Source organism: Venatorbacter sp. C2-1 (assembly GCF_022832715.1).
GTDB lineage: Bacteria > Pseudomonadota > Gammaproteobacteria > Pseudomonadales > Oceanobacteraceae > Venatoribacter > Venatoribacter alkanivorans.
In genome coordinates, this window is record NZ_CP094879.1 from 570,687 (window position 1) to 628,357 (window position 57,671).

General features: G+C 51.2%; 43 protein-coding genes and 6 rRNA genes (2 of these 49 cut by a window edge). 32 read left to right on the top strand and 17 right to left on the bottom strand.

What is annotated here, in order from left to right; all coding sequences use genetic code 11:
- From MT343_RS02510 to MT343_RS02520, 3 genes are all read right to left on the bottom strand, one after another.
- Positions 1-21: the start of a hotdog fold domain-containing protein gene (locus MT343_RS02510; protein ID WP_145471102.1), read on the bottom strand. The gene continues 420 nt to the left of window position 1, outside the view; only the first 21 of its 441 coding nucleotides appear in the window; its start codon is at positions 19-21; the stop codon falls past the left edge of the window.
- Between the two features lie 65 nt (positions 22-86).
- Positions 87-929, bottom strand: coding sequence for an alpha/beta hydrolase family protein (locus MT343_RS02515; RefSeq protein WP_145471101.1), 843 nt, complete (start codon positions 927-929; stop codon positions 87-89).
- 16 nt (positions 930-945) lie between these two features.
- Complete coding sequence (locus MT343_RS02520) at positions 946-1,359, bottom strand: MarR family winged helix-turn-helix transcriptional regulator (RefSeq protein WP_145471100.1); 414 nt, start codon at positions 1,357-1,359, stop codon at positions 946-948.
- 240 nt (positions 1,360-1,599) lie between these two features.
- Between MT343_RS02520 and MT343_RS02525 the strand changes: the two genes are divergently transcribed.
- Genes MT343_RS02525 through MT343_RS02535 form a run of 3 tightly spaced genes read left to right on the top strand, consistent with a single transcriptional unit; the run spans position 1,600 to position 3,695 of the window.
- Complete coding sequence (locus MT343_RS02525; RefSeq protein ID WP_186436051.1) at positions 1,600-2,313, top strand: TetR/AcrR family transcriptional regulator; 714 nt, start codon at positions 1,600-1,602, stop codon at positions 2,311-2,313.
- Complete coding sequence (locus MT343_RS02530; protein WP_186436050.1) at positions 2,300-2,845, top strand: PaaI family thioesterase; 546 nt, start codon at positions 2,300-2,302, stop codon at positions 2,843-2,845. The genes MT343_RS02525 and MT343_RS02530 overlap by 14 nt, the downstream gene beginning before the upstream one ends.
- Before the next feature lies 1 nt (position 2,846).
- Entirely contained in the window at positions 2,847-3,695 is an 849-nt protein-coding gene (locus MT343_RS02535) for a patatin-like phospholipase family protein (protein WP_145471097.1), read from the top strand.
- Here the strand turns inward: MT343_RS02535 and MT343_RS02540 are convergent.
- Positions 3,687-4,739 (bottom strand): AraC family transcriptional regulator, encoded by a 1,053-nt coding sequence (locus MT343_RS02540; RefSeq protein WP_145471096.1) that lies wholly within the window; start codon positions 4,737-4,739, stop codon positions 3,687-3,689. The genes MT343_RS02535 and MT343_RS02540 overlap by 9 nt on opposite strands.
- A gap of 172 nt (positions 4,740-4,911) precedes the next feature.
- Between MT343_RS02540 and MT343_RS02545 the strand changes: the two genes are divergently transcribed.
- From MT343_RS02545 to MT343_RS02560, 4 genes are all read left to right on the top strand, one after another.
- A complete protein-coding gene (locus MT343_RS02545; RefSeq protein WP_145471095.1) occupies positions 4,912-5,985 on the top strand; it encodes a 2Fe-2S iron-sulfur cluster-binding protein in 1,074 nt (357 codons plus the stop codon).
- Positions 5,986-6,011: 26 nt separating this feature from the next.
- Positions 6,012-7,226: an alkane 1-monooxygenase gene (locus tag MT343_RS02550; RefSeq protein ID WP_145471094.1), complete on the top strand. Its 1,215-nt coding sequence runs from the start codon at positions 6,012-6,014 to the stop codon at positions 7,224-7,226.
- Between the two features lie 217 nt (positions 7,227-7,443).
- Complete coding sequence (locus MT343_RS02555) at positions 7,444-7,995, top strand: PepSY-associated TM helix domain-containing protein (protein WP_225692486.1); 552 nt, start codon at positions 7,444-7,446, stop codon at positions 7,993-7,995.
- 541 nt (positions 7,996-8,536) lie between these two features.
- A complete protein-coding gene (locus MT343_RS02560) occupies positions 8,537-8,776 on the top strand; it encodes a hypothetical protein (RefSeq protein WP_145471093.1) in 240 nt (79 codons plus the stop codon).
- A gap of 35 nt (positions 8,777-8,811) precedes the next feature.
- Here the strand turns inward: MT343_RS02560 and MT343_RS02565 are convergent, their stop codons facing one another.
- From MT343_RS02565 to MT343_RS02610, 10 genes are all read right to left on the bottom strand, one after another.
- Positions 8,812-14,676: a PKD domain-containing protein gene (locus MT343_RS02565; protein ID WP_243989455.1), complete on the bottom strand. Its 5,865-nt coding sequence runs from the start codon at positions 14,674-14,676 to the stop codon at positions 8,812-8,814.
- A gap of 436 nt (positions 14,677-15,112) precedes the next feature.
- Complete coding sequence (locus MT343_RS02570; protein WP_145471092.1) at positions 15,113-16,033, bottom strand: AgmX/PglI C-terminal domain-containing protein; 921 nt, start codon at positions 16,031-16,033, stop codon at positions 15,113-15,115.
- Position 16,034: 1 nt separating this feature from the next.
- Positions 16,035-16,538: an ExbD/TolR family protein gene (locus tag MT343_RS02575; protein ID WP_145471091.1), complete on the bottom strand. Its 504-nt coding sequence runs from the start codon at positions 16,536-16,538 to the stop codon at positions 16,035-16,037.
- A gap of 5 nt (positions 16,539-16,543) precedes the next feature.
- Positions 16,544-17,032 carry an ExbD/TolR family protein gene (locus MT343_RS02580; protein WP_145471090.1) on the bottom strand — a complete coding sequence of 163 codons (489 nt, stop codon included), beginning with the start codon at positions 17,030-17,032 and terminating at the stop codon, positions 16,544-16,546.
- Positions 17,032-17,721, bottom strand: a complete 690-nt coding sequence (locus MT343_RS02585) for a MotA/TolQ/ExbB proton channel family protein (RefSeq protein WP_145471089.1) — start codon at positions 17,719-17,721, stop codon at positions 17,032-17,034. Before MT343_RS02585 ends, MT343_RS02580 begins: the two co-directional genes overlap by 1 nt.
- A gap of 1 nt (position 17,722) precedes the next feature.
- On the bottom strand, positions 17,723-18,004 hold the full coding sequence (locus tag MT343_RS02590; RefSeq protein WP_145471088.1) for a hypothetical protein: 282 nt from the start codon (positions 18,002-18,004) through the stop codon (positions 17,723-17,725).
- Between the two features lie 3 nt (positions 18,005-18,007).
- Complete coding sequence (locus tag MT343_RS02595) at positions 18,008-18,736, bottom strand: tetratricopeptide repeat protein (RefSeq protein ID WP_186436049.1); 729 nt, start codon at positions 18,734-18,736, stop codon at positions 18,008-18,010.
- Complete coding sequence (locus tag MT343_RS02600; RefSeq protein ID WP_145471086.1) at positions 18,723-21,560, bottom strand: tetratricopeptide repeat protein; 2,838 nt, start codon at positions 21,558-21,560, stop codon at positions 18,723-18,725. Before MT343_RS02600 ends, MT343_RS02595 begins: the two co-directional genes overlap by 14 nt.
- On the bottom strand, positions 21,557-23,242 hold the full coding sequence (locus tag MT343_RS02605; RefSeq protein ID WP_145471085.1) for a tetratricopeptide repeat protein: 1,686 nt from the start codon (positions 23,240-23,242) through the stop codon (positions 21,557-21,559). Before MT343_RS02605 ends, MT343_RS02600 begins: the two co-directional genes overlap by 4 nt.
- A 5-nt stretch (positions 23,243-23,247) precedes the next feature.
- Positions 23,248-23,820 carry an AraC family transcriptional regulator gene (locus tag MT343_RS02610; RefSeq protein WP_222428628.1) on the bottom strand — a complete coding sequence of 191 codons (573 nt, stop codon included), beginning with the start codon at positions 23,818-23,820 and terminating at the stop codon, positions 23,248-23,250.
- A gap of 257 nt (positions 23,821-24,077) precedes the next feature.
- Between MT343_RS02610 and MT343_RS02615 the strand changes: the two genes are divergently transcribed.
- From MT343_RS02615 to MT343_RS02625, 3 genes are all read left to right on the top strand, one after another.
- Positions 24,078-24,869 carry an SH3 domain-containing protein gene (locus MT343_RS02615; RefSeq protein ID WP_145471084.1) on the top strand — a complete coding sequence of 264 codons (792 nt, stop codon included), beginning with the start codon at positions 24,078-24,080 and terminating at the stop codon, positions 24,867-24,869.
- The gene (locus MT343_RS02620; RefSeq protein WP_145471083.1) at positions 24,839-25,504 is read left to right on the top strand and encodes an outer membrane beta-barrel domain-containing protein; all 666 of its coding nucleotides are present in this window, start codon (positions 24,839-24,841) and stop codon (positions 25,502-25,504) included. Before MT343_RS02615 ends, MT343_RS02620 begins: the two co-directional genes overlap by 31 nt.
- 86 nt (positions 25,505-25,590) lie before the next feature.
- A complete protein-coding gene (locus MT343_RS02625; RefSeq protein WP_145471082.1) occupies positions 25,591-26,325 on the top strand; it encodes a fibro-slime domain-containing protein in 735 nt (244 codons plus the stop codon).
- An 83-nt stretch (positions 26,326-26,408) separates the two neighbouring features.
- Here MT343_RS02625 and ilvC read toward each other — a convergent pair whose 3' ends face one another.
- Entirely contained in the window at positions 26,409-27,896 is a 1,488-nt protein-coding gene (ilvC, locus tag MT343_RS02630) for a ketol-acid reductoisomerase (protein WP_145471081.1), read from the bottom strand.
- A 142-nt stretch (positions 27,897-28,038) separates the two neighbouring features.
- On the opposite strand from ilvC, the gene ilvY reads away from it, so the two are divergent.
- From ilvY to MT343_RS02730, 21 genes are all read left to right on the top strand, one after another.
- Positions 28,039-28,914 carry an HTH-type transcriptional activator IlvY gene (gene ilvY / locus MT343_RS02635; RefSeq protein ID WP_145471080.1) on the top strand — a complete coding sequence of 292 codons (876 nt, stop codon included), beginning with the start codon at positions 28,039-28,041 and terminating at the stop codon, positions 28,912-28,914.
- Between the two features lie 35 nt (positions 28,915-28,949).
- Positions 28,950-29,753, top strand: coding sequence for a CDP-diacylglycerol--serine O-phosphatidyltransferase (gene pssA, locus MT343_RS02640; RefSeq protein WP_371736687.1), 804 nt, complete (start codon positions 28,950-28,952; stop codon positions 29,751-29,753).
- A 110-nt stretch (positions 29,754-29,863) separates the two neighbouring features.
- A complete protein-coding gene (gene msrP, locus MT343_RS02645) occupies positions 29,864-30,859 on the top strand; it encodes a protein-methionine-sulfoxide reductase catalytic subunit MsrP (protein WP_145471079.1) in 996 nt (331 codons plus the stop codon).
- Positions 30,860-30,874: 15 nt separating this feature from the next.
- Positions 30,875-31,489 (top strand): sulfite oxidase heme-binding subunit YedZ, encoded by a 615-nt coding sequence (locus MT343_RS02650; protein ID WP_145471078.1) that lies wholly within the window; start codon positions 30,875-30,877, stop codon positions 31,487-31,489.
- A gap of 600 nt (positions 31,490-32,089) precedes the next feature.
- A 16S ribosomal RNA gene (locus MT343_RS02655) occupies positions 32,090-33,624 on the top strand.
- Positions 33,625-33,840: 216 nt separating this feature from the next.
- Positions 33,841-36,729 (top strand): 23S ribosomal RNA (locus MT343_RS02660).
- 151 nt (positions 36,730-36,880) lie between these two features.
- Positions 36,881-36,996: ribosomal RNA gene (gene rrf, locus MT343_RS02665) — 5S ribosomal RNA — on the top strand.
- A gap of 340 nt (positions 36,997-37,336) precedes the next feature.
- A 16S ribosomal RNA gene (locus MT343_RS02670) occupies positions 37,337-38,871 on the top strand.
- A 216-nt stretch (positions 38,872-39,087) separates the two neighbouring features.
- Positions 39,088-41,976, top strand: a 23S ribosomal RNA gene (locus tag MT343_RS02675).
- Positions 41,977-42,127: 151 nt separating this feature from the next.
- Positions 42,128-42,243 (top strand): 5S ribosomal RNA (gene rrf / locus MT343_RS02680).
- Together the 16S, 23S and 5S rRNA genes form the textbook arrangement of a ribosomal RNA operon.
- Positions 42,244-42,535: 292 nt before the next feature.
- Positions 42,536-42,664 carry a hypothetical protein gene (locus tag MT343_RS19520; protein ID WP_255449074.1) on the top strand — a complete coding sequence of 43 codons (129 nt, stop codon included), beginning with the start codon at positions 42,536-42,538 and terminating at the stop codon, positions 42,662-42,664.
- Positions 42,665-43,463: 799 nt separating this feature from the next.
- Positions 43,464-44,546, top strand: coding sequence for a hypothetical protein (locus tag MT343_RS02685; protein WP_243989456.1), 1,083 nt, complete (start codon positions 43,464-43,466; stop codon positions 44,544-44,546).
- Between the two features lies 1 nt (position 44,547).
- Entirely contained in the window at positions 44,548-46,071 is a 1,524-nt protein-coding gene (locus tag MT343_RS02690) for a hypothetical protein (protein WP_145471074.1), read from the top strand.
- Entirely contained in the window at positions 46,061-46,606 is a 546-nt protein-coding gene (locus MT343_RS02695; protein WP_145471073.1) for a DUF6160 family protein, read from the top strand. Before MT343_RS02690 ends, MT343_RS02695 begins: the two co-directional genes overlap by 11 nt.
- A gap of 4 nt (positions 46,607-46,610) precedes the next feature.
- Complete coding sequence (locus MT343_RS02700; protein WP_145471072.1) at positions 46,611-48,926, top strand: DUF6160 family protein; 2,316 nt, start codon at positions 46,611-46,613, stop codon at positions 48,924-48,926.
- A 79-nt stretch (positions 48,927-49,005) separates the two neighbouring features.
- On the top strand, positions 49,006-50,556 hold the full coding sequence (locus tag MT343_RS02705) for a 2-isopropylmalate synthase (protein ID WP_145471071.1): 1,551 nt from the start codon (positions 49,006-49,008) through the stop codon (positions 50,554-50,556).
- A 3-nt stretch (positions 50,557-50,559) separates the two neighbouring features.
- On the top strand, positions 50,560-51,300 hold the full coding sequence (locus tag MT343_RS02710) for a hypothetical protein (protein ID WP_145471070.1): 741 nt from the start codon (positions 50,560-50,562) through the stop codon (positions 51,298-51,300).
- A gap of 4 nt (positions 51,301-51,304) precedes the next feature.
- Entirely contained in the window at positions 51,305-51,748 is a 444-nt protein-coding gene (rimI, locus tag MT343_RS02715; RefSeq protein WP_145471069.1) for a ribosomal protein S18-alanine N-acetyltransferase, read from the top strand.
- Positions 51,745-52,404, top strand: coding sequence for an energy-coupling factor ABC transporter permease (locus MT343_RS02720; RefSeq protein WP_145471068.1), 660 nt, complete (start codon positions 51,745-51,747; stop codon positions 52,402-52,404). The genes rimI and MT343_RS02720 overlap by 4 nt, the downstream gene beginning before the upstream one ends.
- 143 nt (positions 52,405-52,547) lie before the next feature.
- Complete coding sequence (locus tag MT343_RS02725) at positions 52,548-54,626, top strand: dockerin type I domain-containing protein (RefSeq protein WP_145471067.1); 2,079 nt, start codon at positions 52,548-52,550, stop codon at positions 54,624-54,626.
- Positions 54,627-54,670: 44 nt separating this feature from the next.
- Complete coding sequence (locus MT343_RS02730; RefSeq protein ID WP_145471066.1) at positions 54,671-55,333, top strand: cohesin domain-containing protein; 663 nt, start codon at positions 54,671-54,673, stop codon at positions 55,331-55,333.
- Here MT343_RS02730 and MT343_RS02735 read toward each other — a convergent pair whose 3' ends face one another.
- The gene (locus MT343_RS02735; RefSeq protein WP_371736688.1) at positions 55,334-55,864 is read right to left on the bottom strand and encodes a response regulator transcription factor; all 531 of its coding nucleotides are present in this window, start codon (positions 55,862-55,864) and stop codon (positions 55,334-55,336) included.
- Between the two features lie 4 nt (positions 55,865-55,868).
- A complete protein-coding gene (locus MT343_RS02740) occupies positions 55,869-57,095 on the bottom strand; it encodes an ATP-binding protein (RefSeq protein WP_145471064.1) in 1,227 nt (408 codons plus the stop codon).
- A 256-nt stretch (positions 57,096-57,351) separates the two neighbouring features.
- Here MT343_RS02740 and MT343_RS02745 point away from each other — a divergent pair, with 256 nt between their 5' ends.
- On the top strand, positions 57,352-57,671 hold the 5' end (the start) of the coding sequence (locus MT343_RS02745; protein WP_145471063.1) for a peptide chain release factor 3. The gene runs 1,270 nt beyond the window's last position; the window shows 320 of its 1,590 coding nt (coding positions 1-320); its start codon is at positions 57,352-57,354; the stop codon falls past the right edge of the window.

A 57,671-nucleotide genomic window follows, 5' to 3' on the forward strand; every position in this document is an offset into this window, starting at 1 on the left:
CATTTTTAAAAACTGGCTCATCGTTTTCTCTCTCTTATTTGGGTGAATTATGGTGGTGAGCTATTGTGATTAATTCGCGGTAAAACTTATTGCAGCAAGGGCAGCAGTTGCCCGGCCCAGACGGAATCGCGGTAGCGCTCGCGGAACCAGCCCAGATGGCCGATTTTCTTTTCACCGATATCCGCCGGTTTCAGGCGGATCATGGTGCGTGGTGAATTCTGATAAAAGCTGTGCAGCGATTCGACATTGCGCCGTGACATCATTTCATCGTCGCTGAAGGCAACCGAGGTGATCGGAACCGTGACACTGGCAAAGCGTGCGCGCATGGCTTCACCTTCGGCGCCCACGGCGTATTCGCGGTTCAGGCACCAGCGCCGCCACTGGCGCATCACATTGGCGGGCAGATCGCCGACCATGTTTAATCGGGCACCGGGAAAATAACCGGCCAGCGGTACGCTTAATGGTGCGATGAAATACCAAAGCAGCCAGGCCACGCGTTTGGTCGGCGGTGAATTTTCGCGCCAGTAACCGCTGCCTGAGGCCACGGTAATGGCCTGATCAATCTGATTAACGGCGGGAATCATTCCCAGCAACTGGCCACCAACACTGTGGCCGATCCACTGTAATTTCAGTCCGGGAAAATAATCCCGCGCGAAGCGGATAATGGCGGTGCAGTCTTCTTCGCCCCAGTCGCTGATATTGGTCTGGCAATGGCGCAGAGGTGTCTGCAGTGATTCTCCGGTACCGAAGTAATCGAAGGTAATAACGTTGTGGCCCTGCTCGCAGAGAAAATGCGCAAACTTTTCATAGCAGCCCTGGGGCACACCCATCGCGCCGGCAACGACAACAACCGAGTGGGCTTCGCTGGCGTTGAATAAGCGTGCGCTGAGCAGTCGCCCGCCCTGAGTCATCACTTCAATTTTTTCCATGCTGTCCTCCGTATGTTCAGAATTCGCTCAGTAAGCGGTTTAAAAATCGCAGGATGACCAGCACTTCCTGCTCGCTGAAACCTTCGGTCATGGCGGCATTCAGCTGGCTGATCAGCGGCCTGGCGCTGTCGATCTTGCTGCGTCCGAGCAGGGTCAGATAAAGACGCGAAGCGCGGCCATCCAGCTCACAGGCGCGGCGTTCTATCAGGCCGTTGTGTTCCATCCGTGCTGCCAGACCGGTCAGGGCCGAATTATTCAGATTCAGGCTCTGCGCCAGATCCTTCAGCAGACAACCTTCATTGGCGGCAATCAGCATCAGGGCTCCAAGCTGGGTTACGGAAATGCCCAGAGCTTCTTCGGCCTTCTGATCGGCGTGTTTGTATACCCGGTGGCGTGCGCTGTTGAGCAGGTAGAAAAGACGTTTATCCATAGTTAATGACCGCACGGCAATTTAGTTCACATGTGAAGCAAATATAGTTCACATGTGAAGTAAGTAGCAAGCAGGTTTTGCTTTGCCTGATTTCAGACAGGGGTTAAGCCCATCCTCAACCGCTTTTCCGAACCCTCTGTTTCAGCCATTAACTAAATAGGCATTCAATAACTACTTGATAATGGTGTTTTTAACCGCTATTTTTGGCTCATATTGGTGTTTTAAATAAACAGGTGTTCTTTGTCTGAAGTTCAGGAAAGCAAACAGCCTTCGCCGCGCAAAACCCGTCTGAGTGCCGGTGACCGGCGCGAACAGCTGCTGGATGTACTGGTACAGGTGATCCGCAGTGAGGGCTATGAGCAGGTAACGATGGCACGGCTGGCGCAGGCGGCGGGGGTGAATCCGTCGTTGCTGATGCATCATTTCGGCAGTAAAGAAAACCTGATGCTGACGCTGGTGAATGTCAGCCTGCAGCGTTATGGCCAGCTGTTCCGCGAATTACCGGGCAGCGGTGATGCCCGCCTGCGGCTGGTACAGATGCTGGCTGTTTATTTCGGTCTGCGCTGGATGAACACCCTCGCGGCACCGGAAGTCTTCGCCATTATGTCGCTGGCCCGTCGCCACGAAGAGGTGCGGCTGGCGGTGGCCCGTATGTATCGCCGTTATCATCGCGTGCTGACCCAGGAATTGCGTTTCCAGCAGGAGCAGGGCTGTGTGCGTATTGCCGATGCCGCCGCCAGTGCTCAGGTGCTGATGGCTCTGACCGAAGGCGCGCATTATTTCTCCGACCAGCTGCAGCCACAGATCAGCGAAGCCCCCGGCGCTTATGGCCTGCGTATGGTGGAGCACGCATTGTTGTTGCTCGGAGCCGGTCCGCTGACCCAGGCCGAGCGGGCCGGACTGAACGATTTTACTGTTACCGAGATGAATGGAGGTTCTTATGCAGCCGAATGAATGGCGACCGATGACCAATATTGCCCATGAGTGTTTTGGTTGTGGTCAGCACAATCATCAGGGGCTGAAAATGCGCTTCTTCACCAACGAGCAGCAGGTGCGTTCAGATCTGGTTATTCCCGGACATCTGCGCGGCTGGAGCAACTTGGCCCACGGCGGAGTTATTACCACGGTGCTGGATGAAGTGATGGGCTGGGCCGGCATGTATCTGCTCAATCAGTTTTTGCTGACGCGCGATATTAAAGTGCGTTTCAAATTACCGGTCCGCATCGGCGAGCCGGTCAGTGTTTATGGTTTTATTGCCGAACAGAAAAACGACCGTCAGGTTGTTCTGGCGGCTGAGCTGCGTAATGCCAAAGGTCAGGTGGCGGCCAAAGCAGAAGGGTATTTTGCGTTATTTTCTGCCGAAAAATTTGCCGCTATGAATATCATGCCGGCTGATGAACTGGAGCGTATGAAAGGAATGTTTTCATCGGTACAGCGTGAGCAGATGGGTGTGTTGCAAGCCGAGAGCGAAAACGCAGGAGCCTGAGATGAGCGCCAATCATTCTGCCAGTGCTCTTATTGTTGAAGGCGGCGCTATGCGCGGTATTTACAGCGCCGGTATTCTCGATGCTTTTATCGCCGCCGATTATTATCCTTTCGACTGGTATCTGGGTGTATCGGCTGGAGCATCGAATGTGGCGGCGTATTTAGGTAAGCAATACGGCCGTAATTATAAGGTCTATACCGATTACTGCCGCCGGCCGCAATTTAAAAGCTGGCGGCGTTTTCTGCGCGGCGGGCATTTAATTGATATCGACTGGCTGTGGGATATTACCGAGCGCGAATTACCGATCGGGCTGGAGCATATCGGCGCGGTTAAAGACCGCTTTCTGGTGGTGGCGACCTGTGCCCACAGCGGCGAAGCACATTATTTATCGCCGCAGGCCGACGAGGTTTTTCAGGCGTTAAAAGCCTCGGGCAATATGCCGCTGGCGTTTAAAGGGCAGGTACAGCTGCGTGATAACATCTGGTTCGATGGTGGTGTGGCCGACTCACTGCCGGTGGAAGAAGCCTGGCGCCGCGGTGCGCGTAATATTCTGGTGCTGCGCTCCAACCCGGCTTCGTACCGTAAAAAAGCCTATAAAATTGCACGCTTTTTTCCGCGCTTATTAAAAGACTATCCGCACATTGCGGCACGCCTGCAGCAGCGTCATGACGACTATAACCGGGCGCTGGATTTTATCCGCCAGCCACCGGCCGGCTGCAACATCGTTGAAATCTGTCCGCCTGACGATTTTTCTGCCGGGCAGTTCACCACCGATATGAACATTCTGAATAAAGCCTATCAGGATGGCCTGCTGCAGGGTGAAGACCTGCTGCGGCAGAAGTTATTCTGAACGGCTGATTGCCGGTGCTTCCTGCCCCTGCTGGCGGAAGCGCAGCGGCGAAATTCCCTCGTTACGTTTACGGAAGGCGCGGCCAAAATTAGCCGGGTCGTTATAGCCCAGCAAATAACTGATCTGCTGCACGCTGAGATTGGTGGTGCGTAAATACTGGTGTGCCATTTCCTGACGCCAGATTTCCAGTAATTCCTGATAGCTGGTGCCTTCTTCTGCCAGTCGCCGGCGCAGGGTGCGTGGTGACAGCGACAGTTCGTCGGCTACCTGTTCAAAGCCCGGAAAGCGTCCTTTCGCCCGGCCCAGCATCATGCGGATCTGGCCCGATAATTTCTGCCTTTCCTGCCACTGCTTTAATTGCTGTTCACACTGTTGGGCGGCCTGACGCTGTACCTGAATATCGGCGAGACGTGAAGGGATATTCAGGTCGGCGGCGGGCAGAATGATCTGATTCTGTTCCTGATTAAAGCGCACCGGGCAGGGGAAAAAGGCTTCGTACAGTGAGCTGTATTCCGGCGTCTGGAAGGCAAAGTTTACCTGGCTGACACGGGCCTGGCCGCCGGCAACAAAATCAATCACCGCCAGCAGCGTTACGGTCAGGGTTTCCAGAAAGGTGGCGCGGATATCGCCCAGTGCATACAGCTCGTCGATGGTCAGCGATACCTGCATGCCTTTCTTTTCCAACCGCAGAGAAACCAATGGTGTTCGTGTTGCCACGTACTGGCAGGCCAGCCGGGCAGCATCGCCCAGGGTTGGGCTGCTCATCGCCGCCAGTCCCAGCAGACCGTGGGTGGTGATGGTCAGCTGACTGCCTAAATAAAGACCCAGGCCGGGTTCATTAATCTCGTTGCGGCTTTCGCGCAGGGCGCCGCTGAACTGCTCCCAGCTGATCTGGCCGTCAATGGTATCAATCAGCTCAGGGCTCAGGCCGCTGCGCTGCATCATCTGCAGACCATCACCGCCACGCCCGGCCACCAGATCCAGCAGGTTGCGCAGGTAGTTGGTGGGCAGTTGTATCGAAGTCTCTGACTGTGCTGTTTTCATTCTTTTATCTTACCCCGCGATTTCTGACTGACCAGATTATTGGCCCCAGATGACCATTCTCTGTCTGGTACTGCTGTAACCCGGAAAAACTGCCAGACATAGACTGATCCCTGTCCACTGCGCTGGTTGTAAACCAATACGCAGCTAATAAAACAATAAAGGTCATTTGCTCATGCTGTCATTGTTTAAGAAGAAAGCCCGACAAGTCACCCTTGCCAGTACCCACCAGAGCTTTACCGCCGCCCCGGGCGAAACCATTTTGCAGGCGGCCCTGCGCGAAGGTATCCGTTTTCCGCACAGCTGCCGCGTGGGTGGATGTGCCGCCTGCAAATGCCAGCTACAGCAGGGCAAGGTGAAAGAATTAACCGAAAGCGCTTATGTGTTAAGCGCTGAGGATCTCGATAATAACTACATTCTTGCCTGTCAGAGCGTGCCGAAAAGCGATCTGTTGCTGGATATTCCGCACTGGGATAACCGCAGTCCGGCTCATTCGCTGCAGACCGTATCCGGCGTGATTCAGATGATTCGCCCGCTGACCCACGATATCAGCGCGCTGAGCATCACGCTGGACGAGCCGCTGATCTTTACCCCCGGCCAGTATGCGCAGTTAAGTCTGAGCGGAACGGCTGCGCCGGCGCGTTCGTATTCTTTTGCCGGAACCTGTGCCGCCGGTGGCAGTACCGAGCTGGAATTTTTTATCCGCCATATTCCCGGTGGCGCGTTATCTCCTTTATTGCAGGACAGTGCGCGTATCGGCAGCAGGGTGCAGGTAGAAGGGCCGCTCGGCGATTTCTGGCTGCGCCCGGATGACACTCCCATTTTTGCCATTGCCGGCGGCAGTGGCCTGGCCCCGTTGCTGAGTATTCTGCGTCAGGGCGTGGCCGAGCAGTCACGTCGTCCGGTGACGTTGTTATTTGGTGCTCGTACGCAAAACGATCTGTATTGCCTCGAAGAAATTCAGCAGCTGGCAGATCGCTGGGCCGGGCCGTTTGAATTTGTCCCTGTGCTGTCCGGCGAGCCTGATGATTCTGACTGGGACGGCCTGCGTGGCTGGGTAACCCAGGCCATCGAAGGGCGCATTGCTGCAGACAGTCAGGTTTATCTGTGTGGTCCGGCGCCGATGATTGATGCCGCCATCAGCGAATGCCAGAAATTCAGCGTGCGCCCGCATCAGATTTTCTTCGATAAATTTCTCGACAGCCGTGAGTTATCCGGTGCCGCTGCGGCACTGGCAGCCAACGCCTGACTTATTATAAAAAAAGGAAAATTCCTATGTTCAAATATGCGAAATATACGTTGTTTCATATGCTGACCATTCCCTTCGCCATCGGCCTGACACTGGGTGGCGACTGGATGTATCTGGGTCTGGCCGCCGCCGCAGGCTTTGTGATTCTGGGCGATCTGTTGTTTGGCGACGATACCGTAGAGCCGGTATACGGCCATGAGTGGATTCTGAACCTGCAGCTTTATTCATCGCTGGTGCTGATTTTTGCGATGAATTTTTTAATGGTGTGGACGGTCGCCGATTCCGATGTACTGGGGTACGGCGCACTGGTGCAGCAACTGACCGGTTATGACGCCGCCGCTGCCCGTGCCGACAATACCCTGCTGCAATATGTAGTGGCGATTTTCAGCTGTGGGTTATTGTCATCGGTAGTCGGTACTATTGTTGGCCATGAATTAACGCACCGTACCTGGGACCCGGTGGCGATGTTTATCGGCCGCTGGTTGCTGGCGTTCAGCTGGGATACCGGCTTCTCAATTGAGCATGTTTACGGCCACCACATTTATGTCAGCACCGTTGGTGATCCGGCGACAGCCCCGCGTGGCCGCAATGTGTACTTCCATATTCTGGCTTCAACCTGGAAAGGAAATATCAGCGCCTGGAAACTGGAAAAGCAGCGCCTGCAGAAAAAACGCCTGCCGGTTTTCAGCCACCATAATCTGTATATCCGCGGTTTGCTGATGTCACTACTGCTGGAAATTGCTGCCTTTGCCATGGCCGGCTGGATCGGTGTGCTGGTTTTTACCGCCTCTGCACTGATCGCCAAAGCTTTTCTGGAAATTGTGAATTTTATGGAACACTACGGCATGGTGCGTAACCCGAAAACGCCGGTACAGCCATATCACAGCTGGAATACCAATAAACGCGTCAGCTCCTGGGCAACCTTTAACCTGACCCGCCATTCTCATCACCATGCCGAAGGCGATGTTCCTTTCCATAAACTGCGCTCGTATCAGGACGCACCGATGATGGTGAATGGTTATCTGACCACGATTTTTCTGACACTGATTCCACCGCTGTGGAACCGCATTATGGTACCAAAGGTACTGGACTGGGATCGCCGTTATGCCAGCGCAGAAGAATTAGAGCTGGCGATGGAAGCGAATAAACGCAGCGGTATTAAAGAATTCATGCAGCAGGATTACCGCGAACTGATCGCGGCCAAACAAGCCGCTATGAATAAGCCTGCACAAGCAGCCTGAGAACAACACGCCAGTGAGCTTTGCCGGAGTTCTGTGTACAGACTCCGGCTTTTTTATACCAGCAGCTGAATGATATGCACTTCGTCTTATGACTTGTTGCAGGTCAAGAAACAGCCATTCCGGCGCGACGGGCAGTCTGCTACTACGATTCTTTACATGCAAAGCCCGGTAGCGGGGAGGATAATCTGCTGATAACTAATGTATCAGGAGATTTCCAATGGCGGCCCTTATTTCACGCAAAACGCTGGTGTCGGTGCATTTGTATCTGGCATCTTTTTTTGCTCCCATCATCATTATTATGGCGATTTCCGGTGGTCTGTATCTGTTTGGAGTAAAGGGCAACACCACCTATACCGACGTTGGCCAGGTTGCTGGCGTGACGCTGAGTGCAAAAAGCCCGACACTGACTGCTGATGTTCAGGCGGTATTAAAAAGTGCGGGTATCGATACCAGTTTCGAATACGTAAAAGATAAAGGACGCAGTTTTTACACCCGTCCGACCAGCCGTGAGCATTACCTGCTGCAGCAGCAGGGCAACAATATTGTGATTCAGCGGGGCGAACCGGATCTGCAGGCCGGATTAATGGAACTGCACAAAGGTCATGGCCCTTCGCTGTTTAAATGGCTGGAAAAATTGTTCGCTATCGCTCTGGTGCTGATTATGGCGAGCGGCCTGTATCTCGGCCTGCAATCACCGATGCTGAAAAACAAAACGCTGGTATTAAGCGGTGCGGGTTTGGCGCTGTTTATTGTGCTTGGCTTGCTGTAAGACTTAACGCAGCGGCGTTAATTGGCAGAGCGGCAGGTCAGACTACCACGCAGAGCGTGGGAGCCAGATACATAAATAAAAAAGGGCCTTCAGACCACTACTGTCCCACAGTTTGGAGTGACATAGTTTCACTCCAAACTGCAGCTTCATCGATTACTGTTTTTCAATCAGAAACGCCTTTCCGGGGCTCCGCCCCTGGCCCCCTGTAAGGAGAGGTATCTCCTTACGATCCTCTCTTTTCGGCGCGTCCGGCTTCACCCAGCCAACTGCAATGATTATGCGGCACGCAAAACAATTCGCCCCGGAACGACACTTTAAAACACCAACAATTTGCATCGTTCCGGGGCAGGGTTTTGCTCTGAAGGCCGCAGAATCATCTGGTTGTCTGGCGCCGCACGATCGCCGGTTTAACCAATCCGCTCAGCCGTATTTCAAAGGAAAGCGTGTTTGCGACATGACATTTAAAGAATACGTTTGATCTGAAAAGCGGCATCGCGGGGAGGGTTTCTGCGCCTCTGGGGCCGCCGCAGAAACCGCAGATATGTCTGGTCTGTCCGCAGGGATGCGGACAAGCGGCTCCGGCCATGGATGGCCGATGGGGCGCGTGGCCATTAAATATCAAGGTTTCAAGGGTAACGGCCCAGAAAGCGCGAAGCTGGGGTCGGCCCGCCGGCAAGGGGATAAGTTCCCCTGGGAGGCAACAGGCCTGGATGTTAAAAAATGCTGTTTTTTGTCAGCTCTGGTGCTGATTAAAAATTATGGGCAGAAGGGCCTCAATTGAGGCCCTTTTTTATTGCTCGTTATTTACTGCCGGTCTTAATGTACCCGTGCACCGCTATCCAGCCATTCGCTGATTAAACGCAGTTCTTCTGCACTGAGCATGGCGCTGTGATTAATGCGCGGGGTATTTTCATCCGGGTTAAACAGGTAGTTGCTGTGATCCGGTTCGGTGCTGAACAGTTCGAAGAAATTCGCTGATTCAAGAGCTCCCAGATCGGACATCAGCACGCGGCTGTAGCAGGTAAAGCAGTCGTTGCCTGGCTGTTCGACAAAAGGCAGTTCCTGCTGACGACGGCAGTGGTTGCTGCTCACCGGGCTGAACTGGTTGGCCAGATACATATAGGTTGCGCGTGGGCTGAACAACTCGCGGTATGACACGATATTGGCTTTATCCAGTGCTACGCCGTCCCAGGTCAGATCAAGACCGGTGGCGCCGGAATTATCGTGGCAGGCAACACAGCTGCGGCCGCTGTTGTCGCGTCCGCTTTTTTCCCACAATGGCTGCACATGGTCGGTGTAGGTGATGCGGGCACTGCAGTCTTTATCCCAGCTGTTAATACAGGCGCTGCTGGCCGGTGCCGGAGTATCCAGCTGACTGTAGCTGTAGCTGATATCGGCGGCGGCATTGTTCAGACTCCACACGTCCTGATAACGGATGTCGGCGCTGACAACAGGCAGACTGTGCTGATGATCTGCCAGTGCTTCGGCCATGGTCTGACCATCTTCGCTGGCAACAATCGCGCTGTTGGTATTGGCGAAGGCATAACCGGCATGACCGCCCGGATTGACCTCAGAATCTTGCTGATAGTGCAGGGTTTCACCGGCAGCAACGTTCAGCGTGTGCGCTGACAGGGCATTCAGGTAAGCATAATGCTCGTTCTTGCTGGCCAGTGCTTTCAGACGGCTGTTCACCACTTCCAGCGTAAAATCGGTGTTGGCTGGTACTTTAAACAGAGCGGAACCATCGGGCTGAACCGCGGCGTAACCCAGCAGTTCTTTGTCTGAATTGAGGACGCGGATAAAACGCTCACTGCGTTCATTCAGCGGAAACAGGGCCGGATCGCGCAGAGCAGCAATGCCACCCTGGCTGGCCATCATATCGACGCCTTCAACGTCATAAATGCTGCGGATATTCACCACACCATAGTGGTTGCCGATAGGCTGGTCGGGCTCGGTGTAGGCGCAGTCTTCGCTGTCGTTAAAATCGTCGAGCAATGATGCGAGAGCAACGGCTTCTTCACGCTCAGCACGGCTGATGCGGCACTGAGCCAGCAGTTCGCTGCTGCGGTTAATGGCATCGCTGATGGTGCCGGTTAAGGCAGCGCCATTGGCCTGGTTCAGGCGGGCGGCAATCCACTGATGTGACAGAATAAAGAGTGCATCGCCACGCGGTGGCGTATGCAGGTTATTCAGCCAGGTCTGGCCACAGATATTGGTGTCTTCGCTGACCAGATAATCCGGAACGGCAGGCCATGCAACCTGCTGGCTTGGGTTGCTGGCGTAGCGGTTATGGTTTTTCCAGTAACCCTGACCGGAATAACAGGCGCCCGGAGTTGGCCCGGTAGGATCAGTCGGATCGGTAGGATCGGTAGGATCGGTAGGATCGGTAGGATCAGTCGGATCAGTCGGATCAGTCGGATCAGTCGGATCAGTCGGATCAGTCGGATCAGTCGGATCAGTCGGATCTACATCATCACAATTTTTCTCTTCTTTATAAGTCACGATAAAAGACGTGATTTTAGGATCTTTAAAGAAGTTATATTCAGTTCCTTCACGGGAGAAGAAGCTTGCTCCGGTCAGGTCTTCACCCACCGGGCTTTGTGATGTTGCGCGCACTGCGATGGTAAATTCTTCACCACGGAACGGACCGACCACACCACCATCGGTGTTGTACCAGTACTGGAAGTCACCAACATAATGCTTGTTTGCAGCGCTGCCGTTACTTACTGAATAAAGTTCGTGGCCATCGTCTGACAGAATCACCTGATCAACCGGAATGCCTGCGGCATTCAGATTGTTGTCGGTGAGCACCTCAAAATACACTTTGTTGTTGCTCTGTCCGGCGGCATCTTTATTAAAGAAGAAGTACAGGAACAGATCGCCTTCATTCAGCTGGCCGCGTGGTTTAATCGCAGAATTGTTCGAGTAGCTGCGTGCAGCATGGGCAACCGTCGACTCATAGAAGAAAATATGAGCCGAGCTGTCTTTTGGCTGCGGCAGTGCATCATTGTATGCGTCTGCCACATAGGTCGGATGCGCTGAGTCACTGTAGTAGTTGTAACTGGCCGCTGGCGTATTGGTTCCTTTGAACGAGGTGATATTGCCCAGGAATACATCTTTAACCAGTTTGTCCGGGTTATTTTCACTGGCTTTTGCCGCCCAGATGGATAATTTCTTGCCGCTTACACACATCTGATCATCAGCAACGGCTTCGATCATTACGGTATCCGGCGCGCTGACACTTTTGCCGTCACTCACGGTCAGTTCAACAACATAGAAACCTTTTTCGACCAGCGTCAGCGTTGGCTGCTGGGCGGTAGGGTCGGTCAGCAGGTCAACATCGATTTCTGCCGGTGAACTGATCACTCTCCAGCTGTAAGTCAGGGTATCACCGTCGGCATCGGAGCTTGCGCCACCATCCAGCATAACGGTTGTGCCAACCTGCTGATTCAGGACATCCGCACCAGCATTGGCAACCGGCTTATGATTGGTTGGATCAGTCGGATCGGTAGGATCAGTCGGATCGGTCGGATCGGTCGGATCAGTCGGATCAGTCGGATCAGTCGGATCAGTCGGATCGGTCGGATCGGTCGGATCGGTTGGATCAGTCGGATCGGTAGGATCAGTAGGATCAGTCGGATCGGTAGGATCGGTAGGATCGGTAGGATCGGTAGGATCGGTAGGATCGGTAGGATCGGTAGGATCGGTAGGATCAGTAGGATCGGTTGGATCGGTTGGATCGGTTGGATCAGTCGGATCAGTCGGATCAGTCGGATCAGTCGGATCAGTCGGATCAGTCGGATCAGTCGGATCAGTCGGATCGGTTGGATCAGTCGGATCGGTTGGATCAGTCGGATCAAGCAGATCTGCCACGGTAACTGCCAGAGTGGTACTGGTGCTCAGCGGATAAATCACGCTGCTGTCAGCATCGCTGTCCTGACTTTTCACTGTCATGGTCAGAGTGAAATCATCGCTCAGGCTGGATGGCCACAGCAATTGCAGTGCACCCTGATAATCGCTGTCGATTTTCCAGCTGTTCTGGTCAATCCGTGTTGCATGGCTCAGCAGGGCTTTTTCCGGTACGCCGGAAATAACGGTGCTCAGAATGGTTTCGGAGCCATCAGTATCCAGCAGCTGTGCGCTGGCAGTCAGTTCGACGCCCTGAGCAAAAATCAACTCGCCGCCCTGACTCAGGTTTTCGATGCTGCGGTAGGTTACCGAACCACCACTAATAAATTCGATACGGCCGGTGTGCTCGCCCAGAGATTCGATACGGCTGACCAGCGATCGATCAACAATCAGGTGATCAAAGCCATCGCCGCCGTCGATATCGGTATTAACCGCATCAGACCAGCCTTTAATCTGAATAACGTCATCGTCTTCGCCGCCATTAACACTGCCGGCATTAATCTGAATCAGATCGCTACCACGGCCGCCATTTACGCTGCCGCCAAGCATTTGCACGATATCGTTACCATCGCCGGCATCGACACTGCCACGATTAACCTGAATAACATCGTCGCCCGCAGAAGCAGAAATATTGGCATCGTTTGCGACAATCCATTCATCGGCGGCACCGGCCTGAATATCGCCACGGGTCTGAGCGGTACCGACCAGAACATAATTGCTGCTGTTCAGTTGGCTGATGACCTGATCAATATTCAGGATGGCGCGGTTTTCTTGCAGATAAGCACTGGTAAAACGGTCACTGGCCAGAGGCTGCCGGGTCAGGCTTAACTGCGGTGCATCGGCAACGGCCTCAACCGCCACGCTGATCTGACCAGTAAAGGTTTTGCTCTTACCCTTGGCGCTGTAGGTAACGGCGGTTTTCAGAAGGGCATCGCTGCCGCTGTGTTCGGCAGGAATAAATTGCGCTTCGGCCAGTTTATTCAGGGCGATGGTCCAGCTGCCGTCAGCATTGCGGACGCCGACATTAAATGCAGCCGCGGCAGGTACGTCACGGACAACCAGCGCACCCATCGAACCATCATCAATCCAGCTTTTATAGGCGGACAGATCAATGTTGAGTGCTACGGCGATATCTTCGCTGGTGCTCAGCGTGCCATTAATAGCGGCACCGGTTGGCTCTGCCGGATCAGTCGGATCGGTAGGATCGGTAGGATCAGTAGGATCGGTAGGATCGGTAGGATCGGTAGGATCGGTAGGATCGGTAGGATCGGTAGGATCAGTAGGATCAGTAGGATCAGTAGGATCAGTAGGATCAGTAGGATCAGTAGGATCAGTAGGATCAGTAGGATCAGTAGGATCAGTAGGATCGGTAGGATCGGTAGGATCGGTAGGATCAGTAGGATCGGTAGGATCGGTAGGATCAGTAGGATCGGTCGGGTCCGGAATAACCGGTGCAAAATTCAGATTGCTGCCCTGGTATGGGTAAGCAACGGCCAGTTCGGTATACACCACTCCTGATTTACCATTAATAACCGGCTGACGGGTATTGCTGGCCGGATCATAGGCCCAGACGCCATAGCGGGCACTGACCGAATCAAAATCGGTTGTGTCACGGCAGGAATCGGTCAGACCACTTTTTTGGCTAAGACACTGAGTCCAGCTGATCAGCATACGGCCGCTGCCATCACGGTAAGGCCAGAAAGCACTGTACCAGCCACCACGGGAAATCTGCCCCGGGTATACGTTAACCTGACCACCGGTATAAGACTCAGGTGATAAACCGGCAAATACCGTATTGGCCTGCTGGCCGCCGGTAATGGTAATAACATCGCCGCCCATCAGGCTGTGATTCTGGTGTTTAATCAGTGCGCCCAGGTGGCCATCGGCATCCTGTACAACATTCATTAATTGCAGGCTTGCTTCATCACTGCCCAGCGGAATTTCGCCGCTGGCTAATTCTTCCGGCTCACCGTTGCTGCTGTTCAGGCGCAGCAGACTGTATTTTTTACTGGCGGCGGTTGCACCGCTGGCACTGACACAGCGGCTGGCACTGATGCTGGTGGCTTTTACAGTGCTGCTGTCACTTTCACATACCGGCGCTTCACTGCCGCTGGCAATACGGATAAAGACCAGGCTGCCATCGGCCATCATGGTTGGTTTGTAGTCGTAAACGCTGCCGCTGGTCAGCTGGGTCAGATCGCTGCCATCACGACCCATTTTAAACAGTACTGAGTTTGCGCTGTCGTTTTGTCCGCGGGTGGAGGAAAAAACAATATCGCCATCGCTGGTGTAAGCAGGGTTGGTGTCCTGGCCGCTGTTTGCCAGGCTGTCATCGCTGAGCACGCGACGGACATTGCCCTGATTAAAATCGTATTCGTACAGATTCCAGGTTTCGCCGCTGTTGGCGGTTGCGCTTTTTTCGTTCAGGGCACGGGCAGAAAAAATCAGGAAGCGACCGTCGGGTGAGACGTTCAGGTCTTTAACATCGTAGAGACTGCTGCCGATGGCGTTGGCCAGAACTTCTTTATCGCTGGCGCTGGATGAAACACGCTCGCGTACAATCAGCTGTGCCCCGGCCAGATAACTCTGAGCGGAAGCTTCTGTTGCATTGCTCAGTGTTCGCTGCACATAAGCAAAAGGCACATCGTTGGTAAAGGTGGTGTCACCTTCGCTGATTTTCGGATCAACGCCAAGATCTTCACCACAGCCTGCCAGTAACAGGCTGCTGCACAGTACGCCGGAAGAACAGAATTTAATTACAGCTGATTTCATCGTTGCTCACCCTTGAACTAAAAACCGGTAACGCTGCCTGAGCAACGTGTTGAACCAGTACTTACACCGGATGCTCAACAGCGAGATCCGGACCCGAAATTGGGCATCGCTATTGTGTCATTTTGTTAAATGGGAAGATGGAACATGATCACAAACCAGAAGGGCAAAGGGGGCAGTTTCCGATATTGTGAACCAGTGCTGATTTGTCAGAAGAGATTGGATTAAGCGTGAAAATCCGCGGGTTTTATTGCGCTTTTTCCATGTGAAAGTCGCTAAATGGCCAGCCGGAATTACACAAATCAGGACGCTTTCAGCAGGCGGCCCGAATTATCTTATTTCTGGTTTTTACGTAACCAAAATGTTGCACAAAGAAGATTCGGCAGAGTAAATCTCCCCGTAAAAAAGGATACGGAGAGATTTATTCTAACAATGCTGTTCAGCTCGGAATCAGTACAAAGGTGTACTGCACTTTCGTTGGTGCCACCTTTTCCTGACCGAAATTAATACCGGATACTTTCGCCAACATCTTTTGCTCAAGATCCGGCATGCTCAGATCGCTGCGGATTAACTTCAGGCGCGATACCGTGCCGTCAGGTTCGACCACCAGTTCAAAGACAAACTTACCGCTCAGATCCGGATACTGACGCAGGGCTTTGGCATACAGGGCATACACGCTGCCTTTGGTATTTTCGATGGTCCGGCGGATACTTTCCATATCGCGCCGGCCGCGGGCCCCTTCGCTGTAGCTGCCGCCCTCATCCGGTAAATCGAGATAGGCTATCGGACTGTCGATCGCTGTCCCCTGATGTTGCGCCAGTGCGGTTCCTTTTACCTGCATATCCATATCGGCATTTTTCAGACCGCCGCTGCTGTTCAGATTCTCCTGACCCAGGCTGGAGCGGGTATTCGCTTTGGCTTGTCCGCCTTTTTCCGACAGGTTTTTATTCTGTAATTTGCTGACATCCACTTTGGTTTTCATGGTGTTCAGCGAAGACAGAGCCTGTAGTGCCTGAGCCGGTGCTTTTCCTCCGGCTTTGGGCTGCGGACGATCGGCAGCGGTTACTGCTTCCTGTGGTTTCGGTTTTGGCTTGGGTGGTGGTGGCACCACTTCCTGTACCGGTTTGGATTGTTCCGGCATTTTCGGCGGTTCCAGCATCACTTTGGTACGCACGACAGGAGGCTGTTCTATATCACTGAAATGCACATCCCAGGTCGGTAAAAAAGGCACGGCAATAAACAGCACCAGCAACACAATAGCCAGACGTTTAACCTGGCGGATAAAACGCTGGTTATTTTCTTCGTTAACGCTCCACGGCAGATCAAGTTGCAGCGAAACAAACTGAGCACTGGCTGACATACTATTGTCCTCCGGCAGTCAGTGCGCTGGCGGCAACCTGATTAACCGCAAGCGATACATCACGGAATCCATAGGCACTGCAGGTTGTCATCACGGCTTTTAATAAATCGTAGGGCACACTCTGATCACCCATGATGGTTACCGAGCGGCCGATTTTCTTTTCTACTTCGGTCAGCTCACCACTTTCTTCGGCAAAGGCTTTTAACGCTTCGCCCAGCGGTTTATTAACTTCGCCCGGACGGCGGTTAACGTCGCTGACGGCAACAATTTCTTCGTTGTCGATCATGATGGCATTCTGAGCGACATTAATAACCAATTGTCCGTGCAGGGCTCCATCGGCATTGGAGTCCGGCAGTTTGACAAAATTGGCTTTGGCCAACTCCTGGCTCTCACCGGTATTCATCAGCAGGAAGAACACCAGGATGGTAAAAATATCCATCAGCGAGGTCAGGTTCAGTGTGGCTGTCTTGGTGACTTTGCGCTGAATAAAGCTGTTTGAGGCCATATCCGTTACCGTTTTTTATCCCCGAGAGAAATTTCCGGGAAGAGTTCAACTTCGACCAGACTGGCAGCCACCACCGTTTTATACGATTTAACGGTATCCATGGTGGAAATCAGAGTCTGATACTCGACGTTTTTGGCAGCAATAATAGTTGCGTCTTTTTTATCGCTCAGCTGATCTTTCAGATCACGCATCAGCTGTGACAGCTCGCGATAATTGTACTGGTTGTCGCTGAGCGGAATCTTTTTCAGCAGCTTTCCGGTGGGGAAATACACGGTAAAGCCTTCATTATCGACCATCACATCCAGCTGCGACTGGCTGAGTTCCGCTGCAGACTGACCACCGCTGAGCTCAGGCAGGTTAATATCCAGCACCCGCACTTTGGTAAAGGTCAGACTGAGCAGCAATACCGGTACCAATACGATCATCAGATTCATAAAGGATGTGATATCAATATCGGTATCTTCCGCCATGCGACGGTTCATTTTAAAAGCCATCAGGATGCCTTTTGATCGTCGCCACGATTGTCTTTCGGATAACCGGCTTCAACGGCGCGGTTCAGAGTCATTACGTTGAGAAATTTCATCGCGGCCATTTCAATGCTGCTGACGATGGCATTGGTTTTGTTATTGATTACCGCACTGGCAATCAGCAGCGGGATCGCCGCAATCAGACCAAATGCCGTGGTATTCATCGCTACCGAAATAGACTGTGACAGCAGGGCAGATTTATCCGCCGGGTCGGCGTTGGCAACGGCAGCAAAAGCCGCGATCAGACCAATAATGGTACCAAGCAGGCCGAGCAGGGTGGCAACGTTGGCCAGCATGGCCAGGTAGTTGGTGCGGTTTTCCAGGCGCGGCAGAACTTCCATCACACCTTCATTCATGGCTTGCTCAATATCGGCACGCTGCTTGGTGATCTTCATCATATCCAGACCACAACCAATAATGCGCGATACCGCCGCCTGATGATCACGGGTGAACAGGGTCATTTTTTCGTGATCGTTGGTGCGCAGTAATGGCAGAAAATCCTGAAAGGTTTTTTCGTTGCGGGCTTTTTCGCGCTTGAGGAATATCCAGCGTTCAAAAGCAATCGCCAGGCCCAGTACCAGTACGATAGAAATCGGATACATAAACAGGCCCCCTTCTTTCAGGAAGTTGACCACGATGCTGTAGATATCGCCCATTTTAGTTAGCCTCAGAATTTAAACTTGGGTTATTTTCAAGATTCATTTCGTCATAGATACGCATCGAGCGCAGCATAACGTCACGATCAATCGCTTCCAGACTGTTGTCGTACCGGTCTTCCACATTCTGGTAAAGCCGGTCGACGCCGCTGGCTTCCTGCCAGGGCACAAAGTAACTGACAGAGGGTTGTTCTTTATCGCCGACAATCTTACTTTCCAGTTTGATTGGTTCTTCAGCGATAGCTGGCAGACTGAATAAACAGGCAATGAACAGATATTTCATGGTTTATTCCGCCGCCAGTTTGGTGCTGTCTTTTACCGCCGGTCCGGCATCAATAAAGCTTTTATTGATGCCGGTACGGCTTTGCACTTCCTGATACCAGTCGGCCGCAGCGTGCGTCTTTTTATTGGTCAGAAACAGGTAGGCTTCATAGTGTGCCTGTGCCTGCTGCGGAATGTTGAGATACAGGTCATAAAGCACAGCCAGATTCAGATGTGCTTCAGGAAAGTCAGGCCATTGTTGCAGGGCTTTGGCATAAGTATTCTGGGCCGCAATAAATTGCCCCTGACGGCGCTGTGCTTCGCCAAGACCCAGCCAGGCATTAACATTTACGTCGTTAATCGCCAGTGCTTTCTGATAATACTCGGCAGCTTCGGCATAACGCTCATTGGTCATGCTGATATCACCGAGCATGGCCAGAGGGCCGGCCAGTGACGGATCTTTTTCGGCAATCACTTTCAGCTTCTGCACTGCGGTTTTTTCATCATCGGCGGCGAGTGCTTTTTTCGCTTCGATAAACAGCAGTACTGACCCTTTGCTGATGGTACCGGTTTGTTTCAGATATGGATTCTCTGCCGGCACATAGGGAATTTTCTGCCCTTTTTCATCATACGCCTGGTGTGGCAGGTACTTTTCTGTCTGGGTCAGAGTCTGAGTTTCTGTTGTTGTCTGCGTCTGCTGGGCGGCACAGCCGCTGAGCAGTGCCAGAAACAGCATGGGCTTAACGAATTTCATCGCCATACCTCTTTTGTTCTTCGGTTTTGTTAAAGCGTGCCGGAGATAGCAGCGCCAACGCTTTGAAACTGTCATCAATCCACTGGTTAAAGTGACCTTTCCAGCCTTGCTCAACATTGCTGGTATATACCGACAATGCCAGTTCCAGCATCGGCGCAGCTTGTTGTGCAATCAGCTCGCGGAACATTGCGCTATCCTGCTCGGACATGCCTTCCGGAACGGGCAGGGTCTGCAGCTCGTTAGCCATCTGCTGATACAGACGGGCAATTTTAAAACTGCCCTGGGTGGTGAATTCCAGCAGGCCATATTCGGCAGCCAGCTGATAACGGCTGACGGCATCCTGCAGACTCTGGTTTTTCAGCGGTAAATTGCGCTCGAGATTGGCAGCCAGACGGCGTTTATTAAACTCAGCAGCAAAGTAGTCGCCATATTCGTTATTGGCCCAGGCCGCCAGCCAGCGGGAACGGTCAGTACGCATTTCACCGGCACTGGCATCACCCTGAACAATGCGGCGCAGCCAATAGAGTTTGCGGCGCTCATCATTTTGCTGGCCGTAAATCAGAGCAATGTGATAGCGCGCTTCCATACGGTTATCGAATGGCTGTTCATAATTACGTGCCCAGGTCTTGTAGTACTCAAGCGCTGTATCCAGCTGACCCAGTTTTTCGTATAAGCCTGCAGCAGCGAACAGGGCATCACGTTTTACGTCAGCACTTTTGTCGTTGGCGTACAGGTAGTCGTAGGTTTTGGCAGCAGGCAGCAGCTGGCCATCCTGTTCATAGCCATAGGCCAGTTTGCGTGGGAATTCGGCTGCCAGCTCATGTTGTGGATAAAGGGCTCGTAATTCTTTCAGCTCTGTAATGGCTGGCTGCCATTGTTTTTCTGCAAGTAAAGTTACGGCTGCATCGTATTGGGCAATAACACGGACTTTGCTGTCAGGTGCAATGGTTTTGATGCGCAGCTGCTGTTCGGCGGCTGCCAGTTTTTGCCCGGCGGCCATCATGCCTTCGGCTTTTTTATACACGGCGGTGGCCATGCGCTCGCTGACAGCGACGTATTGTGGGTGTTGTTTGCCTAACAGCTGACGCTGGTTGTCGTAGTTCTTTTCCGCTTCCAGGTAATTTTTCTGCTGGTAATACGAGTGCGCGATAATACCGTATGCGGTTTGTTTCAGATTTTTATCCAGCGCTTTATTGCCGCTGATCAGCTTGCTGGCCACGTCAATCGCTTGTGGATAACGGTTCAGGCTGAATAAATATTCGGCGGCGTTAGTCAGTACGGCAGGTGAGCGCTTGTCGGTATCGTAGCGCTCGGTAAAGCGCAGCATACTGGCGACTGCATTTTCCTGTGCGTGGGATTTTTCTTTTGGATTCTGTTCCAGTTCCGCAATACGGTTCTGATAAGCCAGGATCGCTGCATAACCTGAGCGGTTGCCGAATTCTTTATCCTGATACTGGTAGCTGACAATTTCATAGTCGGCGGCAGCCTGATCGTACTGCTTCGCCTCGAAATGTGCTTCTGCTTTCAGGTAACGTTGTTTAGCCAGATCGCTGCTTTGCGGAAAGCTGCTCAGGTATTCGCCATAATATTGAGTCGCACTGGCATAAGAGACGGCTGATTTTTCGTTAAGCTCATCGGCACCTTTAATTTTGGCGGCGTCTTTCTCGCCAGCCAGTTTGGCCTGCGCCTGGGCCTGTGCATGGAAGTGTGCGGCCAGCTCGGTCAGATAGGGTTTCAGGTTGCTGCTGATATCAGCACGCAGGGTTTCGCTGGCCTGTGCCCAGTAAGCGGATTGCATACCGTATTGGGCAACATAAGCCTGCTTGGCCTGTAATACGTCTTTGGCAAACGCACCTTTAATGTAGGCTGCAATCAGCTTGCTGTGCATACCCGGTGTGCGGCTATCCATTGGGTAGCTGGCAATAAAGTGCTGATAGGTTGCAGCGCTGTCGGCGTAACGGTTTTTCTCCAGGTAATAGGCCCCCAGATTTTCATACACCTGCCAGATATAGGTTTTGTTGCGCAGGCCTTTTACGTCACTGATTTTTTCGGCACCGCCGAGGTTTACCAGTGTCAGACTGATGGAGTGCAGGGTGTCATCAACCAATGGCTTTTCGGCGTTGCTCAGGGTCTGGCTGCTTTGCTCGTCAAGAACAACGGAGAGCACATAAGCAAACGATTCCAGTGCATCATCAAACAGTCCGCGCTTATACAGAGCCCAGCCCAGCATGTAATGGGCATTGAGCTTCAGCGATGGGGCATTGGCTTCCGTTACCGTGCGGTAATGAAATTCGGCCTGCTTGTATTTTTCGTTATTGAAATTGATGTCGCCTAAGCGGAAATGGGCTTCGGCAATGCCGGAATAATCCGGGTGCAGAGCCACCAGACGCTTAAGCATGGCTTCGGCATTTTTGGGCTCGCCTTCCATCTCATAGGCTTTTGACAGCTGGTACAGCACTTCTGCGTTATCCGGAGAGTTCGGATATTTTTCCAGAATGTCGATATAAGAATTAATGGCGTCGCGGTAGTAACCTTTGCTTGGTTTATTCTCCGGGCTGGTTTGCAGGTGATCACCTTCGGCCATGGAGACACCGGCGATACGGCGTTCGATCTGCTCTTTCAGAAACTTGTCATCGACCAGCTCAAGCAGTTCCTGATATTCCTCACGCACCTGATGGTGATTCATATCGGAAAAATCGAGGTTACTTTCTTCGGTTTCCTGGCTTTTTAAGCTGCCGATTGTGTCGTTGCCGCCAAACAGACTGCATCCGCTCAACAATATTGGCAAACCCATAAGCAAGCCTATGTGGTTAAGGTGTTTCATTGCTGTGCTCCGCTGCTGGAATCTTCGATGTTATTCAGGGCTTTGTCGTAAAGCCGCGCTTTACCCAGGCGCGCCTGTGCCCAGTAGTACCGGATCCGTTCTTCGTGCTTATCCAGCTCGGCGGTAATGACACCGCGCATCACTTTTTCCAGTGAGCGGATAAGGCTGTTGGTATTGCTGAGTTCCTGTTCAACCTGCGCTGCCAGTTTTTTACTGCGCGCCTGCAGCTGATAACTGAGTTTGTAGGGTTCTTTGATGGCGGCTACCTGGTCCATTTTATCGCCAACCAGTTCCAGCTCTTTCTGGGTATTGGCCCAAAGACTGGTAAAGCGTTCCTGATCACGTTCGGACAGTGTCAGGGTGGTCAGCTTCTGTTCCATTAATCCATCTTTATAGAAACGGAATTTTTTCTGAGTCTCGTTGGCGGCAGCCATCAGCTTTTCCATGCCGGTCTGGTCGCGGCGGATACGGATGATGAGCTCATGTTCGTGAATCTGCATTTGCCAGAACTGCAGGTTGCGGCGGATACCATACAGATCGCGCAGCTCTTTGATGACTGAGTAAAAATTATTGGAAGCCATCAGCTCGGTAAGAAAAGGGGTCAGCTTGTTGTAATCCAGGCTTGGCTGCATGCCATACCAGTCAGATTCATCCAGCATGGCTTCGAGGTTAATAACAAATTCCTGTGGAATTTCTTGCGAGGCGATAACCTTACGCGCCATCTCAATAGCACTCAGCCCGTCTTTAAATGCCTTTTCGGCCAGCAGATATTGTTTCAGGGCACTGCGCTTGGCACCTTCGGTTTCATAAACATGGGCCAGCAGTACTTTGGCTTCCTGGGTTTCGGGAATGGTAATTGAGCGCTGATTTAACAGATTAAGCGCAGGTACTGCGTCGCTATAGCGTTTTAATTTGATCGCGGCCCAGGCATAGGTTAACAGTGCGCGATTGGAATACAGGCCAGTGGTACGCACGCCCTGCAGATAATTCCAGGCAGCCAGCAGATTGCCTTCGGTCATTTCCAGTTGTGCCAGCGCGTGCCGTGCACGGTCAGCCAGTACGGCCAGCTCTTCACTTTTATGCAATGCCGCAGTGGTCATTACGCGGTTCAGGCTGGCCATAGCTTCTTTGGTTTTGCCGCTTTTCAGCTGGCTGATGGCCAGGTTGTAAATCAGGTAAGGCTGAAAACGAATATTGTCTGACAACTGATTAATACCGGCGTTGGCAGCATCAGTCTGGCGGTTGCGGATATTAATCAGCGTCGCCAGGTAGTTATATTCACCGGCAATATCCTGCGGTACCTGACCATTAATCTGCATCAGGGCATGCGCAGCACGCGGAGTATCGGCTTTCTGATAATAGAGTTTGGCCAGATAAAACCAGGCGCGGTTGCGTTGCCCGGCAGCAACTTCCGGGGTGAGCAGCTGGCTGAAGATTTCTTCGGCCTGACCGGCAATACCATAAGAAAGGGTCATACCGCCTTTAAGTAAGCGGGCCTCATCGCCATGATGCTGCAGAGCATTCTGGCTGTGGGCGTATTCGTACTGTACCAGAGCGGAAAAATAATCCTGCTGATAGTAATCAAACAGAATACCGCCGTACTCCAGGTCTTTAACCTGCGCGGCGGTGGCACACTGGCTGGCAAGTATGAGTGGCAGCAGAAAGCGCATAAACATTCGCATAAGCACTACCACTGATTGATGGTAAACACAGGTTCCTGGCGGGCGCTGTCATCCGTGATGGCCAGTTCCAGATATTGGCTTGCTTTGCCTTTTTCCAGAGTCAGCTCTGCTGCTCTTTTATAAGCGCGACCATTCGGACCAATACCAGTAAAAAAGGCAGTGACTTCGTGCTTGCCTTCAGACAGGTTGGTCATAAACAGTTTCTGTACGCCACCGCGGTTCAGGGCTTCACGCTGTTTGGCGGAATACAGGTGAGTGGAGACCATCTTGTCGTCGATTTTCAGTTTGACGCTTTCCAGGGTAAAAAACTGTCCACCTTCGACGGCCACAAAAACTGAAAACTGGGTGTTGGTCGGAAACAGCAGTGCTTCTTCCATTACCCGCAGATCTTTGTTCAGCGTGATAACACGGTTCTTCAGCGCCTGAATGTTTCCTGACAGGCGCTGCACTTCGCTCATGGCTTTGTGGGCTTTTTCTTCCGATTTTTGCTGGCCGAAATCAATGCTGGCATCTGCTGCTAACAGGGGGGCAGATACGGAAAAACTGATGAAAAATGACAATAATGCCCAAAAACGCACGTCTGTTACTCCTGCCGCTCTTTACGCTGACGTTGGACGGTCGGGCATTATCTGCACTTATGAATTTAAAAACCTGCACCTGTTCAAAAAATGGAATAGTGCCAATTTTTTTTATCGCTAATGAGGCCTGCGTCACACTTTTGCTGCAACAGGCATCACAGTGTGAACAGGTTAACAGTCGGAAGGTGATTCACTGCCAGACAGCCGGAAGGCCTTTTCCGTAAGATGCCCGCCGAATCTGTTATGACGGCATCATCATGCAACAACACCTGATACTGGCGCTGAGCCTTTGTCTGGGGGCTTCTGTCGCCCTGGCGCAACAAGACAAACCGGCACAGCAGGAAAAACAACCTCCACAAGTTTCCAGTGAAGATATTGATCAGGCCCTGAAAGTGAAGGTGATTGATCCGTTTCTTGAGCTGCATACCGGCCCGGGGCGTGGTTATCCGGTTATTTATGTGGTGGAAAAAGGCGAAGAGATTGCAGTGGTCAGTCGCCGTACAACCTGGTATCTGATCGCCGACCGGCGCGGTAAAACCGGCTGGGTGACCCGTGAGAGCCTGGCGCGGACACTGCTGGAAACCGGCACGCCAGTGGCGTTACCGGAAACCCGCCACGGTGATTTTTTACGTCACAAAGCGCGTCTTGGTTTTACTGTCGGCCAGCAGGAGGGCTCCGAACAGGTAAGTCTGCTGGCGGGTTATCGCCTGAGCCGTAATTTTGGTATCGAAGCAGAATATGGTCAGTTGTTCGCAGATACCGTCGATGGTTACCAGCGCTCGGTCAGCCTGATTGTTGAACCGACGGATCGCTGGTCTTTCACTCCTTTTTTGTCAGCGGGATTTGGTCGTCAGGAGTTGCAGCTGAAAGAAAAACTGCCTGGCAATAAACCGGTTAACGATGATTTCCGCAGTTTAGGCATTGGTGTAAATGCCTACATCGGTTTCAACTTCGTATTACGCGGTGAATACCGCAATCTGACAATATTTTCAGACAATGACACAGTGAGTAACGCAATATGGCGAATTGGTTTCAGCAGTTTCTTCTGACGGCAGCAGTGTTGCTGCTCAGCCCATTGGCATTGTCTGCAGAAGAGGGTAATGATGGATCGGTGGTGATTAATCCGATCAAAATTATTGAGCCGGATGTTCAGCAAAGCAAAAATGATCAGGCAAAAATCGACAATGAAGTGTTCGAGGCTGGTTTTTTCCTGGGCATGATCAGTATCGAAGATTTCGGCACACATCCGCTATATGGCGTAAAAGCGTCATTTCATGCGACGGAAGATTTTTTCCTGCAGGCAAACTATGGCCGCAGTGAAGCCGGCCGTACAAGCTATGAAACCATTAATGGCAGTGGCATTAATATTCTGACCGATGCCGAACGGGAATACAGTTATTACGATGTTCTGGTGGGCTACAACCTGTTCCCTGGTGAAACCTTTGTTACCCGTAATCTGACGTTTAATTCTGCATTTTATCTGGTTGGTGGTGTTGGTAATACGCGTTTTGCCGGGGATGAGCAATTTACTCTGGTGATTGGCACAGGTTACCGCATTATTTTTTCAGACTGGCTGACCTGGAACCTGGATTATCGTGACCACATGTTTGACACGGAGCTGTTGGGGCATAAGAAGCAGACGCACAACATTGAATTTGCTACCGGGTTAACAGTTTTCTTTTAATTGCATAACGGTTTGTAAACACAGGTCGCATTTTGTAGTCGTCATTCCGTTTACTATGCTGGTGTTACTTTAAGGTTGGAGGCTTTATGGCTAGTCGGAATTTCGCAACAGGTATGCTGCTGTCTGTTTTACCGCTCGTTTTCAGCAATATCAGTGTTGCCGGTTCACCCTCAGACTATAGCGAAGCCTGTGAGTGCAAAACCTCAGAGAATGGTACGCGTACCATTCCGGTTTTAATCCGCGACTTTAAAACCAGCCATCCGGATTTTGAAACCATGGATGGTGTCGATTATGGCATCGTAAAAGAAGATCTGGGTGACGATGGACGTCCGGTTTACGCGCATGAAGGCCGCAGCAGAACGACAACGGGCAAAGCCAATTTTGACCAGTGGTATCGTGATGTTCCGGGCGTGAATATGGCCATCAGCAAGAATCTGACGATTCGTGAAATTGCTTCAGGCTTCTGGGAATACAGTAACCACAGTTTCTTCCCGATTGACCGTGAAGGCTTCGGTAATCAGGGAAATTATCATAATTACCACTTCACGCTGGAAACACATCTGAAGTTTTATTATGTGCCGGGCGGCCACTTTACCTTCCGCGGTGATGATGACCTGTTTCTGTTTATCAACGGTAAGCTGGCGATGGATATCGGTGGTGTTCATGGCATGATCGAGAAAACCCTCGATCTGGATCAGGTTGCCGAGCGTCTGGGGATTGAGCCTTACCATACCTACTCTTTTGATCTTTTCTTTGCTGAACGCCACACCACTGAGTCGCATTTTAAATTTCAAACCACACTGGAGCTTGAATGCCTCTGATCCGGATTATATAAGCGGATAAGCAGACATAAAAAAACCCGGCAATTGCCGGGTTTTTTATTACTGCGGGTTAAAGCACAAAATCAGTTGGCTTCAACGATGCGCTTCATGTCAGTCATGTAGCCACGCAGTTCCTGACCAATCCACTCAACCGGGTGGTTGCGGATGTTTTCGTTCACTTCGATCAGGCGCTTGTTGTCTACAGAGTTAGACTTCAGCTTCAGGCCTTTACCGATAACGTCGGTGCTGATGTGTGGCATGAACTTTTCGCGCAGCAGAGGTACAGCAGCGTGAGAGAACAGGTAGTTACCGTACTCAGCAGTATCGGAAATAACCACGTTCATTTCGTACAGCTTACGACGGGCGATGGTGTTGGCGATCAGCGGAGTTTCGTGCAGAGACTCGTAGTACGCAGATTCTTCAACGATGCCGCTCTCAACCATGGTTTCGAACGCCAGTTCAACGCCGGCTTTGATCATGGCAACCAGCAGGATGCCGTGGTCGAAGTATTCCTGTTCGTTGATTTCAACGTCAGAAGCCGGTGCTTTTTCGAAGCCGGTTTCTGCCGTTTCTTCACGCCAGGTCAGCAGGTTTTTATCGTTGTTGGCCCAGTCAGCCATCATGGTGCGGGAGAATTCGCCGGTCATGATGTCGTCCTGATGCTTGCGGAACAGAGGACGCATCAGTTCTTTCAGTTCTTCAGCCATGTCGAACGCAACGATTTTCGCCGGGTTGGACAGACGGTCCATCATGTTGGTGATGCCGCCGTACTTCAGCGCTTCAGTCACGGTTTCCCAACCGTACTGGATCAGCTTGGCTGCGTAGCCTTCGTCGATACCGTCTTCAACCATTTTCTCGAAGCCCAGGATCGCACCGGTCTGCAGCATGCCGCACAGAATGGTCTGCTCGCCCATCAGGTCAGACTTAACTTCAGCAACGAAAGAAGATTCCAGACAGCCAGCGCGGTGACCGCCAGTACCGGCAGCCCATGCTTTAGCGATGTCCCAGCCTTCGCCTTTAGGATCGTTTTCAGGGTGAACAGCGATCAGGGTCGGAACACCGAAACCACGCTTGTACTCTTCACGCACTTCAGAACCCGGGCACTTAGGAGCAACCATTACAACGGTCAGGTCAGGACGAATCTGCATGCCTTCTTCAACAATGTTGAAACCGTGGGAGTAGCCCAGGCAAGCGCCTTCTTTCATCAGCGGCATAACAGCAGAAACAACGGCAGTGTGCTGCTTGTCTGGCGTCAGGTTGATCAGCAGGTCAGCCTGTGGCACCAGCTCTTCGTAAGTACCAACAACGAAACCGTTGTCAGTCGCGTTTTTCCAGGACTGACGCTTCTCAGCGATGGCTTCAGCACGCAGGGTGTAAGACACGTCCAGACCGGAATCGCGCATGTTCAGACCCTGGTTCAGGCCCTGAGCACCACAACCAACGATCACAACTTTCTTACCTTTCAGGAATTCGGCTTCGGAAGCGAATTCAGAACGGTCCATAAAACGGCAGCGGCCCAGCTGATCCAGCTGTTGACGCAGGTTCAGAGTATTGAAGTAGTTAGCACCCATCTCTGGCTCCTTAAATTGAGGTTATGTGGATTAAAAAACGTTGCGGCGAATAGTAGGGGAAGATGGCTGTTGCGTAAAATGCTATATTTGCGCCGTCTCGTTGCGTTTTATGCAACGACCTTATTTTGGCTAAGGAAATACGATGGATTACAAGGACTTGCAGGTGTTCCTCAGTCTCAGTTCGCTGCAGCATCTGGGTAAAGCCAGTCAGCAATTACATATGAGTGCGTCGACACTGAGTCGCCGTCTGGCGCGGATGGAGGAAGAAGCCGGGGCGCAGCTGTTCAGTCGTGACAGTTCACCCCTGCAGCTGACACCGGCGGGCGAGCTGTTCCGTCAGCACGCTGAGCAGACCCTGCTCAGCTGGGAGCAGTTGCGCAGTGCGGTGGGAACTCAGGTCAGCAATCTGAGCGGCCGGCTGACACTGTATTGCTCCGTTACCGCCAGCTACAGCTTTCTGGCGGACTTATTGTCGCGCTTTCGTGAAAAATATCCGCAGGTCGATCTGCGTATTCATACCGGCGATGCGGCGGAATCCATTCCCCGGGTCGAGTCCGGCGAGGCGGATGTGGTGATTGCCGCGCGTCCGGAACAGCTGGCTGGCGGTCTGACTTTTAAAGCCATGGCGGCATCACCGCTTCTCTTTATAGCGCCCCGCGCACCGGGAGCGGTGCTGCCACTGAATCAGACGGAGATCGACTGGGCGCAGGTGCCGATGGTGTTGTCGGAATCTGGTCTGGCACGCACCCGCGTTAACCGCTGGTTTGCCGCACGCAATATCGCCCCGCATATTTATGCTCAGGTAACGGGTAATGAGGCGATCGTCAGTATGGTGGCACTGGGAGTAGGCGTTGGTGTGGTGCCGGAGCTGGTGTTGCGCAACAGCCCGATGGCTGGCCGGGTGCGGGTTTTAAATGTGCAGCCGGAACTTGAACCCTTTGCCATTGGTCTGTGTGCCCAGAGTCAGCGTTTGCAGGAACCCCTGTTGCAGGCGTTATGGAAGACAGCCGCCATTTAATGCCTCATAATGAGCGGTTCTACTGAGGTGTGTTTATGAGCCTGCAACAAATGAATGATGACAACAAGGTTGTACCCCTGATGGATAACGAAGACGAGAACGGACGTAAGTCTGCCAAGTGGCCGGGACGCAAAGGCATTTACCTGTTGCCGAACCTGTTCACTACCGGTGCCTTGTTCTCCGGCTTTTATGCGGTGGTGGCCAGTATGAACGGCCATTTCGAAAACGCGGCGATCGCGATCTTTATTGCCATGATCCTCGATGGTCTGGACGGACGTGTTGCCCGCCTGACCAATACCCAGAGTGATTTTGGTGCTGAGTACGACAGTCTGGCGGATATGGTGTCCTTCGGTGTGGCACCAGCGCTGGTTGCGTTCAGCTGGGCACTGCAGGATCTGGGTAAGATTGGCTGGGTGGGTGCTTTTATTTATGTCGCCGGTGCGGCATTGCGTCTGGCACGTTTCAATACCCAGCTGGCGGTGGCCGATAAAAACTTCTTTACCGGTCTGGCCAGTCCGGCGGCGGCAGCTATTGTGGCTGGTACCGTATGGGTGTTCAGTGAAACCGGAACACCGGGTGCGGAAATCGCCTGGCTGATGGCTGTTGTAGTGCCGGCTGCGGGTTTGTTGATGGTCAGCAACTTCCGCTACCACAGCTTTAAAGGTCTGGATCTGCGCGGCAAGGTGCCGTTTGTTGCCATGCTGGCTGTAGTCTTCGTGTTTGTCGTGGTCTCCATTGATCCGGCCAAGGTACTGCTGGGCGTGTTTATGACCTACGCGCTGTCGGGTCCGGTGTATGAAGCCTGGCTGCGTCTGCGTGAAAAAAGAGCCAAAGGTTGAATTCTTAGCTCAATTTGAGTCTAACCTTGCTCTGAGTCTTCCCGCGCGTTATCTGCTCTTATCCGGAGCCGGCGCGGGAAGGCGGTTAAACCGCCAGCCGAGGAGCTTCCATGATTATTAAGCCGCACAATCCCTCCGATCCTTTAGCGTCCGAAATCACTCCTCACTCCCTCTATCTTAAGCGTCGCCAGTTTATTGGTCAGGGTGCGGCATTAGCATTTGCTGCCAGTGCTTTGCCGGTTCAGGCGTTGCAGAGTCGTGAAGATCCGGGCAGTAGTGGCTCGCCCTGGCTGCGGGAGCAAATAGGCTCTGCGCGTGAAACCGCGTTTGGCGAAGATGAGGTGCTGACGCCCTACAGCAGTGTTACTCAGTACAACAACTTCTATGAATTCGGTACCGGTAAAGATGACCCCTACCGTTATGCCAGTAAGCTGAAGACTGATCCATGGTCGGTGACTGTGGATGGTGAGTGCGAAGTAAAAGGTACCTTCTCCCTTGAAGATCTGCTGAAAGGGCAGCAGCTGGAAGAGCGCATTTATCGTCTGCGCTGCGTCGAAGCCTGGTCGATGGTTATTCCCTGGATTGGTTTTCCGTTGGCAGATCTGATTAAACGCTTCAAGCCACTGGCCAGCGCTAAATACATTGAATTCATCACGCTGGAAGATAAAAAGCAGATGCCGGGTCAGCGCTCGGCTTTCTCAACCATCGATTGGCCTTACAGGGAAGGTCTGCGTATGGATGAGGCCATGCACCCGCTGACGCTGATGGCGGTCGGGTTGTATGGTGAAGTGCTGCCTAATCAGAATGGTGCGCCGTTGCGGTTAGTGGTGCCGTGGAAGTACGGCTTTAAAAGCATCAAGTCGATTGTTGCCATCCGCTTCCGCGAAACCATGCCGCGCACGACCTGGAATGACATTGCACCGAATGAGTACGGCTTCTATGCCAATGTGAATCCGCAGGTTGATCACCCGCGCTGGAGTCAGGCCAGTGAGCGGCGCTTACCATCTGGTCTGTTCAAACCAAACCGGATTCCGACGCGTCTGTTTAACGGTTACAGCGAAGTCGCTTCTCTCTATTCAGGCATGGACCTGCACAAGTACTACTGAACCAGGATTGTTTGCATGATCAGGCTGCGCCGCATTGTTCTCTTCTTATTAGGTATCACGCCATTCCTGTATATAGGTCAGGCAATCGTTCGGCTACAGTCTGGTGAATGGGATATTTTAGGCCCGGAGCCGGGGAAGGCGGTTGTCTGGTTTACCGGTACCTGGGCATTTAACTTCCTGCTGCTGACACTGGCGGTCACACCGCTGCGCCGTTTACTGAAACAGCCCTGGCTGATTCAGCACCGCCGTATGCTGGGCTTGTTTGCTTTCTTCTATGCCTCTCTGCACTTACTGTCTTACTTTGCGTTTCTTCTGGAGTGGCGTTTCGCTGAATTGGGGGCTGAAATTATTAAGCGGCCTTATTTACTATTAGGTATGACAGCCTGGTTGTTGCTGCTGCCATTGGCCGTGACATCCACCCGTGGCTGGCAACGGCGGCTGAAGCAGGGATGGAAGCGCCTGCATAAGTTGATTTATCCGTTATCTGTTCTCGTGGCGGTTCATTATCTGCTGCAGATCCGTTCTTCGTGGTTTGAACCAGTGTTGTATGCCGCGCTCGTACTCTGTCTGCTATTACTGCGGTTGCAGAAAGCCACGGTCACGAAGCACACTGATGGACATAATAGTTAAGTAATGTAAAAAGCAGTTGACCCCCGGATTCATATCCCTATAATGCGCCCCTCTTGACCGCTACGGTGTGTTGAGGAAGTTGAAAAAAGCTTTATTTTTCAATGACTTGCAAGATTTTCACGAATCGGCGGTCACTGAAAAAATCTCGAAAAAGGTGTTGATTTCGGTCAGTAAGAGCGTAGAATACGCCACCTGCTTTGAGAGTGATCCGGAAGGGTTACTTGAAGCTGAGTTAAGTAGTTGATTTTAAAAGAAATTTTGAAGGTTAACGCTTGACACGATCTGAAGGTGCTGTAAAATGCGCCGCCTGGCTCGGGAAGCGAAAGCGGAAAGATTCAGAGAGTTAAGCGGTTGAAAAGATTCAAAAAAATCGCTTGACACCAAGAGCTGCTTCTATAGAATACGCAGCCCGCTTTGAGAGAAACGAAGCGATGTTCTTTAAAAATTCAAGCATTAAGTAATTCGTGTGGGTGCTTACTGAGACGCTCTGGAGACAAAGCATTATCAAGTAAGAACTCGTCGATAATTCATTTATGAAGCAAAGACAGTTTTATTCTTGAGCAAGATTTAGATTGGATATTCCTCCAGTCGAAACTTTTTAAACTGAAGAGTTTGATCATGGCTCAGATTGAACGCTGGCGGCAGGCTTAACACATGCAAGTCGAGCGGTAGAAAGTAGCTTGCTACTTTTGAGAGCGGCGGACGGGTGAGTAATGCGTGGGAATCTACCTGGTAGTGGGGGACAACAGTTGGAAACGACTGCTAATACCGCATACGCCCTACGGGGGAAAGCGGGGGATCTTCGGACCTCGTGCTATCAGATGAGCCCGCGTGAGATTAGCTAGTTGGTGGGGTAAAGGCCTACCAAGGCGACGATCTCTAGCTGGTCTGAGAGGATGATCAGCCACACTGGGACTGAGACACGGCCCAGACTCCTACGGGAGGCAGCAGTGGGGAATATTGGACAATGGGCGCAAGCCTGATCCAGCCATGCCGCGTGTGTGAAGAAGGCCTTCGGGTTGTAAAGCACTTTCAGCGAGGAGGAAAGGTTGTAGCTTAATACGCTGCAGCTGTGACGTTACTCGCAGAAGAAGCACCGGCTAACTCCGTGCCAGCAGCCGCGGTAATACGGAGGGTGCAAGCGTTAATCGGAATTACTGGGCGTAAAGCGCGCGTAGGTTGTTTGTTAAGCGAGATGTGAAAGCCCCGGGCTCAACCTGGGAACTGCATTTCGAACTGGCAAGCTAGAGTACAGTAGAGGGTGGCGGAATTTCCTGTGTAGCGGTGAAATGCGTAGAGATGGGAAGGAACATCAGTGGCGAAGGCGGCCACCTGGACTGATACTGACACTGAGGTGCGAAAGCGTGGGGAGCAAACAGGATTAGATACCCTGGTAGTCCACGCCGTAAACGATGTCTACTAGTTGTCGGGAGACTTGATCTCTTGGTAACGAAGCTAACGCGATAAGTAGACCGCCTGGGGAGTACGGCCGCAAGGTTAAAACTCAAATGAATTGACGGGGGCCCGCACAAGCGGTGGAGCATGTGGTTTAATTCGAAGCAACGCGAAGAACCTTACCTACTCTTGACATCCTGCGAACTTTCGAGAGATCGATTGGTGCCTTCGGGAACGCAGAGACAGGTGCTGCATGGCTGTCGTCAGCTCGTGTTGTGAAATGTTGGGTTAAGTCCCGTAACGAGCGCAACCCTTGTCCTTAGTTGCCATCATTTAGTTGGGGACTCTAAGGAGACTGCCGGTGACAAACCGGAGGAAGGCGGGGACGACGTCAAGTCATCATGGCCCTTACGAGTAGGGCTACACACGTGCTACAATGGCCGGTACAGAGGGTCGCGAAGCCGCGAGGTGGAGCTAATCTCACAAAGCCGGTCGTAGTCCGGATTGGAGTCTGCAACTCGACTCCATGAAGTCGGAATCGCTAGTAATCGTGAATCAGAATGTCACGGTGAATACGTTCCCGGGCCTTGTACACACCGCCCGTCACACCATGGGAGTGGGTTGCTCCAGAAGTAGATAGCCTAACCTTCGGGAGGGCGTTTACCACGGAGTGATTCATGACTGGGGTGAAGTCGTAACAAGGTAGCCCTAGGGGAACCTGGGGCTGGATCACCTCCTTAAACGATACTTCAGTCGTCTCAGTTAAGTGCTCACACGAATTGCTTAAATGCTTTTACACGAACCCTCGTGGTTTTGTGTTGTTCTTTAAAAATTAGGATACATGAGAATTGAGATTCTCAAGCGAACTTGCAGTTGCTTGGCGATAGCAATTAACTCCACACCATAAAGTTTTGTTCTTCATAGCTTGTAAGAACTGAAACGGTTTGGGGTTATATGGTCAAGTGACTAAGCGTGCACGGTGGATGCCTTGGCATCTGGAGGCGATGAAAGACGTAGTAGCCTGCGATAAGCTTCGGGGAGGTGGCAAACAACCTTTGATCCGGAGATCTCTGAATGGGGAAACCCACCCGTCATAAGGCGGGTATCACACACTGAATACATAGGTGTGTGAGGCGAACGCGGAGAACTGAAACATCTAAGTACCCGCAGGAAAAGAAATCAACCGAGATTCCCTAAGTAGTGGCGAGCGAACGGGGACCAGCCCTTAAGCTGTTTTGTGGTTAGTAGAACGCTCTGGAAAGTGCGGCCGTAGTGGGTGATAGCCCCGTATACGAAAACCTATAAGCAGTGAAAACGAGTAGGACGGGACACGTGATATCCTGTCTGAATATGGGGGGACCATCCTCCAAGGCTAAATACTCCCAGATGACCGATAGTGAACCAGTACCGTGAGGGAAAGGCGAAAAGAACCCCTGTGAGGGGAGTGAAATAGATCCTGAAACCGTGTACGTACAAGCAGTGGGAGCCGACTTAGTTCGGTGACTGCGTACCTTTTGTATAATGGGTCAGCGACTTAATGTTAGTGGCAAGGTTAAGCGAATAGCGGAGCCGTAGGGAAACCGAGTGTTAACTGCGCGTATAGTCGCTAGCATTAGACCCGAAACCGGGCGATCTATCCATGAGCAGGTTGAAGGTTGAGTAACATCAACTGGAGGACCGAACCCACTACCGTTGAAAAGTTAGGGGATGACTTGTGGATAGGAGTGAAAGGCTAATCAAGCCCGGAGATAGCTGGTTCTCCTCGAAAGCTATTTAGGTAGCGCCTCGTGTCTAACCATGGGGGGTAGAGCACTGTTAAGGCTAGGGGGTCATCTCGACTTACCAACCCTTTGCAAACTCCGAATACCCATGAGTTCAATCACGGGAGACACACGGCGGGTGCTAACGTCCGTCGTGAAAAGGGAAACAACCCAGACCGTCAGCTAAGGTCCCAAAGTTACAGTTAAGTGGGAAACGATGTGGGAAGGCTAAAACAGCTAGGAGGTTGGCTTAGAAGCAGCCACCCTTTAAAGAAAGCGTAATAGCTCACTAGTCGAGTCGGCCTGCGCGGAAGATATAACGGGGCTCAAACTGTACACCGAAGCTACGGATGCAATTTATTGCATGGTAGAGGAGCGTTCTGTAAGCCGTTGAAGGTCAAGGTGTGAACCAGGCTGGAGGTATCAGAAGTGCGAATGCTGACATAAGTAACGACAAGGGGAGTGAAAAACTCCCCCGCCGGAAACCCAAGGGTTCCTGTCCAACGTTAATCGGGGCAGGGTTAGTCGGCCCCTAAGGCGAGGCTGAGAAGCGTAGTCGATGGGAAGCGGTTTAATATTACCGCACCTCTTTATAGTGCGATGGGGGGACGGAGAAGGCTAGGCCAGCACGGCGTTGGTTGTCCGTGTTTAAGGTGGTAGGCAGAGGACTTAGGCAAATCCGGGTCCTTAATGCCGAGAACTGATGACGGTGACTCTACGGAGTCCGAAGTGGTCGATGCCATGCTTCCAGGAAAAGCCTCTAAGCTTCAGCTATAAAGAGACCGTACCCCAAACCGACACAGGTGGGTAGGTAGAGAATACCAAGGCGCTTGAGAGAACTCGGGTGAAGGAACTAGGCAAAATGGCACCGTAACTTCGGGAGAAGGTGCGCCGGTTTTGGTGAAGGACTTGCTCCGTAAGCTGAGACCGGTCGAAGATACCAGGTCGCTGCAACTGTTTATTAAAAACACAGCACTCTGCAAACACGAAAGTGGACGTATAGGGTGTGACGCCTGCCCGGTGCCGGAAGGTTAATTGATGGGGTTATCTTCGGAGAAGCTCTTGATCGAAGCCCCGGTAAACGGCGGCCGTAACTATAACGGTCCTAAGGTAGCGAAATTCCTTGTCGGGTAAGTTCCGACCTGCACGAATGGCGTAATGATGGCGACACTGTCTCCACCCGAGACTCAGTGAAATTGAATTCGCAGTTAAGATGCTGCGTTCCCGCGGCTAGACGGAAAGACCCCGTGAACCTTTACTATAGCTTCACAGTGAACTTTGAATTGGCTTGTGTAGGATAGCTGGGAGGCTTTGAAGCAGAGACGCCAGTCTTTGTGGAGCCAATCTTGAAATACCAGCCTGGTCAATTTGGGGTTCTAACTCTGGTCCGTTATCCGGATCGAGGACACTGTGTGGTGGGTAGTTTGACTGGGGCGGTCTCCTCCCAAAGAGTAACGGAGGAGCACGAAGGTCGGCTAATCCTGGTCGGACATCAGGAGGTTAGTGTAATGGCACAAGCCGGCTTAACTGCGAGACAGACACGTCGAGCAGGTACGAAAGTAGGTCATAGTGATCCGGTGGTTCTGTATGGAAGGGCCATCGCTCAACGGATAAAAGGTACTCCGGGGATAACAGGCTGATACCGCCCAAGAGTTCACATCGACGGCGGTGTTTGGCACCTCGATGTCGGCTCATCACATCCTGGGGCTGAAGCCGGTCCCAAGGGTATGGCTGTTCGCCATTTAAAGTGGTACGCGAGCTGGGTTTAGAACGTCGTGAGACAGTTCGGTCCCTATCTGCCGTGGGCGTTTGAGATTTGAGAAGAGCTGCTCCTAGTACGAGAGGACCGGAGTGGACGAACCTCTGGTGTTCCGGTTGTCACGCCCGTGGCATTGCCGGGTAGCTACGTTCGGACAGGATAACCGCTGAAAGCATCTAAGCGGGAAACCTCCTTCAAGATGAGATCTCACTGGAACTTCGAGTTCCCTGTAGGGCCCTGGAAGACTACCAGGTTGATAGGTCAGGTGTGTAAGTGCTGTGAGGCATTGAGCTAACTGATACTAATTGCCCGTGAGGCTTGACCATATAACACCCAAACCCGGTAAGGGTTGATTGAATACGACAAGCAACTGCTTGTTCGCTTGAGAATCTCTTCACTTAACAGTGACTCATGTATCCGCCCTAATTTGAAGTCATGTCGCAGAACGCGTAAGACGACCAGCTTCATAAAGGTTTGCTTGACGACAATAGAGCTGTGGAACCACCTGAATCCATTCCGAACTCAGAAGTGAAACGCAGCATCGCCGATGGTAGTGTGGGGCTTCCCCATGTGAGAGTAGGTCATCGTCAAGCTCTTATTCAAAGCCCCAGTAACGAAAGTTACTGGGGCTTTTTCACTATAAGTGTAAGCATATGATTTTCAGTGTTTACAGTCAGACGATTAGTTGAAAAGATTTAAAAAATCGCTTGACACCAAGAGCTGCTTCTATAGAATACGCAGCCCGCTTTGAGAGAAACGAAGCGATGTTCTTTAAAAATTCAAGCATTAAGTAATTCGTGTGGGTGCTTACTGAGACGCTCTGGAGACAAAGCATTATCAAGTAAGAACTCGTCGATAATTCATTTATGAAGCAAAGACAGTTTTATTCTTGAGCAAGATTTAGATTGGATATTCCTCCAGTCGAAACTTTTTAAACTGAAGAGTTTGATCATGGCTCAGATTGAACGCTGGCGGCAGGCTTAACACATGCAAGTCGAGCGGTAGAAAGTAGCTTGCTACTTTTGAGAGCGGCGGACGGGTGAGTAATGCGTGGGAATCTACCTGGTAGTGGGGGACAACAGTTGGAAACGACTGCTAATACCGCATACGCCCTACGGGGGAAAGCGGGGGATCTTCGGACCTCGTGCTATCAGATGAGCCCGCGTGAGATTAGCTAGTTGGTGGGGTAAAGGCCTACCAAGGCGACGATCTCTAGCTGGTCTGAGAGGATGATCAGCCACACTGGGACTGAGACACGGCCCAGACTCCTACGGGAGGCAGCAGTGGGGAATATTGGACAATGGGCGCAAGCCTGATCCAGCCATGCCGCGTGTGTGAAGAAGGCCTTCGGGTTGTAAAGCACTTTCAGCGAGGAGGAAAGGTTGTAGCTTAATACGCTGCAGCTGTGACGTTACTCGCAGAAGAAGCACCGGCTAACTCCGTGCCAGCAGCCGCGGTAATACGGAGGGTGCAAGCGTTAATCGGAATTACTGGGCGTAAAGCGCGCGTAGGTTGTTTGTTAAGCGAGATGTGAAAGCCCCGGGCTCAACCTGGGAACTGCATTTCGAACTGGCAAGCTAGAGTACAGTAGAGGGTGGCGGAATTTCCTGTGTAGCGGTGAAATGCGTAGAGATGGGAAGGAACATCAGTGGCGAAGGCGGCCACCTGGACTGATACTGACACTGAGGTGCGAAAGCGTGGGGAGCAAACAGGATTAGATACCCTGGTAGTCCACGCCGTAAACGATGTCTACTAGTTGTCGGGAGACTTGATCTCTTGGTAACGAAGCTAACGCGATAAGTAGACCGCCTGGGGAGTACGGCCGCAAGGTTAAAACTCAAATGAATTGACGGGGGCCCGCACAAGCGGTGGAGCATGTGGTTTAATTCGAAGCAACGCGAAGAACCTTACCTACTCTTGACATCCTGCGAACTTTCGAGAGATCGATTGGTGCCTTCGGGAACGCAGAGACAGGTGCTGCATGGCTGTCGTCAGCTCGTGTTGTGAAATGTTGGGTTAAGTCCCGTAACGAGCGCAACCCTTGTCCTTAGTTGCCATCATTTAGTTGGGGACTCTAAGGAGACTGCCGGTGACAAACCGGAGGAAGGCGGGGACGACGTCAAGTCATCATGGCCCTTACGAGTAGGGCTACACACGTGCTACAATGGCCGGTACAGAGGGTCGCGAAGCCGCGAGGTGGAGCTAATCTCACAAAGCCGGTCGTAGTCCGGATTGGAGTCTGCAACTCGACTCCATGAAGTCGGAATCGCTAGTAATCGTGAATCAGAATGTCACGGTGAATACGTTCCCGGGCCTTGTACACACCGCCCGTCACACCATGGGAGTGGGTTGCTCCAGAAGTAGATAGCCTAACCTTCGGGAGGGCGTTTACCACGGAGTGATTCATGACTGGGGTGAAGTCGTAACAAGGTAGCCCTAGGGGAACCTGGGGCTGGATCACCTCCTTAAACGATACTTCAGTCGTCTCAGTTAAGTGCTCACACGAATTGCTTAAATGCTTTTACACGAACCCTCGTGGTTTTGTGTTGTTCTTTAAAAATTAGGATACATGAGAATTGAGATTCTCAAGCGAACTTGCAGTTGCTTGGCGATAGCAATTAACTCCACACCATAAAGTTTTGTTCTTCATAGCTTGTAAGAACTGAAACGGTTTGGGGTTATATGGTCAAGTGACTAAGCGTGCACGGTGGATGCCTTGGCATCTGGAGGCGATGAAAGACGTAGTAGCCTGCGATAAGCTTCGGGGAGGTGGCAAACAACCTTTGATCCGGAGATCTCTGAATGGGGAAACCCACCCGTCATAAGGCGGGTATCACACACTGAATACATAGGTGTGTGAGGCGAACGCGGAGAACTGAAACATCTAAGTACCCGCAGGAAAAGAAATCAACCGAGATTCCCTAAGTAGTGGCGAGCGAACGGGGACCAGCCCTTAAGCTGTTTTGTGGTTAGTAGAACGCTCTGGAAAGTGCGGCCGTAGTGGGTGATAGCCCCGTATACGAAAACCTATAAGCAGTGAAAACGAGTAGGACGGGACACGTGATATCCTGTCTGAATATGGGGGGACCATCCTCCAAGGCTAAATACTCCCAGATGACCGATAGTGAACCAGTACCGTGAGGGAAAGGCGAAAAGAACCCCTGTGAGGGGAGTGAAATAGATCCTGAAACCGTGTACGTACAAGCAGTGGGAGCCGACTTAGTTCGGTGACTGCGTACCTTTTGTATAATGGGTCAGCGACTTAATGTTAGTGGCAAGGTTAAGCGAATAGCGGAGCCGTAGGGAAACCGAGTGTTAACTGCGCGTATAGTCGCTAGCATTAGACCCGAAACCGGGCGATCTATCCATGAGCAGGTTGAAGGTTGAGTAACATCAACTGGAGGACCGAACCCACTACCGTTGAAAAGTTAGGGGATGACTTGTGGATAGGAGTGAAAGGCTAATCAAGCCCGGAGATAGCTGGTTCTCCTCGAAAGCTATTTAGGTAGCGCCTCGTGTCTAACCATGGGGGGTAGAGCACTGTTAAGGCTAGGGGGTCATCTCGACTTACCAACCCTTTGCAAACTCCGAATACCCATGAGTTCAATCACGGGAGACACACGGCGGGTGCTAACGTCCGTCGTGAAAAGGGAAACAACCCAGACCGTCAGCTAAGGTCCCAAAGTTACAGTTAAGTGGGAAACGATGTGGGAAGGCTAAAACAGCTAGGAGGTTGGCTTAGAAGCAGCCACCCTTTAAAGAAAGCGTAATAGCTCACTAGTCGAGTCGGCCTGCGCGGAAGATATAACGGGGCTCAAACTGTACACCGAAGCTACGGATGCAATTTATTGCATGGTAGAGGAGCGTTCTGTAAGCCGTTGAAGGTCAAGGTGTGAACCAGGCTGGAGGTATCAGAAGTGCGAATGCTGACATAAGTAACGACAAGGGGAGTGAAAAACTCCCCCGCCGGAAACCCAAGGGTTCCTGTCCAACGTTAATCGGGGCAGGGTTAGTCGGCCCCTAAGGCGAGGCTGAGAAGCGTAGTCGATGGGAAGCGGTTTAATATTACCGCACCTCTTTATAGTGCGATGGGGGGACGGAGAAGGCTAGGCCAGCACGGCGTTGGTTGTCCGTGTTTAAGGTGGTAGGCAGAGGACTTAGGCAAATCCGGGTCCTTAATGCCGAGAACTGATGACGGTGACTCTACGGAGTCCGAAGTGGTCGATGCCATGCTTCCAGGAAAAGCCTCTAAGCTTCAGCTATAAAGAGACCGTACCCCAAACCGACACAGGTGGGTAGGTAGAGAATACCAAGGCGCTTGAGAGAACTCGGGTGAAGGAACTAGGCAAAATGGCACCGTAACTTCGGGAGAAGGTGCGCCGGTTTTGGTGAAGGACTTGCTCCGTAAGCTGAGACCGGTCGAAGATACCAGGTCGCTGCAACTGTTTATTAAAAACACAGCACTCTGCAAACACGAAAGTGGACGTATAGGGTGTGACGCCTGCCCGGTGCCGGAAGGTTAATTGATGGGGTTATCTTCGGAGAAGCTCTTGATCGAAGCCCCGGTAAACGGCGGCCGTAACTATAACGGTCCTAAGGTAGCGAAATTCCTTGTCGGGTAAGTTCCGACCTGCACGAATGGCGTAATGATGGCGACACTGTCTCCACCCGAGACTCAGTGAAATTGAATTCGCAGTTAAGATGCTGCGTTCCCGCGGCTAGACGGAAAGACCCCGTGAACCTTTACTATAGCTTCACAGTGAACTTTGAATTGGCTTGTGTAGGATAGCTGGGAGGCTTTGAAGCAGAGACGCCAGTCTTTGTGGAGCCAATCTTGAAATACCAGCCTGGTCAATTTGGGGTTCTAACTCTGGTCCGTTATCCGGATCGAGGACACTGTGTGGTGGGTAGTTTGACTGGGGCGGTCTCCTCCCAAAGAGTAACGGAGGAGCACGAAGGTCGGCTAATCCTGGTCGGACATCAGGAGGTTAGTGTAATGGCACAAGCCGGCTTAACTGCGAGACAGACACGTCGAGCAGGTACGAAAGTAGGTCATAGTGATCCGGTGGTTCTGTATGGAAGGGCCATCGCTCAACGGATAAAAGGTACTCCGGGGATAACAGGCTGATACCGCCCAAGAGTTCACATCGACGGCGGTGTTTGGCACCTCGATGTCGGCTCATCACATCCTGGGGCTGAAGCCGGTCCCAAGGGTATGGCTGTTCGCCATTTAAAGTGGTACGCGAGCTGGGTTTAGAACGTCGTGAGACAGTTCGGTCCCTATCTGCCGTGGGCGTTTGAGATTTGAGAAGAGCTGCTCCTAGTACGAGAGGACCGGAGTGGACGAACCTCTGGTGTTCCGGTTGTCACGCCCGTGGCATTGCCGGGTAGCTACGTTCGGACAGGATAACCGCTGAAAGCATCTAAGCGGGAAACCTCCTTCAAGATGAGATCTCACTGGAACTTCGAGTTCCCTGTAGGGCCCTGGAAGACTACCAGGTTGATAGGTCAGGTGTGTAAGTGCTGTGAGGCATTGAGCTAACTGATACTAATTGCCCGTGAGGCTTGACCATATAACACCCAAACCCGGTAAGGGTTGATTGAATACGACAAGCAACTGCTTGTTCGCTTGAGAATCTCTTCACTTAACAGTGACTCATGTATCCGCCCTAATTTGAAGTCATGTCGCAGAACGCGTAAGACGACCAGCTTCATAAAGGTTTGCTTGACGACAATAGAGCTGTGGAACCACCTGAATCCATTCCGAACTCAGAAGTGAAACGCAGCATCGCCGATGGTAGTGTGGGGCTTCCCCATGTGAGAGTAGGTCATCGTCAAGCTCTTATTCTAAACCCCCGTCAGCTGAGCTGGCGGGGGTTTTTCTTTGCCCGTAAGAAATATCGATGGCTATCTGCTGAACAACACCCGGCCGTTCAGTCTTTGTCTGAAAAATAGAAAAATAACGCGCCAGATAAATTCACAGCGCAGCAAAGACTCCGCACAACCACCTATTCACACGCTCATAGCCCTTCCGTTTATGGTCGTTCGGTTTACTGACGAAATAGAATCCCGCCCTGCACTCCAGCGGTTGGAAGCACACATGCTGGCATCGTAGCTGACGAAGTTTGCCCTATGCCGGCGCCACCCCGCAGCGCCTTTTCTACCCTTGATGAACGTATCGCTAGCGCACTGGATGAAGGACTGTTCGAACACTGTGATTTTATCGATAAGAACTATCTAGAATTACCTTTGTCGCTGTAGCGCGGCGGTAAATAAAAAGCTGCATCTGCAGGCTTTTATCATCACAGCGAAAGTTGCTTTATCTGAACTAATAGTTTTTTGCCGGACTGGCGCATAACCCTTTAAATTGCGAACAGCTATACCCTTTATGCGTGCCTGTGGACCTGTATCTGTTCGGGGGTAGTGCACCTGTCAAGTGATGGACTATCTCTGACAAGGTGCAGGCGCAGAGGGTAGTGAAGGCTTTAGATGACGCTATCGGCAACGAAGAAAACCAGCAGGTGTGATGATTTATTAAGATCAGGGTGCCCAATACACCAATCTGAAAATTGGAAACAGTTATGGGGTTACAGAATGCAGTAGGGAGTGAGTCGTCGCGGCAACTGTTGGGATAAGGCCCAATGGAGTATTTACTCTAGAGGCTAAAAACCGAGTGAATAGGGGATTGCTCGGTTATGAAAGTAAAAATGGATGCTGACGCATTTCTACAACCAATGCAGGCCACGCAAAACTAATAAATCCGTGTCTGGAATTTAGCTGACAGCCAGAGTGGAGCTAGGGGGATATTTGCTCAATGAGTCGGGCTTATTTTTCGGAATTTTCGCGCGGATTTTACACAGGTCTCCTCCTTTTTATTGGTTCGATCGTTCTATTTTTTTGTGTAAAGGGTACGGGTGTTCCAGTAATAGTTCTTGAATGAATAGACTAAACGCTTATCCTGAACTTCATAGATTAATAATAAAAAGCAAGCTGTCACCACCTCCTGAAATCTGTACGCGGAGATCAGCTGTGACACTAAAGCGCAGTGTAGGGGTCTACCTTGTTCTCAAAGCAAATATACGCCATTACCAGTATTTTCCTCTTGTCTGCATGGTTGCATGCGGAGATGACACCATTAAGCGATGATGAGCTATCGTACACCACCGGGCAGGCCTTTATTACGGTAGATGCCAGTTCGTATGTGGATGGTGCAAATCGTTATGAGTTTACGAAAATTAACCTCGGTCTTGATATTGAGATACAAAGTAATATAGATGAGTTACGACTCGCTGAATTCGACCGCACTGGTGATCCTGACCTTGCCGATGAAACTCAGGCTGCTGATATTATTATTAAAAACTTTGCATTAGGGCGAGTTGATGATTACGACACGTCAAATCCTAAAATTATCCCTTTTCTGATTAAAGATCCTTATATCGAATTAGCTTATAAAGATGATGGTGCCGGAGGGCGGCAAATTGCAGGTTTCAGGCTTGGCTTTGGGCAGGCAAAAGGAGACCTGTCTGGCGATTTTCAGTCTTTAACCGGGAATATGGAGGGGTTGATCACAGGATCTTCCTCTATTGCCTATGATCTGAACTGTTCAGGTCCTTTCTCTTCAACGGATTGTTTTTCTCTTTGGATCGCTGGTGATACTCAGATTGAAGCTGTGGCCAGATTACTGGATCGAGATACAGGACAAGCTCAATTAAATGGCACCTATGTTAAGCGTGCTAGTTGGCTTGGTATTCCTCAAGGAGAAAGCTTTTCTGCGCCAGGTGGCGGAATTATTGGTTCGTTAGTTCCAACCCTCAGTAGGGTTGATAACTGTAAGTCTCTCGGCTTGGATGCATGTTTTCCGGTTTCTATATATCAAAGTTTTTATGTTGGCGATCCGTCAACAGATAACTTTGAGGCTGGCTCTGCTAAGGGAATTTTTATGTCGCTGCAGTCGCAAGCTGTACCCTGGCAGAATTATGCAGGAACTGGTCGTATTGCAACGGATAAGGGGGCGTTTATGAACTTCTCTTCATACACCGACAGTAATGGCCAGCGTCGTTACCCCTTTGTGGTCGACTTATACAGCGCTCTTACGGGTACAACGCGTGTGCCAACCTGTATTGGCCAGACAAAAGGGTGCTGATGTGAAAACCCCACTAGTTTTGATTCTGTTGTTTCACGCCGCTCTTAGCTTCGCCGACTTGAAACCTTTAGGTGACTCCGAATTGAGTGCTGCGACTGGTGAAGGCTTGGGCTTAGTGCTGGAAGATTTCGTTTTTAATGCGGATGACGCCGTTACTACTGTATCTGGTATTGCTAACTCTCAGGGGGAGGAAATTCTGGTTAAGTGGACCGACCTCTACATCATGGGGGAAGGGAGTAATAAGGGCTCAATAGAAACTCCAGCCGATATCGGGACACTGGCTCATCCCTGGACACTATCGGCACTTCCGGGGAGTGAGATTTCTTCGGTGAGTGATTCTCTTGCTGTGTTGCAACTGGCCGCCGATAAATATACGGATCCATTAAATAATACGGCCGATTATGCTAATTGGGCATACTATCAGGAACTGAGCTGCTTAAGTGGTGGCGCTTGTGGTAGCGATCCTGCTAATGCTGTCTCAGCTATCGATACCCAAATCGATTTTATGCAGAATCGTAAAGATCAGATTGCTACGCGTTACGGTAATGATGTTATTGGGCTGGATTCTCAGATTCAGCAGGATATTTCCACTCAGATTAACCCCCAAAAAGCTGTAGTGGAGGCGGAGAGAGCTGATGTAGGGCCTGCTTATGATGTCATGGCGACCAGATATACGCAGGTTAGCGGAGTTAGTCTGGGCGAGAAAGTCGACTGTGGTTTTTTGGGATTATTCTGTAACTCAGCGGAAAGAAGTTATAACGACTCCGTTGATGCTTACCAGACTCAGTTGAGTCAATACACCAGTGCCCAGCGTGAGCTTGCACGCCGCTGGAATGAAACCAAATGGATGAATGTTTCTCTGAAAGACCGCCTTAATGATCTTGAGCAGTACGAATCTCTATGTGGTGAGGTCAGCAGCACTAATGTTGGCTGTAGTGAAGGAGCCATTGTTGTTAGGCAGGCGCAGCGAGGCAAGGTTAATGATGTGGCTGTGGGCATTGGTGCAGGTCTTACCCGTCGTGGCGGAATTGATATCGGTTCTAAATTTGAGTTTGAAGTTTATGACTCTACATCAGGTAGTTACCGAACAGATTATTTCAATGTCGACTTGTCAGGGGTGACGCTGGATGGCTCGTATATTCGTCTTTGGGGGAGTAATGGGGATTTGGACGGAGAGGTGAATCTAAAGCTTTTTGCAGATTCATTGAGTATTGCCACTTGTGGCCCAGCCTGTACGCCTGCTCAGGTTCAGGCTTCTACTTTGACTGGGACTAATGTCTATCTGAACCTCGCTCTTGGTTATGGAAAAGCGCAGCCATTGAAGTTCAATGTGACTGCGGATGGACAATTTGAAGCCGAACTTCCTAAATTAAAATATGAAGATCATGTCGATTTTTATCAGAATGCACCCAAAACGTCAGTCTTTATAGGGAATGTAAATCTTGGTGGTAATAATGACCTTGGCTCCTTAACTGTTGATGGACTGCGTTTTAATTACCTGAAGGTAAACAGCCATGATCTTTAAACATATTATCCTGGGTTTATTTTTAAGTTGTGCGCCAGGCTTGGTCTTCTCTGAAATGAAAGTCTTGGAGGAATCTGATCTCGAGCAGGTGACTGGCCAGGGAGGGGTTTATCTAACAGGTGAGTTTTCGGTCAATAAAGAACCGGGCCCATTGTGGCAAAGTACATCTGATCGCAACTGTGGAACAGTTGCGGACCCAAAAGTTTGTGGTTTGCGGCTTGCTATCTCTGTCGATGGTGGTGGTAGTGAGTGGTACGTACTGGATAATGTTTCTGGTGGCATGTCATTTGAAGGCTTGACACTGAGAACGGAGTATATTGCTCTTGATGAAGAGGGACATGCCTTTGGTAAGGAAGTTCTTAAGATTGGCTTGCCAGGCAAAGTCAGAATGAACGATTACCAGTATACATTTGCCTTTAGTAATCAGGGGGGCTGGAGTGATGATCCGGGATTCCGTCAGACTAATATTTATGGGATTCATCAAAACGGTGAAGTAACCCTCAAAGGCAACTTAATAATGTTCCCAATGGACTGATATTATGTCGAGAAAAATAATAATAAGCACTTTGGCACTGGTACAACCAGTGATGGCGCTTCAGTCTATTGATGATGCTCAGCTTGCAGCTATCACTGGTTTTTCAGGCGTTACACTGGAAACTCAGAATCTTGGCGTATCGGCACAGGAAGTTCGTTATACGGAAGATAATACCAGTCTGATCATGAACGGGTTTTCTTTGACTCCTGCAGCTGGTGCATCTTCATTTGACTCAAAAACTACTTTTGATGTTGAAAGTGATGGCACACTTGCTATTCACAGTGTTGCCCAGCCTCGTGATATCCATATTGATAATGTAGGGATGTCTGGCAGTACGAAGTCTTTTGGGCAGTTTGATGGCCGTTACAGTTACGATACTCATATATTCTATCGTCCTCTTGATACGGGTGGTTTAGATCTGTCTGGATCTTCATTATCTATGAATGTTGATCGCTTGTACTTTAATGATGATGGCCTCTATATGGTTATTGATGACTTTGCGGTGATGAGCAGAATCAATAATGGCCAGCTTCTTTACGATGTAGATAAGGTTACTTTGAATCTCGGAGATGCTGGAAACCGGGGCATGAACTTCAGTTACCGTATAGGTGCTGTTGGACTGGATACCAGTATCAACTACAGCACAAATCTCCCTGAAACCTTTGGCAGTCTGGATATGAATTTTGATGTCTATGGTTCTGTTACATTTAAAGGCGGTGGAGCTTCGGGTGAAGGTTTAACGTTCATCCCATCACTTACACTAATTAATGATGATCCGAATCAATTTGGATTTCGCTATCAGGATGACGGTAATTTAATCCTGGCGAAAAGCTTTTCCGGTACATTCAGTACTGTTGATGGCTTCACAATTGATTTGGAAAACACCGGAGCCACAGATCCTTATATGGCGATTCGTTTTTCAGACTTTGACTTTGCTTTCAATCTGGAAGACGCCGTACTTGGAGGAACAGATCCCAATTCCAATACTATTGGTAGCTTTGGTGGTGAATTCCATTTCCGTAATGCCGGCGGTCGGGAAAATTCACTGTTTCTTCGTCCGGGAGGTGGGGATGGAAATTCAGGTATAACAGCAGATGTTTCATGGAATATAGTTTCAGATCCCTATGATAACAGTGCAGGCTATCCAAAGCCGGGGGCTCTGAATACCTTCGTTTCTATGATTGACGATGGAAATCATATTATTTTCAATGGTTTTAACAGCTATGGCAGTGGCCGGGTCACGATGGATCTGACCAGCATGGCCGCGAACCCCGGCACAAAATCAATTTATGCCAGCGATTATGATGGCTATTTTGATGGCATAAGGGTTGGGGTTGAGAACGTGGTTGGAGGCTATTATTTTTCAGGTGTTACTGTTGGTCGGACGCGGGAAGAAGCTTTGGACTCTGCTTTGATGGGGGGAACAGAGTTATTGCTATCGGCAGAATTTTTCCCAGCTTATGATTTTACTGTGAATGGTCAGCTTACGTATCGTCCAGGGAATATTCATAGTTCGAGTCAAGGGATCACGCTTAATTCCGATACATTTATCACAGATGCTAATGCAGCGCTGACAGTCAATGAGGATGGCCGGGGTGTCTGGCTTACCAATGCTGATTACGATATCCACATGCGCGATGCCTCTATTGATATCACAGAGGATGGGCTTACTTTCAACAAAGGTTTGTCTTGGTCGACTTTGAATATTGGTGATATTAAATTTGGCGGAAAAGCTGATGGTGCCTCTCTTGGCTCATTCCGTCTTGAGCGTCTTGAACATGGTTCAACTATAGCAATTGCCTCTGGTGGTGCAGGTCAGGTATGTATTGGAGGTGTCGGAGCTGATGCTGCCAGTTGTGCGGCGGATGGGGGGCGTTTTGAAGATCGTGGCGAAGAAGGTCTGAACATTAAAGTCAAGGGAGTGTTTGTTGAGGATGATGGCTCCCCCCAATACAGTGGCAAGGGAAATCGCTTTATCTGGACGCAAACAAACGGCATGACCATTGCGATGGATAACTTCAGTACCAATGACGGTGATGGTACTGGGAACAATAACTACGGCCTTAATGTTGATTTGGCTGTGGATGTCGCTGAAACACTCGTGTTAGACGAAAATCGTCAGCCGGTGCAGGTTAATGGACGGAATCCACTGGGCTTCGCAGTGTTGGGTAGGATTCATTATAAAGAGCTGAATATTGACCGTATTACTCTTGCAGGACCTGCCGGCAGTGCCAGTGCCACACCGCAGACACTGATAAATGGCATTGTAATACAGAATGCAGACATTCAGGCCAACCTCACGGCGACGCCTATCCGCTGATCCTCTTTCATGTCGCTGCTGCCAATGAGGCTGTTCGGGCGTATACTATGCGCTCGATTCATTGGCAGCGGAGTAGCACATGAGCCAGCAAGACCGTTTGGTCATTTTTGACACCACTATGCGTGACGGCGAGCAAAGCCCGGGCGCGTCCATGACCAAGGAAGAAAAGGTCCGCATCGGTAAGGCGCTGGAGAAAATGCGCGTCGATGTGATCGAGGCTGGTTTTGCTGCCGCTTCTCCTGGTGACTTTGCTGCGATTCAGGCGGTGGCCGAGGCCGTACGTGAAAGCACCATCTGCAGTCTGGCCCGTGCCGTTGACCGCGATCTGGAACATGCAGCTGAAGCACTGAAAAAAGCCGAGCGTGCACGTATCCACACCTTTATTGCTACTTCGCCAATTCATATGCAGTACAAACTGCGTATGCAGCCGGATCAGGTGGTTGAGCAGGCGATTTATGCAGTGAAGAAAGCCCGCGGTTTTGTTGAAGATGTTGAGTTTTCCTGCGAAGACGCCGGCCGCTCCGAGAATGATTTCCTGTGCCGTATTATTGAAGCTGCGATTAACGCCGGTGCACGCACTATTAATATTCCGGATACTGTGGGCTATGCCATTCCGGAAGAGTTTGGACATAAGATCAAAACCCTGCTGACCCGTATTCCTAATTCCGACAAAGCTATTTTTTCGGTGCATTGCCATAATGACCTTGGTCTGGCGGTGGCTAACTCGCTGGCCGCTGTGGCCAATGGTGCGCGTCAGGTTGAATGTACTATCAACGGTCTGGGCGAACGCGCCGGTAACGCTGCACTGGAAGAGATTGTGATGGCGACCCGTACCCGTCACGATCTGTTCAACATCAGCACCAATATCGATACCACACACATCGTACCGACTTCACGTCTGGTCTCTTCTATTACCGGCTTTCCGGTTCAGCCGAACAAAGCCATTGTGGGTGCCAACGCCTTTGCGCATGAGTCCGGTATTCACCAGGATGGCGTGCTCAAGCACCGTGAAACCTACGAAATCATGAAGGCCGAAGATGTGGGTTGGGGCGCCAACAAAATGGTGATGGGCAAGCACTCAGGCCGTGCGGCGTTCCGCAGCCGTCTGGAAGAGCTGGGCGTAACTTTTGATACCGATGCCGCACTGAATGAAGCCTTTGCCCGTTTCAAAGATCTGGCCGACAAAAAACACGAAATCTTTGATGAAGACCTGCAGGCGCTGGTCAGCGAAACCATCAATGATTCCGCGCCGGAAACCTTCAAACTGGTGGCGCTGGAATCTCATTCTGCCATTGGCGAAACCCCGGTTACTGAAGTCGTGGTCAACCACAACGGCAGCGAGAAGCGTGCCAAGGCGCAGGGCAGTGGCCCGGTGGATGCGGCACTGAAAGCTATCGACAGCATTGCCGAGTCCGGCGCTAATCTGCTGCTGTATTCCGTTAATGCCATTACTCAGGGCACCGATTCGCAGGGCGAAGTGACTGTGCGTCTGGAAAAGGGCGGCCGTATTGTGAATGGCAGTGGCGCCGATACCGACATCATTGTCGCCTCGGCCAAAGCCTACATTCATGCCCTGAATCTGTTGCTGACCGGTGCAGAACGTCAGCATCCTCAGTCCGACGGCGTATAACCAGTGCGTGAGCAGCAGCGGCTCGATTATTTGCAGGCAATGGGCATCGTACAGTGGATGCCACGCCAGCCGCTGCCCGGTGTACCGGCCCCGCGCTGGTTGCCGGAAGATGCTCATGCTGCGGCGCCTCGTCCGGCACTGACGTCTGAAGGTGGTGGCCATATTGCTCACCCGATGGCAGCTCAGCTGCTGCATGAGGCCGCCGCGCAGTCTGTTGCCAAAGAGCCTGCTGCTGAGCAAAGCAAGCCTGCAGACACACCGGCTGCGGCTATTTCTGACGTTGCTTCTGAATCTGTTGCTGACGTTGCCGCTGTTGCAACGACTGACCTGACGCCGCCGCGTTTTGAACTGCATTTTCTGCGGGTATCGGCTGCGGGAGTCTGGGTCTGTGATGATGCTGCTCAGGCTGAACGTCTGGCGGCTTTTGCTTACCGGGTAATGTCTGCCCTGCAATCACCGGTCGGTTTATTACAGGCGCCCTTATGCTTCCGCTGGCCGTTTATTGAATCTGCCCATGATGATCAGAGCCGGCCTGTCGCATTGCAGGCGCTGTCGGCGCAATGGCAATTCCTGCGCGATCAGGGCGTGCGCTATGCCGTGGCTTTTGGTCAGGACAGCGATCATTGGCTGCAACAGGTTCAGGCGCCGCTGTTATTCCGCGCGGCCTCCCTTTCTGATGTGATGCAAAACGCTCAACATAAGCGTCAGCTCTGGCAGGCCCTGCTGACTCAGACCGAGTTATAACACCATGCATGTCCGTCCTGCGGTTGACGCCGATTTTTCTGCGGTTTATCAGATAGAACAGCAGGCTCATTTTCACGCCTGGCCGGAAAGCGTATTACGCCGCTATTTTTCCCGTGAACATTGCGTCTGGGTGTTGGAAAACAACAACCAGGTTATTGCCTATGCCGTGATTACGCTGGTGGTTGGTGAGTCTGAATTACTGATGATCGCCGTTGACCCGAAGCAACAGGGGCAGGGCGCTGGTCGTGTGCTGATGAATGCACTGCATGATTTTTTGCAGGAGCAGCAGGCCGAACAATGGTTTCTGGAAGTTCGGGAAAGTAATCACAAAGCGATTGCCCTGTACGAGTCTATGGGCTTTTGTCAGGCCGGTTGCCGGCGCAATTATTATCCGACCGCCTCTGGTCATGAAGATGCCCTGCTTTATTGTCTGGAGCTGCAGGCATGATTGACTCCGGCCTCCTGCCTGAAATGGCGCTCTGGTGGTCGGCCATTCTCTCTGTTCTTTTACTAATTCCTGCGCTGCTCAGTTATAACTGGCAGGCGTTACTTACCCTGCGCGGTGCGCAGCATTTCTTTTTCGGCAGTGTGGTCGTACTGGCTTTGTTGTGGAATATGCAGGCGGGTATATTGCCAGGGCTGAGCTTTCATTTAATGGGCGTTACTGCAATTACGCTGATGATGGGCTGGCGGCTGGCATTGCTGTCGGTACTACTGGTACAGGTTATTCTGGTGCTGGTAGGAAAACTCTGGTGGGCGGCTTTGCTATATCAGTTCTTATTGGCCGGTGCGTTACCGGTATTATTCAGCTACGGTTTTTATCTGCTGGTTTATCGCCGTCTTGCTCACAATCCTTTCATTTATATTCTGGTGGCGGGATTTTTAAATGCCGGTTTAACCCATGGATTTTCCGACTTTTTACAGGCTCTCAGTTTGTGGCTACTGGATGTCCATCCGGTGGAATTAATCTGGCGCGATTATTTACGCTACCTGCCGATGATGATGTTTCCCGAAGGTGTGGTAAACGGCATGTTTATCACCGGTATGGTGGTTTACCACAGCCGCTGGCTGAGCACCTTCGACGAAGATTCCTACTTTTACTGATCACCCCCTTTATCAGAACGTCTTTTCTTTAACACAATAGTGTTAAATGGCACATTATCACATATACATATTTTCCTTTCTTATCGTAGTCTCGCTCTGCAGAGAAACTGCATAATTGAAACGATAGTACAAAAGGAATTATTGTGAAGAACTATAAAAAATTTCTTACTACTGCTCTTCTTGGGCTGGTTCTATTGCTTGCAAGTTCGGCAAGGGCTGCATTGATTGATGAAATCAGACCTTTGACCGTCCCTGATGGCTGGAATCAAAGTATCTGGGTTTTTAAAATGATGCACTCCAGTCCAAACGGACGTTACTTTTCATATGTTGAATATGCTGGAGAAAATATCGAGATCGGGTCGCCTGAGTATACTGAAGAGCGACTTCTCACATACCGATATGTCATTTTTGATAGAGTTAGTGGCTCTTTCTCATACTCATCCGAAATCACCGCGAACAAGCGTTTAGACCGGATATCATCAGAACAAGTTTTCCTCTTTCCTACAGATGATGGAGGTGCTTATTTCTCCAGACTTAATGGAGATGAAAATGATGGCGTATACTACTTGAACGCTAATGGTTTATCAGAACGGGTTTTTAGTGATAAAAAGATGCTCATCTCTCTGTCCGGCAATGAACGGTATTTTTTATTATCTACAGTAAATATATTTGAAGATAATCCGCCGGGACTGGAAGGGTATTCATTGCTGGATCGTCAGGAGAATATTAGTTACCCATTAAACTTTCTGAATGAGCATTCATCCAGTGCCTCTAGCTCATACTATGTGACAGATAATGGACGTTTTATTGTTGAATCCAGAGATCCGAGGCTGTTCCAAATTGTAAATCCAGTTGATCAGTCTCTGATTGATGCTAAAGCATTGATTGCAAACCATATTGAGGGAGATTTCTACCTGGGTAATGGTGTGCTCCTGACTCCGGATGGCCAGAATTTAGTTGCCAGAATAAGACAAAATGATGAAACCAGTATTATCTACTACCAGTTGTCAACAGATTCTATAGCGGCTTACAGCTTTGCTGATCTTGGTTTGCCGCAACCTACGGGAGATTATTCTCTGGATATCCTGAATCTTGGATTTGGTTTCTCAGCTTCAACTGGTGTTGATAGAGAAGGGATTATTCATTACTCGGCTAATATTGTTGAACAGAACAAAACCTATTTCGGATCCTTTTCTCTGCAAACAGGTCAGCTTCTGGAGCTAAGCCCGCTGGTTTCTGAAAATGAGCAGCGGGGCTACTCATCTATTGTTGCTGGTGGTCCGGGGGGGCAGTACTACTTTCTCGGAGCGGATTTCAATGGAGAAGATTTTCCTACAGGATGGCAATATTTTTATCGTCCGGTAGAAGGTGCATCACAAGCACTGAAAATTGTAACGCCTGCTCAGGTTATTGATACCTACTATTCCCCACAATTTTCCCTCGATATTAAAACATTGGGTGAACATTACGCTGTGGACGCAAGTTGTACTCTGAATGGCCCGGCTGCACTTACATCAGTTTCATATGGTAACTGGGGGTCTGCAAACCGTTTGCAGTTACCTTTGCAGTGGCAGGGGCAAAGTCTCAGCGGAGCATTATCACAGACGGCGCCCGACGCTGCCGTTGATGGTGAGCAGACGTTATTTAACACCGTTGTTCTTGCCGAAATGACAACCGATACACTGGCGGTTAACTGCAGCGGCGAGATGTCAGATGCCAATGGTCATTTATTATCAGTAATGCCAGGCACCATCACCATTACTCTGGATGACGGTATTCATGGTGGAAACTCGGCTGTTAATGGGCAGATCGTATTACCAGATGGCGTGAATGCAGAAGATGTAGTGGTTAATATCACAATTGATGGCCGTACCATTTCAGTCACGCCGGATGAAAACGGAAACTTCAGCTTCTCTGGTTTGCGTGCCGGAGATTTTACTGTTGATTTCCAGAGTGAGGGTTATGTCCAGTCTTGCATGAGTGCAACGCTGGATGGTGCAGGTAATCATGATTTTGGCCAGATCGAGTTGCTGGCTGGTGATATCAATCAGGATGGTACTATCGATATTGCAGATTTTACCTTCCTGTCCGGGCGTTACGGCACCCAGCAGGGTGAGGAAAATTATGTTCTGGCTGCCGATCTGAATAAAGACACGGTTATTAACGTTCAGGATCTGGCTATTCTTGCCAGTCACTTTGGTTCGCAGCAGTGTAATCCGTGAGGAATATATGAGGGGGCGGCAACGCCCTCTCATTATGGGGATTTATGAAATTATTTTTAAATATAGTGTTTTTACTGATGGCAGCAGCCAGTCAGGCAGAAATGCTGAAAATTGCTGAGCTTGACCGGGATGGTGTTCGCTGGCTGGTGGTTTCTGCCGATCAGCTTAATCCACTCTATGGCATTGATGTTGAAATGACGTTCAGCAGTGACCGTCTGGAAATTGTTACCGCTGGTTCTGGGCAAGAGGCTGCGCCTGTAGTACCAGGTGAGTTATTTGGTGATGGAACTTTTACCATTGTTAACCGCGCGGATATCCGTGCTGGAAAAATCCGCTACGCAGCGAGCGTGTTGAATCCGGCACCTGAAATAAGTGGCAGTGGCGTTTTATTTTCTATCCCTTTCCGGGCGAAGGGCAAAGATGCCGGAGAATTTGCCATCGTGAAAGCTGAAGCAGGAACCCGTGATGGGATTAAGCGAACGCTTCCCGGCGCTGCGGTGGTAAAGGTTTTACCGCCGCAAAGTTTGCCTTCTTCTGCAGCAAAAAACACAGGCTATGCCTTGCCTGCTGAAATAGCGGTAGCGGCACAGAGCAATGATTTACCGGTCTGGCTGCTTGTTGTGTTGGCTGCAGTGCTGTTTGTTCTTATTTTGCTGGCGGCCGTGCTGTTACGCCGCATTCGCCAGCTGGAGCAACAGCAGGGCTGATCAGCGCGGCGCGTATTTCTGCAGCTTCCGCTGCAGGGTACGGCGATGCATGTTCAGCACTCTGGCGGTCGCCGAAATATTCCCCTGTTGTTCGTTTAACACGCGCTGGATGTGTTCCCACTCCAGCCTTTCTACCGACATAACGCTGCTGTTATCCGGCAGTGGTTCCTGGGGCTGGCCTGAATCGTCAAAGGCTGCGATTAGTTCCTGCAGGGTGGCGGGTTTGTGCAGATAATTATGTGCGCCCAGTTTTACAGCTTCGACCGCCGTCGGAATGCTGGCATAGCCGGTCAGCATCACGATGCGGCAGTCGGGGTGTTGTTGCTTCAGGCGGCCGATCAGCCCCAGGCCGGATTCCTGCTCCAGCCGCAGGTCGAGGGTAACCCACTGCGGCTGGAGATCCTGTGCGGCCTGCAGGGCTTCATCGCCGCTGGCGGCAACGGCCGTCTGATGACCCTGGCGCTCGAGACTGCGTGCCAGGACCTGACTGAAATGCAGGTCATCATCAATAATCAGGATGCGTTTATTCACTGGGTTATCCATGCTGGTGGCTCAGGGGCAGGGTGATGCGGCACAGGCTGGCGCCGTTGCTTTGTGCGATCAGGTGAACTGAACCGCCGAATTGCTCAACACTGGCATTGCTCAGGTAAAGGCCGATGCCCATTCCGTGTTCTTTCTGGCTGTGGAACAGGCTTTGCTGATGAATGTTCCCGGCAGCTTTGGGGTCGGGCTGCAGAATATTCAGATACCACTGTCCATTCTGCACTGCGCTGTGCAGGTGCACCGGCTGCTGGCCGGCTTCGGCGGCATTATCCAGCAGGTTGAGCAGCGCCTGATCAAGCAGAGGGGAGGATGGAATCTCGGCCTCACAGGCGATGCCATTATCGACCCAGAGTGCATTCGGATGACTCAGCCGCCAGCGGTGCAGCAGGCTGCTGAGCCAGACGTGTGCCTGATGATGACCAACCTGATGAGCGGTGCGCCCGGCATTGGCTAGTTGCTGCAGAGACTGGCGGCAAACGCCAACCTGCTCGCGCAGGATATGCAGATCGTGTTTGCTCAGCGGGTGGTCGGGTTGCTGGGCGATGTCGTCGAGAATCATATGCATGGTCATCAGCGGCGTACCCATTTCGTGGGCGGTGCCGGCGGCGAGGGTAGCAATGCCGATCAGCTGCTCATTTTTCAGTTGCTGTTCGCGCAGTTGCTGAATTTCCTGCTGTTGCTGCTGGGAAGATTTGAGCAGCAGCGGGATAAAGGTTACGACGATCAGAGCGCTGATAACAAAGGTCAGCCACATACCGGCCAGATGCAGATCAAATAAGCTGTGACCCGGCAGACCATGAACATGATTACTGAGCAGCGGCTGATACCACTGAGTCAGCAGGCTGTAATCGGCAATGCAGAGCACAGTGATCAGCAGCGAATAGCTGATTGGCAGGCTGTAGGCACTGACGACCAGCAATACCAGAAAGTAGGAAATAAAAGGGTTGGTGGCGCCGCCGGTAAAAAACAGCAGGCCGGCGAGCAGCTGGCACTCAAAGGCCAGGTGTAAAAGCAGATGCCAGTCCTGAATATTGCGGCGATATCCCTGCCAGCCACTGATTGCTAACAGTGGCAGATAAAGGGCGAGCAACGCCCAGGCGATATCCAGACCGGCAAAGCCCTGCCATTGCAGATAAAGCAGAAACATCAGCCAGATACTGGCGATGGATAAGCGCAGCAGGGCGAGGCGTTGCAACAGCAGGTTCAGTTTATGAGTCATGGCTGCATTATAGCGTCAGTGCCGTACTACGGCAGCAACAAGCAGCGCCTGGGAGTGTCACGTAAACACGATTCTTGATGCAGAGCAGGAATCACCGTCAGGTTGTCTGCACCGGGCCGGATACAGGAATCGTCTGGTCAAGAGGCGAGGCTTTGCATATCATTGCGCCCCTCAGACCGGGTTGCGGCAAGCGTCCGGATATCTCCTGAATCCAGCGCTATGCTGGCAGGCCAGGCTCAGAAGAAGATCGCAAGCGATGTCGAAATCCCCATTTGAACTGGAAGTCGGTAAGCGCCGTACTTTCGGTATTATTTCGCACCCCGATGCGGGTAAAACCACCATCACCGAAAAGCTGTTGCTGTTCGGTAATGCCATTCAGTTGGCCGGTACGGTAAAAGGTAAGAAAACCGGCCGTATGGCCACCTCCGACTGGATGCAGATGGAGCAGGACCGTGGTATTTCCATTACCACCTCGGTAATGCAGTTTCCGTACAACGGCCGCATGGTTAACCTGCTGGATACACCGGGTCACGAAGACTTCTCGGAGGATACCTACCGCACCCTGACCGCAGTCGA

Bases quoted from the DNA above. Each gene is read 5' to 3' on its own strand.
- MT343_RS02740 (WP_145471064.1), bottom strand. From the start codon at position 57,095: ATGACTCATAAACTGAACCTGCTGTTGCAACGCCTCGCCCTGCTGCGC.
- MT343_RS02550 (WP_145471094.1), top strand. From the start codon at position 6,012: ATGTTCAAATATGCGAAATATACGTTGTTTCATATGCTGACCATTCCC.
- MT343_RS02590 (WP_145471088.1), bottom strand. From the start codon at position 18,004: ATGAAATATCTGTTCATTGCCTGTTTATTCAGTCTGCCAGCTATCGCT.
- MT343_RS02700 (WP_145471072.1), top strand. From the start codon at position 46,611: ATGTCGAGAAAAATAATAATAAGCACTTTGGCACTGGTACAACCAGTG.
- MT343_RS02545 (WP_145471095.1), top strand. From the start codon at position 4,912: ATGCTGTCATTGTTTAAGAAGAAAGCCCGACAAGTCACCCTTGCCAGT.
- MT343_RS02580 (WP_145471090.1), bottom strand. From the start codon at position 17,032: ATGGCTTTTAAAATGAACCGTCGCATGGCGGAAGATACCGATATTGAT.
- pssA (WP_371736687.1), top strand. From the start codon at position 28,950: ATGAGCCTGCAACAAATGAATGATGACAACAAGGTTGTACCCCTGATG.
- MT343_RS02535 (WP_145471097.1), top strand. From the start codon at position 2,847: ATGAGCGCCAATCATTCTGCCAGTGCTCTTATTGTTGAAGGCGGCGCT.
- MT343_RS02605 (WP_145471085.1), bottom strand. From the start codon at position 23,242: ATGCGAATGTTTATGCGCTTTCTGCTGCCACTCATACTTGCCAGCCAG.
- MT343_RS02555 (WP_225692486.1), top strand. From the start codon at position 7,444: ATGGCGGCCCTTATTTCACGCAAAACGCTGGTGTCGGTGCATTTGTAT.
- MT343_RS02570 (WP_145471092.1), bottom strand. From the start codon at position 16,033: ATGTCAGCCAGTGCTCAGTTTGTTTCGCTGCAACTTGATCTGCCGTGG.
- MT343_RS02515 (WP_145471101.1), bottom strand. From the start codon at position 929: ATGGAAAAAATTGAAGTGATGACTCAGGGCGGGCGACTGCTCAGCGCA.
- MT343_RS19520 (WP_255449074.1), top strand. From the start codon at position 42,536: ATGCCGGCGCCACCCCGCAGCGCCTTTTCTACCCTTGATGAACGTATC.
- MT343_RS02530 (WP_186436050.1), top strand. From the start codon at position 2,300: ATGCAGCCGAATGAATGGCGACCGATGACCAATATTGCCCATGAGTGT.
- MT343_RS02560 (WP_145471093.1), top strand. From the start codon at position 8,537: ATGTCTGGTCTGTCCGCAGGGATGCGGACAAGCGGCTCCGGCCATGGA.
- ilvY (WP_145471080.1), top strand. From the start codon at position 28,039: ATGGATTACAAGGACTTGCAGGTGTTCCTCAGTCTCAGTTCGCTGCAG.
- rimI (WP_145471069.1), top strand. From the start codon at position 51,305: ATGCATGTCCGTCCTGCGGTTGACGCCGATTTTTCTGCGGTTTATCAG.
- MT343_RS02600 (WP_145471086.1), bottom strand. From the start codon at position 21,560: ATGAAACACCTTAACCACATAGGCTTGCTTATGGGTTTGCCAATATTG.
- MT343_RS02575 (WP_145471091.1), bottom strand. From the start codon at position 16,538: ATGGCCTCAAACAGCTTTATTCAGCGCAAAGTCACCAAGACAGCCACA.
- MT343_RS02705 (WP_145471071.1), top strand. From the start codon at position 49,006: ATGAGCCAGCAAGACCGTTTGGTCATTTTTGACACCACTATGCGTGAC.
- MT343_RS02595 (WP_186436049.1), bottom strand. From the start codon at position 18,736: ATGAAATTCGTTAAGCCCATGCTGTTTCTGGCACTGCTCAGCGGCTGT.
- MT343_RS02695 (WP_145471073.1), top strand. From the start codon at position 46,061: ATGATCTTTAAACATATTATCCTGGGTTTATTTTTAAGTTGTGCGCCA.
- MT343_RS02615 (WP_145471084.1), top strand. From the start codon at position 24,078: ATGCAACAACACCTGATACTGGCGCTGAGCCTTTGTCTGGGGGCTTCT.
- MT343_RS02620 (WP_145471083.1), top strand. From the start codon at position 24,839: ATGGCGAATTGGTTTCAGCAGTTTCTTCTGACGGCAGCAGTGTTGCTG.
- MT343_RS02650 (WP_145471078.1), top strand. From the start codon at position 30,875: ATGATCAGGCTGCGCCGCATTGTTCTCTTCTTATTAGGTATCACGCCA.
- MT343_RS02585 (WP_145471089.1), bottom strand. From the start codon at position 17,721: ATGGGCGATATCTACAGCATCGTGGTCAACTTCCTGAAAGAAGGGGGC.
- MT343_RS02720 (WP_145471068.1), top strand. From the start codon at position 51,745: ATGATTGACTCCGGCCTCCTGCCTGAAATGGCGCTCTGGTGGTCGGCC.
- MT343_RS02565 (WP_243989455.1), bottom strand. From the start codon at position 14,676: ATGAAATCAGCTGTAATTAAATTCTGTTCTTCCGGCGTACTGTGCAGC.
- MT343_RS02625 (WP_145471082.1), top strand. From the start codon at position 25,591: ATGGCTAGTCGGAATTTCGCAACAGGTATGCTGCTGTCTGTTTTACCG.
- msrP (WP_145471079.1), top strand. From the start codon at position 29,864: ATGATTATTAAGCCGCACAATCCCTCCGATCCTTTAGCGTCCGAAATC.
- MT343_RS02520 (WP_145471100.1), bottom strand. From the start codon at position 1,359: ATGGATAAACGTCTTTTCTACCTGCTCAACAGCGCACGCCACCGGGTA.
- MT343_RS02540 (WP_145471096.1), bottom strand. From the start codon at position 4,739: ATGAAAACAGCACAGTCAGAGACTTCGATACAACTGCCCACCAACTAC.
- MT343_RS02730 (WP_145471066.1), top strand. From the start codon at position 54,671: ATGAAATTATTTTTAAATATAGTGTTTTTACTGATGGCAGCAGCCAGT.
- ilvC (WP_145471081.1), bottom strand. From the start codon at position 27,896: ATGGGTGCTAACTACTTCAATACTCTGAACCTGCGTCAACAGCTGGAT.